Raw genomic sequence first — 56,160 nt, 5'->3', positions numbered from 1 at the left:
ATCGTTTCTCTTTTAGTGTAATAGGATTCATTTTTCCTACTTGGACACCAACTATAAAGGGGGATAATAGCATAAGTATATTGGAACAGATAGAAATAAATAGGACAAAATTGGCAGTAATGATTAGAGGAGTTGACCGATCTAATCCAATTATCATATTTGTGCATGGCGGTCCAGGTTGTTCGGAAATACCTTATGTAAGGAAGTACCAAAACGAACTCGAAAAGAATTTCACGATTGTACACTATGATCAACGAGAAACACCCGAATGAAGGAAGCCTTTACTTATGAATTCAGACTCCAAGGATGGCTATATGCTACAATTTAAACTGATTTTCCTGAAAAGTATCAATGAAGGCTTGTGAACTCTTGGAAAGATGACGTTCTTTAAGCCATACTATACCAACATCAGATTGGAAAGTAGCATCTAATATATCTAACATCTTAATCTCTAAAATTGGAAAGGAAGACATCACAGACTTCGGCAAAATTGTAGCTCCGATACCAGCTACTACTAATGCTATAATGATCGCAACACTTGAACATTCACAAACAATGTTCGGTTCAAACCCGAAACGTCTGCATTCATTTACGATCTTTTCGTGTAATCTTACTGTTCTATCACTCTTCAATGCCAAAAGGGGGAGAGATGCGATATCTCTCATGCAAATGGAATGTTGCGAGTTATTCCATCCTTGCGGGACCACTATCACAAATGGGTCGGATGGTAAGTGGCGGATGGCGTATTTGTCCGGTGCATAATTGGATTCAAAAGGTAGCCTTGTGATCACAAGTTCAATATTTCGATTTTCTAAATACTCTCCGAGAGTGAAGTGATCACCTTCTAGGATTTTAAAAATTACATCTGGATACCTCTTTCGAAAATGTTTGATTTTTTCGGGAAGGAGGGAGACACAAGAAAAGACAGAGCCAATTGATAATGTCCCTCGTAGTCCCTGATCAATTTCTTGAATTTCTGTCATCGTTTCATTTAGTTGATGAATCAAACTCTCCGCTTTTTTTTGTAGGATGACCCCTGCCTGTGTCAGCTTTAACTGCTTTCCATTTCGCTCGAATAATTTGACACCGAGTTCTTGTTCCATTAACTTCAATTGTCTGCTTAACGGCGGTTGTTCCATGTTTAGTGTTTTTGCTGCACGAGTAATTTGCTCCTCTTTGGCTATAGCCAAAAAGTATCGAAGTTGCCGAATATCCATTGGAATCCCCCTGTTTACCCATACCTATTTTATATGACAAACCAACAATACAGATATTTTTTATATACTTATGAGGATGATATCATAAAATGGAAAGGATGTAGAAGGGGGATCGTTCGATGGCAACTCAAACCATCTCAGTATTGGTAAACAACCAACCCGGTGTTTTAGCACGAATTGCGGATTTATTTAGTCACCGGGGCTTCAATATAGACAAATTGACCGTTGGTAAATACACGGGGAGCAATGTTTCCCGAATGAAGATTCTCACCACCCTCGACGATGTGAATCTCAGAGATGTCATTCATCAACTTGAAACTTCAATAGATGTGATTCAAGTCAAGGCGGTAAGCCATCGTATTCCACAGAACGTTACTTGGAATCGGTTGAGGAATTTGGTCAGCAGTGAGACCGCTTCGTTTTGGCTGGTTGCCTATAGTTTGTTTATTACCCTGCTAGGGACGAACCTTCCCGCGCCTCTATATGCTATTTATCGAACACAATGGAACCTGTCGTCCGGCATGGTTACGTTTGTTTTTGCAGTCTATGCCCTTGTCGTGATCCCAACGATTGTGATTTCTGGGCAATTATCTGATCGAATAGGAAGGAAGAAAGTGCTGCTTGCCGGTGTTCTATTTTCCATCATGGGATCATTTGGTTTTGCTCTATCCAATGGCATCGGTATGATTTTACTGTCTCGATTGTTTCAAGGGTTATCAGTTGGCGTGCTTAATGGAGTGGCTGTTGCCGCTATGACGGAATTAGAACCAAAACAGGATAGAATAAAATCCGCTTTCGTTGCAGCCATTGCGGTGACCATTGGTAATGCTCTAGGTCCTGTTTTATCTGGGTTTTTAGGGGATTATGCTCCTTATCCAACGAAACTTTCCTATATGATCCATTTTCTATTTGCAATTCCGAGTGTGATTGGATTATTTTGTATTCATGAGAAAATCCAACCTTCTCTGACCCCACTTCAGTTGCGCAAACCTTATCTACCAAAGAACATTCAAAAACCTTTTTACTTGTCCTCGACCACATCCTTTTTGGCATGGGGGATCATGAGTTTAATGTTGTCTATTATCCCTTCGTATCTAGGAACTATAATTGGAAAAAACAATTTAAGTATTTCTGGAGGGATCATTGCCCTCGTACTAGGGTTATCTACCATACATCAACTAATGCTCAAAAAGCGACCCATTCGAACGTTGATTACAATTGGATATACGTTATTAATTCTAGGATTAATCGGAATGATATTGACCATTATCACGAAATCCCTTTGGTTTCTCATTTTTACCACAGTCCTAATCGGCTTGGGTCACGGTCCAACGTATGCTGGAAGTTTAGCACTTGTGAATCAAGTTTCCCCCAATACTTTTCGTGTAGATGTTGTGTCTAGCTTTTATGTTGTTACGTATATGGGAGTAAGCATCCCCATCCTTGTGTTAGGGTTTGCTTCACAGTGGATTGGGCTAAACCACGCTATCGAATGGTTTTCAGTGATTATGGGATGCATGATTGTTGTTAGTTGGGTGTATTGGTATGGTAGTAAGAGCTGATTTGGCAGTAATATGAAATAAGGGAAGAATATGATTATCATTATACTAAAAAAACCCGCAAATTTTGCGGGTTTATATTTATTATTTAACTGTTTCTCCTTCAGGCCCTTGCATATGGTCCGGCATCTTATATTAATTTCACTAAAGTGGAAAGATCGTTTGGTAAACTGGGCTGCATCCGCAGTGGTTTTTCACATAAGCCAAAATAACTAAATTTTTTATAAAATCTAAATTGAAACATCATACCAATGTTTGATATAATGAAGGTGATAAGAGGTATGATGTTTTCTTCTCCATCAGTTTATCTTCATATGAATTTTTGTAATATTAGGATGTATGCGGTTGTTTTGAATGTTTAGTTGTATTCAATTAAGACTGTATTTGTTTATATGTGTACTGTTAGTTTTTAGAACGGGGGAGGTGGAATATGAGAGTATCAATAGAAAGATTAAAAGAGTTAATTCAAACAAAGCTAGTCAAAGCAGGTCTTCCTATAGATCACGCTGACTGCGTTGCTGATGTGCTTGTCTTTGCAGATGCAAGGGGCATTCACTCACATGGGGCCATTCGTGTTGAATATTACTGTGAGAGAATTGACAGAGGCGGAATTAATACCAAACCACAGTTTACTTTGCAAAAAACGGGACCATGTACCGCCGTATTTAATGGGGATAATGGAGCAGGGCAGGTGGCAGCAAAAAAAGCAATGGAGGGTGCGATTAGCATTGCAAAAGAGTCTGGGATCGCTATGGTTGGTGTGAAAAGGATCTCACACAGCGGTGCTCTTTCTTACTTTGTCCAACAAGCCGCTAAGGAAGGAATGATCGGAATTTCTGTTTGCCAAGCAGACCCCATGGCTGTTCCATTTGGAGGAACGGAGCCTTATTATGGAACGAATCCGATTGCCTTCGCAGCTCCGGCACAAAATGGTGGAATGATCACTTTTGATATGGCTACTACGGTCAAAGCATGGGGAAAAATTCTCGATGCCCGTTCTAAAAACGAGCCTATTCCAGATACATGGGCGGTAGATCATGAAGGGAATCCGACGGTCGATCCATTTCAAGTCCATGGCTTATTACCGGTCGCTGGGGCTAAGGGATTCGGATTGGCCATGATGGTTGACATTTTATCGGGGGTCTTACTTGGATTACCATTTGGTAACCGTGTTACTCCCCTGTATGGCGATCTTTCCCAAGGTCGAGATCTTGGACAGCTGCATATAGTCATTAATCCTAGTTCCTTTACGGATGTAGAAAATTTTAAACAGAACATTTCGCAAACCATGAATGATTTAAATCATATGAAGCCAGCTCCTGGATTTAATCAAGTCCATTACCCAGGTCAAAGAAGTGACCTAAGAGAAAAAGAGAGTGAACAAAATGGCATTGAGATTGTAGATGATGTTTACAATTATCTGATATCCGATATGATTCACAATAATAAATACCATAACTACAATCCTTTTGAAACCCAATAGATCAATCATCTAACTTTAAAAAGAGAGGAGGGGATCACGCATGAAACGTCTAACCTATGAAGTCGTTTATGATGACATCAGAAATAAGATGAAAGAGGGGATCTTGAAGTCTGGAGACCAAATCCCCCCCGTTCCTCAATTAGCAGAAGAATTAGGTGTGGGTATATCTTCCGTAAGAGAAGCGATACGAATCCTAGCACAACAAAAAATTATTAAAGTTGAACAAGGAAGAGGGACTTATGTCAGCCAAAATTTTGAGGATCAAGCTCCAGGGGATCGATTTGATTTTTTAGAAAATGCTTCTTTAATCCAACTTTCAGAAGCCCGTTTAGTTATTGAACCAGAACTAGCAGCGTTAGCTGCAGAAAAAGCAACGAGAGAGGAAGCAGAAGAAATTCTCGCTGCAGCTAAGATCATGAGCGAAAAGGTAAAAAGAAAACAAGATTTCTTCGAAGAAGATCTGGGATTTCATCATCTGATTTCAAAAGCCTCACGCAATGAAATTTTGGCTGAGATGATTAATGCATTCAATGATCTGCTTTTAGATAGCCGAAGAAAAACAGTCAAAATCAAAGGAATTAATGAGAAAGCAGCTTCTTTTCATGTGCTCATTGCAGAGGCGATCGTACAAAAAAATCCGCTACAAGCTCGACGGCTCATGATCGCTCATATGGAAGACGTACTTTATGAATTAAAAAAGGACGATAGAAACGTTCACTTACTTAGTTAACAGTATTATCCAAATAAAATAAAAAACTTGGGAGATGCGAAAATGAAAATAACCAAAATTGAAACCATTTTAATTGAAGAATTCCCTAATATTTGCTTTGTTCAAGTACATACGGATGAAGGGTTTGTGGGGCTTGGGGAAACTTATTTTGGAGCGGAAGCCGTATCAGCTTGGATCCATGATATGGGAGCCAATGTCCTCTTAGGAAAAGATCCATTAACGATCGATAAACATTGGCAGGATTTAGTTGGATTTGTTGGTGCTCGAAGCACAGGCATTGAAAATCGAGGACGTTCGGCCTTGGACGTTGCTTTGTGGGATATTCTGGGACAGGTAAGTAATCAACCTATTTATCAATTACTAGGTGGTGCCACTCGAGATAAAATTCAAGCGTATAACACGTGCGCAGGGTATCAGTATACTCGGAAACGCCCGAAACACGCTAGTCTACCAGTTGACAATTGGAATACTCATATTGAGGAAGGTCCCTATGAAGATTTGGAAGGTTTCCTATATCGAGCGGATGAATTGGCAGAAAGCCTGATTTCAGAAGGTTTTATGGGGATGAAAATTTGGCCTTTAGATCCTTTTGCAGAAGCTACTAAAGGGAGATATATCTCCATGGAAGATTTAAAAAAAGCAATCGAACCTTTTGAGAAAATTCGCAAACGAGTAGGGGATAAAATAGAGATTATGGTGGAAATGCATTCCCTATGGGATTTACGCACCGCCAAACAAATTGCTCAAGTCCTAGATGATTACCGTCCATTTTGGTACGAAGATCCGATTCGGATGGATAACTTAGATTCTCTCCAAAATTTTGCCAGATCTACACGTTTTGCCACAGCGGCAAGTGAAACTTTGGGGACTCGCTGGGCCTTTCGTGAAGTGATGGAAAAGCAAGCGGCAGATGTCATCATCTTCGATCCGACGTATACAGGCGGAATTTCCGAAGCAAAGAAAATTATTTCCATGGCCGAAGCCTATCAATTACCGATCGCTACTCATGACTGCGTAGGTCCTGTTTCTTTTGCCGTTGATGTTCATTTATCCATCAACGCTCCAAATGCGCTTGTGCAAGAATGTGTTCGTGCATTTTATAATACTTGGTATAAAGAATTGGTCACAGAAGTTCCTGTAGTGAAAGACGGGTTTGTCTATCCTCTGACAGGTCCCGGATTAGGAACAAAATTAAATCCAGAAGTCTTTACACGTTCAGATGTAACCATTAAAGAATCAAAAGTTTAGGATAAATAGGCATGGAAAAATAGAAATGGAATAGGTTTTAATTTTTGATCATTTCAGTTACGAGTGTTCTGGTCGCATATCCTAAAATTTCTAACACCTTAAAAAAAGCCCGTGAATTAAGGGCTCTTTTTAGGGTGTTGTTAAATTCTACCTGTAATTAATGTCATATGCCGGTCCTGCAATGGAGCACCGGATACTTGGAATTTTGGTTTGATAATTGATATTTCACACATGATAAAAAGTATGTATATTGGAGAAGACTTAGCAAAATGGTGTAACATGGGGGGAGAATAATGAAAATGGGTGATCCGTTTGCTTAAATGGACTGGAGAAAGAATTATCCCGAAGTTGCTGAAACCAACCAACGGAATGTTATTGGAACACATCGCTAGATATTATTTTGCCACTCCTTATATAAAAGGAAGAGTATTAGATATTGCCTGTGGTACAGGGTACGGTTGTCATATGGTGGCAAAAGAGCGTAAGCGTGAGGTCACAGAAATCATTGGTGTTGATAATGACGTACAAACGCTTGCCTATGCCAATCATGAATATAACCATCAAAAAGTTACATATATGTTAGGCGATGCGGTAGACCCTGGGCTTCCCGAAAAACTTGGACAGTTCGATACGATTCTAAGTTTTGAAACGATTGAACATGTACAGGATGATCAGCGGTTTATGGATAATCTTTATCAGATGCTAAAACCAGGCGGTATCCTCGTACTTTCTAGTCCGTTTGGAAGAGGGCGGGGGATGCCTACAAGTGAACCCTTCCATGTTCATCAATTGACGCCAGATGAATTTAAAGAGCTTTTTGTTCAGTTCTCTGATGTAGACATTTATTATCAGCGGGGAGTGACCTTTGAGAAGCCAAGGGAGGGAACGCGTTATTTCATTGGGGTAGCAGTTTGTAGAAAATAAAAGTAGTGGAAATACAATGAATTTAGTCCCACGCCATTACAGGGGAAGGTGAGAAAACTACAATTTTTCTACTTTGTTAAATGGAAATCAAACTTTAGGAGCTGCGATTGCAGCTCCTTTTCTTCTTACTGATGTATTGGGAAGATTATCTTTACTAACACCTTTCTAATTTAAGCACGGCCATCTGCCGCACCAAAGTTGCGAATGCCTTGAATCTGATTGCAACAAATATTTACGAATAAGCCACCTAATTCAGGATTATCTACACGTATGACTCTACCACTATCTGAAATTCCACCAAAAAACCCTCTTATTGTTAATCCTGAAAGTAAGATCACTTCAATGCCGGAGTTATCTTGTATATCAGCCGTTAAATCTGCACATGAGCAACCGCACTTGCAATTGTTACGTATCCCCATAAATTATTCTCCCTTTCATAGTTTTATTCATGTTATATATATTGATGATTCATAGTTTTGCTTGTGTTTTGGTTCAAAATACATATAAGCCCGTGGGGAGTAGTTAAATGCATTGTGAAATTCATTTTTTTTTTGCAAGACTTAGTAACATTTAAGAAACTCATTCGTGTATTAAGCAGAAGGGAGGGCAGATAAACGATTGGAACAGCTTGAAGATTTGCTAAAAGAGAAGGGGAAAATTATATACCGATATCTTCGAAAGATGGGATCTGCACATGATGATGCCCAAGATATTGTTCAAGATACACTTTATAAAGCGATTCTGATCCTTCACGATTTAGACTCTGCAAGATTAAATCCATGGCTTTTTCGAGTTGCCTATAATCAATACATTGATTTAACCCGCAAACGCAAGAGATGGGGAGAAATTCCGATGGATACCGTTGATTTGATTGGCAAAATGGACCAAGTTGAACGACTCTACAGGCAAGAATGGAGAGATTAGCTGGGTTCAGTCCAAATGGGAGAAAGACGGAATGGTTGTCCATATCAGTTTTTATGATCATCCTGAAAAAGAAAGCAAGGACTATATTCTGTTTGAGGATGAAAAAGGCAATGTACTTGAGCTGAAAGGAAAGTGAGATATATAAACACCTTAATAAAATAACTAATGAGCAGTTCAAATGAACTGCTCATTTTTCTTAGTCAATTTTGTAAAACCATATTATCTATTGAACGATCGTTAAATCGGGTGTAATGAAATCTTTACGATCAAGTATTGTATTATTCTTACCGTCGAGGGTTTTTTCAAGGAATGACAAGATGACGCGGTTGCTTAGGTCGTAAATGTGTTGTGGTTCAATTCCTGTAGGCAATATATTGAAATAAGGTGTTTCAATAAGATACTGTTTCAACAAAGGCATATCAGTGAAACTTACGTGTGTTGCCCCTCCAGCTATTGTAATATCGTATGCCGGTCCTGCAATGGCCTGTGTGTATCGGTTGCTAAACACTTTAAATGAATCTTTCATATCTTGCACTATCTTTTCATCTAGTCCTGGAGGTAGCGGTTGTTCAACTTCACCCTTGAACACTTTTGAGTTAAATTCGTTTGAAATAACCGCAAACGGCTTTGTCATTTTGGCTGTTTCACCTGTGAGCCCCATCAGAGATCCATCAATGTCTATCGCAGATTTAATTTTCGGTTCGACCTGCAGGGCCCGTGCGGCTGCTGCTCCACCCATAGAATGTCCGATGGCAGCCATTCTATTTACATCGAGTCTGTCCTTAAAGTTAAATTTTATATCTGTTTGATTTAGTGTCTCTACCTGGCGAATTACAAATTGCAAATCTTTTACCCAGATTTGATCTACGGCATCATCAAATTCTTTGAGAGTAGGGATTCCGGTCAAAAATTTGGGAGTGATTGGAACAAACTGTCCATTCGTAAATTCGGTTCCAGAACTAAAGCCGGTATGTTCTACACTAAAGACAACATATCCGTGACTAGCCAACTCACGAGTGAGCCACTGGTAGTTCCAGTTCCCTTGACCAAGGCCGTGTGAAAATAACACCACCGGATACTTGGTCTTTTGGTTTGATAATTCCCCGTTTTCAAATACTTGAGTGTTTATCTTATTGACTTCGGCAAATGCTTTACCGAGTCCAACACTCGCTGCCATCTTTTCAATCCCTTCTGAAGTTAACGGGATATAAGGTGCTGTTTCCTTTCCTATTCCGCTATCAATCGGATACCAGGCTTGAACCATAAGCTCCCTGTAATCTTTGGGATCTGGGGTTAATAGTTCTTCTCTGGAAGTATCCAGCCAATCAAAAGTGGTCGTTCCTACTTGATACACACCTGTAGTTTGAGGTAATGTCGCCACTGAATCCGCTGAGTTTATAGTATTGATAGCATGGCTGGTTTGAACTGTGTTTTCACTGCTAACTTGAGCATTTGCCGTCAATGTACTCGAGAGTAAAGCGATGGCGGATAAGGTACTGATTATGACTTTCTTCATTTTGAGTTCCTCCTCAAGAAACGATCGAATTAACTTTCCTTAGTTGTATAATAAATCCGCTTTGTGAACTCAATATGAACTGAACCATAAAAAATGATAACTCTTCACAATGGAAAAAATAGGTTGACATATCAGATTAATCCTATTATATTAATAATATAAACAACGTAAGCACAGTTGAATACTAGGAATTAACTTATCAAGAGAGGTGGAGGGACTGACCCTTTGAAGCCTCGGCAACCGACTGTTCCCAGCACGGTGCCAATGTCAGATCGATGAGTTGGAAGGTAGCCTATTTTGAAAAGGAACCTTTGCTCATGGAGCAAAGGTTTTTTTTATACCCAAAAAAGAGGAGCTGAAAGAAGGATGAGTGAACTAAAATTTGCGTATTGGATCCCGAACAAGAGCAGTGGGTTATTGTTATCCAAAATTCCGCAAAGAACAGATTGGACGTTCCAGGGGAACAAGCGTTATATGCAAACAGCTGAAAAGGTAGGCTTTGAATATGCCTTATTTCCAGCCCGTTATTTTAATGCGATTGGGGAGGAACAGCTTGAGCCAATCACGCTTGCATCTGCGTTGGCTAGTGTAACCGAGAAGATCACCCTGATCACTGCCGTTCATCCCGGCCTACATCACCCAGCGATTATTGCAAAAATGGTGGCAAATCTTGATCATATCACGGAAGGCCGTGCAGCGATCAATATCGTAAGCGGGTGGTATAAACAAGAATTCACTGGTTTTGGAGAGCCTTGGTTAGACCATGATGAGCGGTACCGTCGTTCCGAGGAGTTCATCGAGGTTTTAAAACAGCTTTGGACCGAGGAGCGAACGACATATAAAGGGGATTTCTATCGAATCAATGAGGCTCCACTAAAACCAAAACCGAAACGTAAACCACCCATTTTTCAAGGGGGAAATTCCAAGGCAGCGAAAGAAATGGCAGCACGGGTTTCGGATTGGTATTTTATGAACGGAAATACCCTTGAAGGATTCCAGAGCCAAATTGAGGAGGTCAAGGCGTTAGCAGCAAAAGAAGGACGTGAAGTAAAATTTGCTGCAAACGGATTTGTGATTGTGAGGGATACGGAGGAAGAAGCTCTTCAGGTCCTACGAGATATTATTGACAACGCGGATGAACAGGCAGTGAAGAGTTTCCAGGAAAAAGTAAAACAAGCCCAAGGGATGTGGTCAAACTCAAAAAAGGAGGACTTGATTCAGTATAATGATGGGTTTAAGACGGGGTTAGTTGGAACAGCGGAGCAAGTGGCTGAGCGTATCATCGAATTGAAACAGATCGGCATTGATTTAGTTCTGACAGGGTTTCTTCATTATGAAGAAGAACTGCAAGTGTTTGGAGAAAAGGTCATCCCATTAGTGCGCAAGCTAGAGAAACAAGTCAACGTTCTTTCATAGGAATGAAACTAATAGATGTCATGTTTTAGTAACCGTGCTGCAATACGAGGAAACATATTAAGTCGATCTATGCCCATTAAAGGAGGGAAAGCTGATTGAGCGTTGCAAAGGTTCTTACCGGGAAAGAAGAGGTTACACAGGAAACGTGGCTGCAAACATTTACAAATAAATTTTCCAATTTTCTGCATCGTTTTTTACCCGAGCCTTTCGTCTTTGCTATCTTACTTACTTTTATCATTTTTGTGATGGGAATCACCATTGAACACAAAAGTGTTGGTGAAATGGCTGGGTATTGGTCTGAAGGGTTTTGGAATCTATTAAGTTTTACGATGCAAATGGTGATGATGGTAGTGACTGGCTATGCTCTGGCACAGTCCGCACCGATTCGCCGCCTGTTAAATGGGATCGCTGGACGGGTAAAAACGGTAAGGGGAGCCATTGTTACAGCTACTTTGGTAGGGTTAGTCGCCTCTTACCTGAACTGGGGATTTGGATTAATTGTCGGCACCTTAATGGCTCAGCAATTAGCAAAACAAGTTCGCGGCACACACTATCCTGTCCTCGTATCAAGCGCTTATGTCGGATGGATTCTGTATGGCATAGGAATATCTGCAACAATTCCTTTAACGATTGCGACGCCGGGTAATCCATTTGAAGCATCGATGGGGTTAATCCCATTGGCCAATACCATTTTCCAGCCAGGTGTCTTAATTGCTTTGGTGATCCTAGCGATTACCTTGCCGCTCGTAAATATTCTCATTCATCCACGTGCCTCCAACGTGCAGGAAATAAAGCACCATGACTTTTCGGAGGAACGATTGGTACCCGCGAAAGGAGAGGATCAAACACCAGCCCAAAAGTTAGAACACAGTAAAGTACTAGCACTGTTGGTTGTCTTGTTTGGTGTAGCCTACCTGTATCACCATTTTGTTGTGAAACAAGGGTCCCTCGATATTAATAGTGTGAATAGTATCTTTTTGTTTTTAGGTATTTTATTTCATGGTTCCTTAAAAAATTATATCTTGGCGATTAATGACAGTGTAAAGACCGCCGGGGGAATGGTCCTGCAGTTTCCTTTCTATGCCGGGATCATGGGGATGATGGCAGGCTCCGGGATTGTAGTTACAATCTCTGATTGGTTCGTATCCTTTTCAAATGCACAAACGCTTCATTTTTGGGGATTCATAAGTTCCTTTTTCATTAACTTTTTCGTTCCATCTTCCGGTGGGCACTGGGCGGTACAAGGGCCATTTATGGTAGAAGCGGCCAAAACATTAGGAGCAGACCTTGGCAAAATGAGCACGGCCGTACAAATGGGGAGCTCCTGGAACGATCTCGTTAACCCTTTTTGGCTTTTGCCTGTCATTGCTTTATCGAAATTGTCTGCACGCCAAATCATGACCTATACCTTGATCCCATTCTTGTACATGGGAATCGTTTTTGGTATTACGGTTTTAATTTGGTAGTAGGGTACTGAATCCGTTCTTGTGGATCCTGTTTTAAGGAAATAATCCATACTTTATTTGCTGCATGGAGATTAATAGTTTAAAAGAGCTGCTTAGGTAAACTGGCAGCTCTTTTCTTTTTATGGAAATGATTTGGACTAAGGATCTTAAAGTAGACTGAAAAATACGATTAAGTTGACTCAAATAAATGTTTTTCCAATTCATTACGGATAGATTCTGGAATAGGTTCGGATATCTGTTTTTCTGGATTGAAGTTTACATAGGTAGCAGTTCCTTTTGCGCACAAAATCCCTCCCTGATGTATTTCCTCATAAATAACAAAGCTTTTATTCCCAATCCGTTGAATCCATGTCCTAACTTCGACATCTTTTCCCAAATACATTTGGTGAATATAATCAACACTTAGACTTACAATAACACTTCGCCACGCTGTAAATGACAAATTAGGATTAAAAATTTTGAAAATACCTTCTCTACCTGCTTCAAACCAAACTGGAACAGTTGTATTATTAATATGTCCTGCACCATCTGTTTCTGAAACTCTAGGACGAATAATTGAACGAAACATTTTAAAGCACCCCTTTTCAGACATTTAGATAAATAGATTATAAACTGAAGGAGGTTATAAGATAAATGGAAAGCCAGGCTATAAAAGAAAAAGATGAGCATAACAACAGTCGATTCAACTCTTTACTTGTAGGGAGAACCATGCAGGTCTTTCTTTAACCAGATTGTAGAATAAGTGGTTTATCGGGATTCGATACTTTAATAATATCGAGCTTGCAGTCCTTGTCCGGACTGCGGCACCAAAAGATGAAGGAACGAGTAAGTAATGAAAAAAAGAACTCTTATGGGAAACTCTCCTCTCCATAGGGTTCTTTTTTCTTTGCTTTGATGGTAAGGTTAATAGACATGATTTATCGACAGAGTTTAGTGGAGACCAGACTGAGAGGGGGAGGAAAATGGAAATACTCTGCGGTACCTGTTCCCAAGAAAAAGGGTTGCCCATTGAAGAACGAATGAAGCTGGCAAGGTCTCGACAGGTTAATGTCGTATATATCTGTCCTACCTGTAAGCGAGAGCATGTGCATCAAGGCGTAGTGAAGAAGGCGGGTCCGCCCGTGGAAGCCCCAAAAGAGGAAGAACCCAATCTATCGAAAAGCAGCAATAAAAAGGTAGAAGAGGGCGATCAACTCTCGTTATTCTAAAGTCGGAAAGCTTCTTCACGTGGAAAGGCTTTTAGCTTCTTATTCCGCTTGCATTGTAGCATATGCTTTTAGTCCAATTGATCTAATTCCTGATTTCATTTCAATATTGGGTTATTTGGATGATGTGATTTTAGTTCCTTTAGGTGTTATGCTTGCGTTAAAAATGATGCCCAAAACCACAGAAATGGTCAACTTTTTTATAAAAGAAGATGAAATGGATATGAAACTCCTCTTTCAAAGGGAGATTTCATATCCTTTTTTTATTTGTGATGAAAAATGTATATCCTATACGATTTTTCCCCATCCATTGGAACCTTCATATCTGGATACAAAATCGGGAAAACTTAGGTAGGGTATAGGCAATCGATAAAATGGGGTGATGAGTTGTTGGATCCATATGTAGAAGTCAGGAATGTCTCAAAGATTTTTGGTAAATCTCCTAAAGCTGCCATTGATTTATTGAAACAAGGCAAATCAAAGAAAGAAATCTTAAAAGAAACCGGGCTCACGGTTGGCGTAAATAATGTTAGTTTTAAAATTTATCCTGGTGAAATTTTTGTCATCATGGGTTTATCCGGAAGCGGTAAGTCAACTTTAATTCGGATGTTTAACAGGTTGATTGATCCTACCATTGGAGAAATACGAATTAAAAACGAAGATATCGTAAAGATGAATGCCGCCAGATTACGGGAAACCAGACAAAACAGAATCAGTATGGTTTTTCAAAACTTTGCCCTTTTTCCACATAAAACGATTTTAGAAAACGCTGAATTTGGTCTTGAAATTAAGAAAGTCGCTGCGGATAAACGTCGCGAAAAAGCCATGCAGGCTCTAGAAGCTGTTGGGTTAAAAGGTTACGAACATCAATACCCTTCACAATTGAGCGGTGGAATGCAACAAAGAGTGGGACTTGCTAGAGCGCTTGCAAGTGATACAGATATTATCTTGATGGACGAAGCCTTTAGTGCACTTGATCCGTTAATTCGTAAAGATATGCAGGATGAATTACTTGGCATTCAAGAACAGTACAAGAAAACCATTATTTTTATCACCCATGATTTAGATGAAGCACTGCGAATTGGGGATCGGATCGCCTTAATGAAAGATGGGAGTGTCATTCAATTAGGGACACCCGAAGAAATCATGATCAAGCCCGCAAATGAATTTGTCGAGAAGTTTGTTGAAGATGTTGATTTATCGAAAGTCATCTCAGCCTCACATGTGATGAAGCGAGCAGAAAAAATCAGTGTAGATCGAGGTCCAAGGGTTGCATTAGAAATTATGCGAAATCAAGGATATTCCAGCATATTTGTAGTAGACCGTAAAAAGAAGTTGTTGGGAGCGATTACTGCCGAACAAGCGCGTCAGGCCATTGATCAAAATCAATCCATTGCCGACGTTATGACAACGGAGATCCCAACGGTTTCAGAAGATACATTACTTACAGATCTCATGGATGTGATCGCAACATCCAGTTTTCCGATATCTGTGATAGATGAAGAAAAGCGATTAAAAGGCATTGTGATACGTGGGGCCGTCATTGCTGCTTTAACCGGAAATAAAGATTCATTGAACGAATTGGAGAGTGACTAAAAATGAATATCCCCAAAATTCCATTAGGAGAATGGGTAGATTCTTTTGTTGCATGGTTAACCATTGCATTGGCTGGACTTTTTGCCTTTATAACCAATTTGATCGATGGTTTATTGGGTGTTATAGCAGATGTATTGAGTGTAGGACCTCCTATTGTCCTCATTCTCATCTTGATTCTTTTGGTTACCTATACAAGCAGATGGCCATTAGGCGTTTTTACGTTCATTAGTTTACTATTGATTAATAATCTTGGTTATTGGGATTCAAGTATTCAAACCCTTGCCATAGTTTTATTATCGGGATTGCTTACGATCATCATTGGGATCCCTCTGGGAATATGGTGTGCGCAAAGAAAAACAGTGCAAAACATCGTTACCCCGATTTTAGACTTTATGCAGACCATGCCTGCCTTTGTTTATTTAATTCCATCCATTTTATTTTTCGGGATTGGAGTCGTACCAGGAATTATTGCTTCCTTTATTTTTGCTATTGCACCAACCATTCGTATGACCAATCTTGGTATTCAGAAAGTACCTAAAGATTTGATTGAAGCCGCAGATGCTTTTGGTGCAACGACCAGTCAAAAATTGTTCAAAGTTCAATTACCTTTGGCAACTCCAACTATGTTGGCTGGGGTTAACCAAAGTATCATGCTTGCTTTATCAATGGTTGTTACCGCTTCATTAGTCGGGGCACCTGGACTTGGCGCAGATGTTTACCGAGCGGTTAGTCAAATTGACGTTGGGCAAGGCTTTGAAGCTGGATTATCGATCGTCATCATCGCCATCATCCTTGACCGTATCACACAAAACTTACGGAACCCAGCTTATGGGCATGCAGTGAAGCCAAAAATTGCTTTTTCTATTTTAGCTTTACTTGTAGTAGGTACGGCTGTTGCAGTAGCGATTCTAGGAGAAAAGAACGCTGTGAATGAAAATGCGAACGGTATTGGTGCCCAAACAGGATATAAAATTGTGGGGATTGAACCTGGAGCAGGGTTGATGGGGTTGACAATGAATGCATTAGAGGATTACAAGTTAGATGATTGGATGTTACTCGAAGGCTCTTCTGCAGCCATGGTAGCTGAACTGCAAAAAGCCTATACAAATCAAAAACCAATTATTATCACGGGTTGGTCACCACATTGGATGTTCTCCTCATTCGATTTGAAATATCTCGAAGATCCAAAAGGATCCTTTGGTGGCGCTGAAGATATTCATACCATCGTAAGAAAAGGTCTTGAGCAGGATGCACCTGGTGCTTATAAAATCCTTGATCAATTTTCTTGGGAACCAGGTGATATGGAAGCCGTGATGGTGGATATCACAAATGGGATGGATCCAACAGAAGCTGCTGAAAAGTGGATTAGTGCCAATCCTGACAAAGTTTCTCAATGGACAAACGGTGCTGGGTCAGGAAGTGGTGAACCGATCAATCTTGTTTTTGTGGCGTGGGACACAGAAATAGCCAGTACATATACTATTGGCAAGGTTCTTGAGCAAAAGGGGTATGATGTGACATTGAGCCAAGTTGAAGTTGGGCCTATGTTTGCTGGTGTAGCCAATGGGAGTGCAGATGGAATGGTTGGAGCATGGCTACCAACTACGCATGTTGAATATTATAATACCTATAAGGATGATTTCGTTGACCTTGGGAGAAATCTTCATGGGACGAAGAATGGACTGGTTGTACCAGAGTATGTCGATATTAATTCTATTGAAGACTTGAAAGAATAACGCGAGAGTTTCCTTCTGGAACTCATGAAAAAGTATCAATTACTCAAATGAATGCTTATCGATTTTTTAGGAGCCCGAAGGCTCCTTTCCTGTTTTTAAGACAAGTCGTTCAAAATATTCCTTTACAGGAATATTCTATATCGCGTATATTTGTATTAAACAAATAGTTTTTATGAAATTTCAAAAGTGAGGTGGTGTTGACACGACTATTTTATTAATAAGAAAGAACACCAAAACTTGGGGAGACGATTCAACATGAATGTACAAATCTTCAGTGCACTAGCTGAACCCAACCGCCTGAATATCGTTGAACTACTGCTAGAAGGCCCCCTGCAAGTAGGGGATATTGCAAAAAAGCTTGAGATGAATCAACCTCAAACCTCCAAGCATCTCCGCGTACTTTGCGACGCCGGCCTTGTCGAGGTCCAGCCAGTAGCCAATCGCCGAATTTATAGGATAAAACCAGAACCGCTACAAGAATTGGATAAGTGGCTTAACTCTTACCGTCGTTTGTGGGAAGCAAGGATGGATCGGTTAGATGATTACCTAGATGTGTTGCAGGGCAAAAAAACTTTGAATTGATGATACTGTATGTTTCCTGTGTTCAATAAACTCTAGTAAAGGAGAGTAGCGATGTTAAATAATGCAATGATTTCAAGAGTAGAGGAAGATCGTGTGCTAGTTCTGGAGCGTGTATTTAATGCACCACGCGACTTAGTATTTAAAATGTTTAAAGAGCCTGAGCATCTCAAAAATTGGTGGGGCCCGAAAGGCTGGGAGTTACCTGTTTGTAACGTTGACTTCAGACCAGGTGGCGTATGGCACTATTGCATGAAGTGTGTAGATCGGAATCAAGGTCAATTTTACGGCATGGAGGCTTGGGGCAAGGGAATATACAAGGTGATCACCGAGCCGGAAACGATTATGTACACTGATTATTTCTCGGATGCTGAAGGGAATGTCGACGAGGGTCTGCCGTCAACAGAAGTCACATTAGAATTTATTGATCTGGACGGTAAAACGAATCTCATTAACCGTTCAGAATATATTTCCGCGGAGGCTCTCAAGACAGTAATGGATATGGGTATGCTACAAGGTATAACGGAAACTTGGGACCGTCTCGAAGAACTATTAAAGATAATCAAGTAAAAAGATTCTGCTGCCGGCTTTTCCAGCGGCTATTTTTCTTTTCTTCTTTAGGAGGTGTACAGGTGGATTTCAGATTATTGATTATAGGTATAGCCCTTTTACTTGTCTCATACTTGGTAGCTGTGAAAAAGCAAACATGGTTATTGGCTGGATTTAATGAAAAAAATATTAAAAATAAGTCTTTATTAGGTAAAGTAGCAGGTGGAGTCTTTTTTCTTCCGTTAGGCTTGTTAATAATTATCCATAGTTTTATTGACTACCCTTATGAAGCAACCGTTCTTGTAGTCGCTATGTTAGTTTTGCTAAGCATTGTGTATGTATTTATCAATAGAAGGTTGCTCGGTTAAAGAAGAGCTACGTAGAAAATAAAAGGAAGTGAAATACAATGAATGGACAGGAACGTAAAAATATCCACCCAGGTATTGAAGTAGATATTGTTTTAAAACAAGATCAACGGACTGGGAAAACGACTCGTGGAATTGTAAAAGACATACTTACAAAGTCGCCCCACCATCCACATGGGATCAAAGTGCGACTACAAGACGGACAAGTAGGCAGAGTGAAAACCATCTTCTGACAAAATCTTACAGTATTTGCTTAACTCATGGGGATCAGATTTTAAACACGTAAAAATGGCTCCCTAATGAAGGGAGCTGTTGGAGGTTTGATTGATTTGGTTCAAATATTGGCGTGGTGTACCATAAAAGGCAAATTGCCTATATTGTGGATAAATAGATAAGTATTGGATAAAGATGGGTGCGTCAAGTAGGAAGGGATAGTGTACGTAAAATGGACGGTCTCCATAGACAATTCCATTTAGTGCAGTAGCCATTTCTTTTTTGAATATTTTAAAACGAGTGGCTGCAACTTTTTGACTGAACTCCCCACCATCTACATATGCGGTCCCTACTAAATTAAAACGACCATGTGAATCTTTTTTCCATTCTGCTAATACTTCATCACGCATTTTAGGGTTAATGGATTTATAGTTGTACACATATCCAATATCTAAAAATAATTCTGCTGTAAGATCTGAATGCGTGAGAGTGTATTTCCTTCCTTCAACCGGCTGAGCGAAAGTGGCAGGGGGAATAAGTTTTACGGATAATTTCTCTGGATTAAAAACGGACATATAATCCTCCCTATATTTAAGGTCAAAGGTCAATGTGCTTGAGACCCATAGAAAAAATAATTTGTATGTATTACCTTATGTGGGTCAATAACAGTATGACTGGATTAGTGCCCATTAAAAAGTAAAACGCTTAGAGGAAGGAGGATTCTCCTAATTCGGCTGATTCGCGACTGAGCAGGTCTAATCCTGCGGGACTCAGTCCCGCATCGGCTAGATTCACCTGTATAATTATGACCTTTTTTCCGCCCAAGTATCTCTTCCATACAAGAGCACCATCAAACCGACTAAAACGATACTTAAAAGAGCAGCCCAAGAACTTTGAAGATAATAACTCCAATCCTTAGGTTTCGTGGATGAGGGAGCACTAGCCTGACTAGCCTGAGCCTTTGGTGTTGTCGCCTTTGTAGTCGGAGCAACAGTTGTTTTATCCTTTTGTTTTACCTCACCTTTTATCCCACCAATATCGATTTTTTGATCCACAGATGTTGTAGCTTTAGGTTCAGGATTTACATCTTCCGAAGCAGCAAAGCTAGTTGTTGTAAGGGTGAATAATAGTAAAGTAGTCATTACAAGGGACATTATCTTTTTCATATCAATCAACTCCAATGCATTGTTGTATATCCCGTATAGTAAAATGTGAACCTTAAAGAAAGCTTAAAGATAGGTAAGGAATTTATATCCAGTTGCTATCTATATTCAGCTAATGAAGATCGTTTATGGGAAAAAAGCAATTGAAAAAGACCTGACAAATTTTTGTCAGGTCTTTGTTACCGATATTTTGTTGTTCAGTGGGTACTATGTCCGTAAGTGAAAATATTATCGACCATCAAAACTATGACGACAACTTCTGCCTCCTCATCCACTGCGTAGCTGCCCACTTTTCCCCAAGGATCACGGGTGCGCCACCGTGTAAGGTAAGTTCATTTAATGTCTCATCCTGATAGAAGTACTCAAAATACACCGCCATCCCTTTATGTGGGGACACGGCAAGATTGAGTTTTGGAAAATAGGTTTCGCCGCCTTGTTCCACATCACTTAAGTACATGACAAGTGTGCTGATTCTAGGATTATTTGCTGCTTTATGGGCAGAGGAGAAAAAGTCAAAATGGGCGCGATACTCTTGACCTTTCTCATAATGAAGAACTTGTAGGCCTTCCCCATGTTGCACAGGGATATTCATGATATAGGATAATCGCTTTTCAATTCTAGCAACCAGCTCATTTTCCCCTTCATCAAAAAACATACTGCTGCTAGTTCTCAGTTCATTGACTTCACGGGTTGTGCTAATCTTTGAACGATCCATTCTGTCTTGGGACAAGCGTATAAGCAGATCGCATTCATCATCACTTAATACATTTCCCAAAATAACGATGAGCGGTTCGTCTATTCTAGCAATGATGCTAATGTCCCGATCATCGGTTTTGATTTTATTTCCTAGGTGTGGAAAAATCGTTGGTTCTTTCATCGGTACGATGACCGCATCCCCGCCTACAGAGGGATCTTGAGGCTCAAGAGTGGGAGAAATCGTTCCTCTTTCAACTGTTTTCATTAGTTCATGTCCCATAAAAATCACCCCAAAGTAAAATGTGAAGGATTATCCCGTATTATATTTTCAAAAAAAAAGGTTACTAGTGAAGCTTGTCATTTTTATAGAATATTGGTTTGGTGATAAGATTTTATCAGGGCTTGAAAAAAATGTAAACTGGGAATTTTCGAGGTTTTTATTTCATGAGAATTTGTCGTTCATATTGAGTTCACAAAGCTGATTTATAGTATCCCTAGAATCAATTTTGTGAGGAGCGATTGAAATGAAAAAACGGATGATTTTAGATAAATGGGTCGTGGCGTCTGTTCTTTATGTGGGTGTAGTTGTTGGTGGATTTAGTGCATATGAGGAGTTTGTTGCGGATGAACCAAAGGCTGTAGCAGTGGCCGCACATGGAGGAAGTGAAGCGGATCATGAACCGGAGACGGAGGAGGAGAGCGTTGACCATCATGGAGGGGAAAATGGCGGCAGCCACGGGCATGAAAGTGCGCCAAACAATGAAACCAACGGGGTGAATGTCTACGTGCAATCCCAGGATGATGAACTTGACATTTTTTTAAAGGATAAAACAGGAAATCCTGTTCACGATTTAGAAATAAATCATGAGAAAATTCTTCATTTGATAGTCGTTGATGAGCATTTGCAAAAGTACTATCATCTGCACCCTGAACAGACCAGCGATGGGGTATTCAGCACGGCCACTGGGCTGCCTGACGGATTTTACAAAGCTTTTGTTGACATCAAACCAAAGGATTTAGCGTATCATGTGTCACCTGTTCCATTCATCGTGGGCAACCCGAGCGGACCGGATCACACCCACAACGAGGGGCTAAAGGCGGACACCGATTTTACCCAGGTGATCGACGGCGAGAAGGTGACGATGCAGCTTAATACGACCAAGGTCAATGAACCTGTAACACTTACCTTTGATCTAAACAAAACAAACCTAACACCATACCTGGGGGCCATGGGACATGTGGTGATTCTGGATGAGATGGGGCAGAACTTCCTTCATGTTCATCCAGCGAATGATCAGGAGCCGATTTTTGAAACGCAGTTCGAACAGCCAGGCATTTATAAAATATGGGCTGAGTTCCAGCAGAATGGGAAGGTTCGAGCATTCCCGTTTGTCGTGGAAATCGAAGGAGAGGATTAATTTGCCAAAGGTATTGGTTGTGGATGATGAAGCTCACATTCGTGAGCTCGTCTCCCTTTATTTGAAAGATGAAGGCTTTGAGATTGTGGAAAAGTCGAATGGCGTAGATGCCCTGGAGTATGCGGAGAACCATCCGGTCGATTTGGTGATTTTGGATATCTTGATGCCAAAAATGGACGGGTGGGTCTTGTGTGAGAGACTACGGGAGTTTGGGGAAATGCCGATTTTGATGATCACCGCAAAAGGGGAGGCACAGGATCGCATCCATGGGTTTAAGTTGGGGACGGATGACTATTTAGTGAAGCCATTCGATCCCGTGGAGCTGGTGCTTCGGGTGAAGGCGCTGCTTAAGCGCTACCGCATTTCTACATCTAATATCGTAAAGCTGGGGAGCCTTTCGCTGGATCGATCGAGTTATCAGGCAATTGGTGAAGATGGCAAGTCGGTGACGCTTCCGATGAAGGAATTCGAATTGCTTTATAAACTGGGCAGCTATGCGGGGCAGTTGTTTACCCGTGATACGTTAATTGAGCAAATTTGGGGGATGGATTACGAAGGGGATGAACGGACAGTCGATGTGCATATCAAGCGGCTGCGTGAGCGATTTGCCGAATACGAGGGGGAATTCAAAATCGTCACCATTCGGGGCCTTGGCTATCGGTTGGAGGTGAAGCGACATTAAATCACTATATACTCGCATCGTGCTCATCTTCGTCGGTATTGTCATGTTGAGTCTAATTACCGCTTTTCTTTTGACGACCTGGTTATATGAAAGCCGGGCACATGGGATGATTCAAGATGTCCTAGCAGAGAACGGCACGCAAATGATCGAAATCTATCAATCGACGCCCTCTGCAGAATTGGTCCCCTTCATGCAAAAGGTATCCGGTCTTTTCCCCACCCTTCTGCAGCTTTACGATCGGGAGGGAAAGCCGCTTCTCGAGCAGGAATGGCCATTGCAGGTTGACCCTGCCGACATTGAACTTGTCCTTGCGGGAGAAAAGTTTAACGGGATGAAAAAAGCCGAAAATGCTCACATGCCAAAACTGCCTGTTGTCGGGATTCCTTTTCAAGCCGATGGGCAGCCTTATGCCTTATTTGTTACCATGCAGAGCAATGAAATCGATATGGAACTGATGAATTCTATTCATTTGTTATATGTACTGATCTTGTTTATTGGAAGTTTTCTTATTATCATCGCGGCCCGCTATATTGTCAAACCGATTCGGCGTTTGACAGATGCCACCAAGCGCATGGCGAGGGGACAATTTGATATCGAACTGCCGACCAAACGGAAAGACGAGCTTGGCGTTTTGAGCGTGAGCTTCAACCAAATGGCAAAAGAACTCGGAAAGCTCGATCAGATGCGGCGAGACTTCGTGTCCAACGTCTCCCATGAGATTGGAACACCGTTGACCTCGATTTCCGGTTTTACCAAAGCGTTAAAGCAGAAGCAAATGAGCGAGGAGGACCGCCTGCGTTATTTAACGATCATTGAAACAGAGAGTGAGAGATTATCCCGGTTGAGCCAGAATTTGCTTCGGTTATCCCGTTTGCAGCATGACAATAAACCACTAAAGATAAGTCGTTATAAACTCGATGAGCAGATTCGACGGGTGGTTATCGGGTTGGAGCCCCAATGGGCGGAAAAGGATATTGAGATCGAGCTCGATGCTGAACCACTGATGATTGAGGCGGACGAAGATCAACTGGGGCAGGTATGGATCAATTTGTTGAGCAACAGCATTAAATTCACACCCGAGTCGGGGAAGATCGTCATTGAAGCTTCGATGAAATACAACAAGATCGTCGTCTCGATCACCGATAATGGAATGGGAATTCCCGAGGAAGAACGGGCCGATATTTTCAAACCGTTCCATAAAGTAGACAAAGCCCGTCATTCGTCTGTCAAAGGAAATGGATTAGGGCTGTCGATTGTGAAGCAGATCGTGGACAACCATCAGGGAGATATCCGCGTTTTGGGTGAGCTGGGGACAGGGGCAACTTTTGAAGTGACACTGCCGATGGGGCAACAATAGAAGGGGGACTTGATAGGGAGTCTTCAGTTGGTGTGTCCACCTTATATTGATTTTGGAGGAAAGGTTTGTTTCCATATTTCACAGAATTTACAGCTGTATCCCCCTTTTCTAACCTTGTTATAATGACAAAGGTTTTCAAGTTTTTTGGGGGTGATTCAGGTGTATCGGATGTATTTATTTTTATTTCTATTCATCTTTTCTGCGACTTCGGTTTCCGCAATGAATCAAGCCGATCCAATTATAAAAACTGGCACAAAATATTTACACACACCTTATAAATATGGTGCAACACGGTTACAAGATGAAAATTTTGATTGCTCTTCTTTTACCCAGTTCGTTTTTTGGAAGCATGGTTATCAGATCGGATATAACACGAGTGAACAGGTAATGAAAGGAAAGTATATTCCGTTTAAGCAAATAAAAAAAGGTGATCTATTGTTTTTTGCTACTCCGAGAAGAATGAATTCTAACGGTCTCGATAAAGTTGGTCATGTAGCGATATATATGGGAAATGGTCGTATTTTGCATACTTTTAGAAAAGGCATTGGGGTCACAATTAGCCGGATTCAAAAAGGAACCATTTGGTATGACAGGTACCTGTTTGCCAAACGCGTGTTATAAAAGCCCATCCGGAAAGGGTTTTTGCAGTCCTTGTCTGGGACCACTTTTTTGTAAATATCCTTGATCATTGGTAAACCGCCTTCAGGCGGTTTTTTTTCGTTCATATTGGGTTCACAAAGCAGTTGTATAGTAGGAATTAAGGAAGAGAATGGCAAAGGGCTTTTGTATAGGAGGATGAAAGTAGGATGGATCCGTTCATATTGAGTTCATAAAGCGGTTGTATAGTAAAGATAAGTTAAGATTTTACCAAAAACAAATAGGGTACCCCGGTATTGTAAAAATAAGAGGAGGTAAATAAGATGAAGAAATTAGTCCTACGTTTTGTTGTTTATGTTTTGAGTTTCGTTGTGATTGTCGGAGGGATTGGGGCCTTTGGCATGATCCGCTCGCAAGGAGATTTTTACGGGGCGTTCCGTACAGAACCAATTCCTGCTTTTCCAGCTGTGGAGAAACCTCTGCATGATCTGAAAAAACCTACGGTTGCTGTTCTACTAGGTAATGAGACAACAGAGGGTTCCGATTTCGCAATTCCTTACGAGTTATTCTCTCGAACTGGGGAATTTAACGTTTATGCTGTAGCCTCCGATAATCAAGTGAGGACATTGACTGGCGGGCTTGAAGTGGTACCACACTATTCCTTTGCAGAGATGGATCAATTATTAGGAAAAAGTCCAGATATTATTGTCATTCCATTTTTGACAATGAAAGATCAAGAGAAATTCCAGCCAGTGAAAGACTGGATGAAAAAGCATGCGGAAACCAATATCCTTACCATTTGCGGGGGATCGGGGAATCTGGCAACGACAGGGTTATTGAACGGAAAGGCAGTCGCTACCCATTGGCAAAATCGAATCTTTGGCGTGGTTGAAAAGGAATACCCTGAAACCAAATGGGTGTGGGATCAACGTTATACGCAGTCTGGTAACATTGTATCCTCTGCAGGAGTTTCTTCCGGAATTGACGCTGTACTTTATGTGATTTCCCAACGCTTAGGAGAACCCGTGGCAACCAAAATTGCCGCTGAAATGAAATATCCATCATACCACTATGTGAAAAATCCAGAGATGGATCCATTTGCCGTGAATTTGTGGACCTATACCTTGAACAATGCATTCTATTGGAATAAGAAAAAAGCAGGTGTCTTGCTCTATAACGGCATTGAGGAATTGGCGCTGACCTCCGTCTTTGATATCTATTCAGATACCGGAACAACAAAGGCACTTTCTATTGCTAGCTCAGAGCAGCCCATCGTAACCAAACATGGATTGACCCTTATTCCTAGAGTAGCCATTGAAGAAACACCCAAACTAGATAAACTGATCGTTCCTGGAAGAGAGGCAAAAACATTGGCTGCAGCGGATTTGAAATTGTGGAATGAAAAGGGCAATGCCAAGGAGATTCGGTTTGTTCACAGCGATGCGCCAGATCGTTTCCTATTTGAAGCTGCTATTGAAGACCTAGCCAAACAAGAGGATCTTCTGATCGCAGAGCATGCCGTGAGACGACTCGAGTTTCGAGCGGATGAGATGATGCAGTTAGAAGGAAAACCATTTTCTATTGTGACATACAGCCATATCTTATTCACCGTTTTACTCGCTTTATTTGTAGGTTTCTGCCTGGATAGAAGATTCATTATGAAAAAAGCGATTTTCAAAGGTTATAAACAAGCGAGTTAAAAAGCCGCCTTCGGGCGGTTTTTTTGACGACCCATTGCCCTTCTGATTCGGACTGAGCATCGCTGTTACCGTCAAACTGAGTCCGAATGATCCCGAAAAAGCGGATATCTCTCTTTGGATCCTAAATCCGGTACATCCAAGGTGATCGTGACCAAACAGTGAACCCCATCCACACCAAAAATGAAAACATAAGAAAACGAGAGGAAAGAGCATTAAATTTAAGATATAGGGGTGTGATTCTCGTTTTCATTCCATTTTCATAGCCATGATTGACGCTTTCATGACCGAATACCAACTTTGTAAATATGAGGCTTCGAAGCGATAATAAAGGTACAACAAATCAAGGAGGTCGTGAAAAAATGATTAAGTTTTTTAAAGCTCTAGTTGAGTTTTTAGATGATGCACAACGTCTATATGAAGAGCAAAGCAAACGTTATCGCATGTACATGTACGAATAAGAGGTGATTAGATGAATTGCCATGATAACCCGGACCCTTATCTTTCCGCAATGGGATAGATGAGGGTCATTTTTTTTTGCCTGAGAAAAAGGGAGAGTGCCCACAAGACTATAAAAAGAGGAGTCCCACCGTCCCCTCCTTTACATAGCAGAAGAGTGTTGCCTACGATTGATGAATGAAAAAAGAAATGAGGTAAAAAACCATTATATGATATAAAATCATTCGTAGAAAATAATAGGGAAGTGTTCGCAAAATGGAAGACTATTTAACATCTGACTGCCAAAATTGTTTTGGTTTATGCTGTGTTGCGCTGCCTTATGCCAAATCAGCAGACTTTGCTTTACATAAGAACGGTGGAGAGCCTTGCCGGAACCTAAGCGCCGAATATCGTTGTGGGATCCATGAACAGTTAAGAGACAAGGGATTCCGCGGATGTGTCTCTTATGAATGTTTTGGTGCAGGTCAACATGTTTCACAAAATATTTTTAGAGGTATGGACTGGCGAAATGACCAGTCAAAATCGGGGGAGATGTTTGCGGTTTTCCCCATTGTTCAGCAGCTGCACGAGATGCTTTGTTATCTAAGCCAAGCCATGGAGCTAGAAGAAACGAAACCTTTTTGGGGAGAGTTAAAAGAGGCTTATGATCAAACGGTAGAGATGACAAACAGAGCGCCTGAAGAAATATTTAAAGTAGATATTCCTGGCCACCGAAGCACAGTCAACAAACTATTAGTCAGGACAAGCGAATTGGTTCGAAGGGGCTTCGTTCCAAAGAATAGAAATAAAAGGGGACTCGACTATTTAGGTGCAAATTTAAAAAGGGCGGACCTAAGAGGAGCTAATTTAAGAGGGGCATTACTCATTGCTGCGAACTTAAGTCATGCGGATTTAAGAAAAGCGGATCTTATCGGGGCGGACTTAAGGGATTCCAATCTCAGCCATGCGGATCTGACAGATTGCATTTTCCTGACCCAATCTCAAGTGAATGCAGCGAAAGGGAATCGAGCTACGAAGCTTCCTAGTTATGTAAAGAAGCCTGATCATTGGTTGTAAACTGAAAGGGATTGGCTCAATCCCTTTTTTTGCCGATTTCAAAAAAGGAATTTCTCAACAAGAAAGGATAACAATACCCTTATCAGGCTTTGCTATGGTCGATTTAAGGAGGAACGAAAAATGCTAAAAGATCTTCGATCCACCACCCGCCTGAATAACGGGGTAGAGATGCCATGGTTGGGTTTGGGTGTTTTTAAAGTAAAGGAAGGGGAAGAGGTTTATTCTTCCGTTAAGCATGCGATTCAGTATGGTTACAAGAGTATCGACACGGCAGCTGTTTATGGAAACGAGGAGGGGGTAGGGAAAGCCATTCGGGAATCGGGAATCCCTCGTGAACAGCTTTTTATTACCACCAAAGTGTGGAATGCGAATCAAGGTTACGATTCTACGTTGCAAGCATTCGAAGACAGCCGGAAGAAACTCGGATTGGATTACCTCGATCTCTACTTGATTCATTGGCCTGTGAAGGAAAAATATAAAGAAACATGGAAGGCACTGGAAAAGCTTTATAAAGATGGATCCGTACGGGCCATTGGGGTCAGCAATTTCCACATCCATCACCTTCAGGATTTGCTAGCGGACTGTGAAGTGGTCCCGGCCGTTAATCAAGTGGAATGCCATCCACAATTGACCCAGAAGGAATTGCAAGTCTTTTGCCAAGAGCAGAAGATCCAGATGGAGGCTTGGAGCCCGCTGATGCAGGGAAATCTGGATGTTCCGCTGTTAACGGAACTGAGTCAAAAATACAACAAGACAGCGGCTCAGATCGTTCTTCGTTGGGACTTGCAGCGCGGGATTGTGACGATACCGAAATCCATTACACCACATCGGATCGAGGAGAACGCGAATGTTTTTGATTTCGAGCTTTCCACCGAGGATATCGAACGTATCGATGCGTTAAACGCCAATCACCGTTACGGTCCAGACCCGGACAATTTTAATTTCTAATCGAAAAGAGGTAATCAAGCAATGCCAACCTTATTAGATCCTTTTCACCTGAAAGCTTTAGAGCTAAAAAATCGAATTGTTATGCCTCCCATGTGTCAGTATTCTGTCCAAGCGAAAGACGGAAAACCCAATGAATGGCACTTTAGCCACTATACGAATCGTGCCATTGGTGGGGCTGGGTTAATCATTATGGAAATGACCGATGTAGAACCGGATGGCCGGATCTCCGACTATGATCTGGGCATTTGGTCGGACGAGCATATTCCCGCTTTTGCCAAAATCATTCAATCTTGTCAAAGCTACGGAGCTAAAGTCGGGATCCAAATTGCCCATGCTGGGCGCAAGGCGGAAGATGCGGAACAACCTGTTTCCTGCTCAGCAATTGCCTTTTCAGAAAAGTACAAAACGCCACGGGCGCTAAGCACCGAAGAAGTGGGGGAGATGGTAAGGAAGTTTGAGGCGGCCTTCCGTCGAGCGGTCGAAGCAGGAGTGGACACTATCGAAATCCATGGGGCACACGGTTATTTAGTACACCAGTTCCAATCCCCGTTGACGAATCAACGGACAGACATCTATGGGGAAGACAAAGCCCGTTTTGGGGTAGAAGTAATTGAAGCAGCGCGCCGCGTCATGCCGGAGTCCATGCCGCTCATTATGCGAATCTCGGCCGTTGAGTATGCGGAAGGCGGTTATGATATAGAATACATGTTGAACCTCGCACGTCGTTACCAGCAAGCGGGGGTAGATATCTTCCATGTGTCTTCTGGTGGAGAAGGGACGGTTGGACCACAAAACTCAGGCCCTGGATATCAAGTAGATTTGGCTGAGGCCATCAAAAAGGGGTTAAACGTTCCCGTGATCGCCGTGGGGCGGCTTGAAGATCCGCAGTTGGCGAACCAAATTGTCGAGGAGGAAAAGGTCGATCTCGTCGCTGTGGGCAGAGGGATGCTCCGCAATCCGTACTGGGCTAATGAAGCTTCGTTAATCCTCGGAGGAAAACCTTTGACACCAAGAGCCCTTGCTGCGGCCTATTCAATCTAATTTAGGGAGGGATGTTGTTATGGCAACGAATAAACGGATCCTCATGGTCGTCACCAACCACACAACGATCTCGGATGATCACAAAACGGGGTTATGGCTGGAGGAATTTGCGGTCCCTTACGAAGTATTCAAATCGAAAGGCTATGATGTAAAGGTAACGAGCATCAGCGGGGGAGAAGTGGCCCTTGATCCGAACAGTATTTCTGAGGAGAAAAACGAGGATTGGGCCAATGCGGAGGCGGAATTACAGGATACCGCCAAGTTGAGCCGTGAGGATGCCAGCGAATTTGATGCGGTTTTTCTACCTGGCGGACATGGCACCATGTTTGATTTTCCAGATAGTGAAACGCTGCAGTATGTCCTTCAGCAGTTCGCTGAGGAAGGGAAGGTCATCGGAGCGGTTTGCCACGGCCCTGCAGGCCTTGTCAATGCGACTTATAAGGATGGGACACCTCTAGTGAAGGGGAAAACCGTCAATTCTTTTACAGACGAAGAAGAAGTAGAGATGCAGCTAGATCAGCATATGCCGTTCTTGTTGGAATCAAAGCTGAGGGAAAAAGGCGGTAATTTTGTTTCCGCGGAGAAGTGGACAGACTTCTCTGTTCGTGATGGAAACTTAGTGACAGGACAAAATCCGATGTCAAGCCGCAGTACAGCGGAAAAGGTTATTGAGGCGATCGAAAGTCAAGGTTAAGGAAGAGGGAGGGCTTGACGTGCCATTTATCACCGTAAAAGTATTGGAAGGGAAGACCGAAGATCAAAAGAGAAAGCTCGTTGAGAAAGTGACGGAGGCGGTTTGTGAGAGCTTTGATGTGGACCCTAGTGTTGTGTTTATTTTTATCGAAGACTTGGAGAAGAACAATTATGGGAAAAAAGGGAAGCTATTCTCAGATTTGTGAGTAAGTGGGTTCTCCTGCTGGAGGGCCTTTTTTTATCGCTCACGACAACTCCTGGTGTAAAAGCGCAGGTCCAGTCGCGAATCCCTCTGATTCGTGACAACTCCTGGTGTTAAAGCGCAGGTCCAGTCGCGAATCCCTCTGATTCGTGACAACTCCTGGTGTTAAAGCGCAGGTCCAGTCGCGAATCCGTCTGATTCGTGACAACTCCTGGCGTAGAAGTGCTGTTCCAGTCGCGAATCCGTCTGATTCGTGACAACTCCTGGTGTTAAAAGGCTGTTCCAGTCGCGAATCCCTCTGATTCGCGACAACTTCTGGTGTTAAAGCGCAGGCCCAGTCCCGAATCCCCTGTCCGATCGGGTCGGAATTGGGAGCGAATGGCTAACATAGTATTCAACCACACTTTAATTGATGGTAAAATACATAATATTAAATCATCTATTAACGGAGGAGAAATCATGGCAATAGTCACCCTGGATATTGTGGTACGGTCTACCGAAATTGATGTGAATGGACATGTGAACAATGCCAAATACCTAGAGTATCTAGAGTGGGGGCGTGAAGAGTGGTACGAAAAAGCTGGATTGACATACGAGAGATTTGCTCAGATGGGGATTCAGACGGTTACCGTTAACATTAATATCAATTACCGGAAGGAATGTAACCAAGGCGATCGCTTAACAATCAAAACATCCCCGGAAAAGGTAGGGCGAACGAGTTATGTACTGAAACAGGAAATTTTTAACCAAGATGGGGAACGATGTGCTGATGCGCTGGTGACTTCGGTTACGATGGATTCCGTGAATCGAAAAAGCCGTGAGGTGCCGGCTGAATTGAGAGAATTATTTCCTGAATAGTCAGATTCGGACTGACAAACGCTGTAACCGTCAAACTGAGTCCGAATGCCCCCTGGATTCGGACTGACGATTGCTGAAAGCGTCAAACTGAGTCCGAATCACCCCTGGATTCGGACTGACGATTGCTGAAACCGTCAGACTGAGTCCGAATCACCCCTGGATTCGGACTGACGATTGCTGTTACTGTCAAACTGAGTCCGAATCACCCTCGGATTACCCCATAAGATCTGGCCGCGACCTATTAAGCGAAGGAGCGCATCAACTCGTTAACAGAATCCTTAATCAGGACAATCAGCTGCTGGATCTCCTGTTTAATATCGCTCAGGATGAAACTTTGCTCTTGGATGGCACTGGTATTATCTTGAATAGACTGATTGATTTCGGTCATTTGATCAGTTAAACCTGAAAATCCAAAGAAGAGGACTCCTATACCAACCACAGCGATAATCAACCATACCCATCCTTGATTATACCAAGGCTTTTTCACCTGTTCGGCTGGTGGGTGTTGTTCTGGATGTTGAGAGTTCATTTCGGATCCCTCCTTTAATTTAATAGTAGCAAGTAAATATGATCAAAATTTAATCATTGTATTATATTTTTTCTATATCTTAAAAAACTCATCGGCTTTATCTAATCTTCGAATACCGATCAGTTCAGTTACGGGCTTTGGTGTTTCGAGAATAAAATCATATCTGCCGGGTTCTTTGCGCTTCTGGATATTGTAGTGCAGGTATTCCAGTTTCCCCCCTCGAAAATCTGCTTGGCTTACCTTCTTGTTTTTCAGGTCATTGATGAGAACAGATACATTGTCATATACTTTACCTTTTGCAGTTGTGAACTTCTTGAATGCCCCATTGTTTGCAGAGCCATCACTTCTTAGAAATCCCACGGGAACACCGGTATAGGATTCAGTTAGCACTCGGGCGTATAACCTGGAAGGAGGGACTCCTTTTGGGCCTTTCCCCATTCTAGCCCGTTGGTATTCTTCAACCGTTTTGTAAAAATACAATCTGTTTCGTTCAATCGAGCCCTTCTTTCCAACATGCCAAATCACGGCGGGAGAGGTAGTAGAAGTGATCGTATTATCAGTTGATCCATTATGAACCCCCGTTTGCCATTTTCCGTTTACAAGTTGCACATATAAAATGCCTACAGCAGTTCCTTTATTGATCGCCAAGCCATTCACATCCTTTTTTACCACGGTATTCACTTCCAAGTACATTGGATTAAACACAACCAGCAGGGCATGAAATTAATCTATTTATTCTAGTAAAAGAGTACAAACCATCTATCTAAGATTTTCATAACTTATAGAAGAATCTATTCGTTAACTTCCAAGGAATAGAGATTTGGAGGTGATGTAGATGGTTTCCATCATTACATGTACGATGCGAAATGAATACATGGAGAATTTGTTTCAAAACTATGAGCGACAGCTTTGGGGTCCGAAGGAATTGATTATCATCCTAAATAGTGACGATATGGAAATTGCGCTTTGGAAGAAACGGGCTAAGTCATTTAAAAACGTCTCCATTTATCAGAAACCTAGTACGGTTACACTGGGGGCCTGTTTAAATGCAGGTGTGCGGCTTGCAAAATATGATTATATTGCCAAATTTGATGATGACGATTACTATGGGGCTTATTATTTAACTGGCATAATGCAAGCTTTTGAGAATACGAATGCAGATATTGTAGGGAAAAAGACGACCTTTTGTTATTTTGAAAACACGGGACAACTTCTGATCCGCGAACCAAATTACGAAAATAGATTTGTTCGTGGCCTTAAAGGCCCGACCATTGTTTTCAAAAAGGAGGTTTTTAAAAAGGTCAAATTCCCTCATGTTAATACGAGGGAAGACTCAAAGTTTTTGAAGAAGTGCATAAGAAGGGGATTTAAAATCTATTCCACAGACAAATACAATTTCACCTATTGTCGAAGGGACTTTAACCAGCATACTTCGTTAGTATCGGATCGTTCTATTTTTAAAAATAGTAGCCTCATTACAACGACAGATCAATTTAGAGGGATTGTTGATAGAAAAATGGATTAAAAAGAACCCTACACAGGGTTCTTTTTTCTACATAAGCTATAGAAGGCCGTTAGCAGTAATGAAAAGGGGAGCATGTTGGTGACCATAAGAGGGAAATACATGAATATGAAAGTAATGGGACGGGATCCATCCCTTCTTTCCTCATTGCCTGAAACGAAACTTTATACAGAAGTAAACTTTGATATGATGATTCAACGATATGAAACGGTAATTCTCAAGCCCAATAGAGGTGGGGGTGGAGCAGGGGTCATGAAGGTGTCCCGCCTAGTTGGAGGGAAGTACATCATTCAGCGGGGAGCCATGAAGAAAGTTTTTTCGAGCAGGGCCAGTACGATCGGTTATATAAACCAATATAAATCATCGAAAACCTACATTGTGCAGCGTTACATCCCTCTGTCAACGATCGACGATAGTCCCTTTGATTTGCGTGTGATGGTGCAAAGGAAAAAAGGAGTTCCCTGGACGATTACTGGAAAACTGGCGAAAGTAGCGGGGACGAATCATTTTATTACAAATGTGGCAAGGAGTAGAGGGTATATCTTACCAGCCTTGAGCGCCTTAACAAAATCCTTTTCCAATAAAAAAGCGGCGGCCATCCTTAAAAAATTGGATCGGATTTGTCTGAGTGCTGCCAAACAGTTGGAAGCTGCCTATGGGTTTCAAACAATCGGCTTTGACATCGCGATTGACCAAAAAGGAAACCCGTGGATCCTTGAATCGAATAGCAAACCTGCAATTTCTTTCTTCCGGAAATTGCAGGATAAAAGCTTTTATCGCCAGATGTTGGATATGGCCCCGTCCAAAGATTATCGCAAACATTTTATGATGCTTTGAAGGAAATTACTGTTCTAATAAGGTGAAGATGCGCGCTGCCGCTTCTTTTTTTTCTGTTCCAATTGAAAGATCCTCTATTACCTTACCAGGGCGGGCGGAAAGGATAATGACCCGAGAACCAAGGGTAATTGCTTCCTCTACATCGTGGGTGACAAAAAGGAAAGTGGTTTGGAAGTCCTTCCAAATCTGAGTGAGAAGCTTTTGCATACTTTTTCGAGTGAAGGCATCTAAGGCGGAAAAGGGTTCATCCATCATAATCATCTCAGGGCGGTTAATCAAAGTTCTGGCCAGGGCTGTTCTTTGTTTCATCCCACCGGAAAGTTGGTAAGGCAGATGGTCGGCAAATTCAGAGAGCCCCATGAGATCCAGATATGCGTCAGCTTGACGAACCTGTTCTTTCCGCGAAACACTTTTCATTTTCAGGGCAAAGGAAATATTGTCCCGAACAGAAAGCCAGGGGAATAAAGTAGCTTCCTGCAACATCATTCCCCTTTTGGCGTCAATATCGGTAATGGCTTCCCCCTGGAACAGAATTTCTCCTTCACTCGGAGCTTGGATCCCGGTGACCATCTTGAGGAGACTGCTTTTGCCGCAACCTGAAGGTCCCACGATCGTGACGAATTCCCCTTTGGATACGACTAAATCAATATCATCTAAGATCCGAATTTGACCGTAAGTCAAAGAGACATGCTTAATATGAAGAAAATCCATTATCATTCATTCGTCACTTTCTCAATATATTCCCCAGAAACGGCTTTATGGAAAGCGTCAGGAGAGGGCACCGACTTAATGAGACTTTGGTTTTTTAGGAAGTGGGCCGTATCCTCAAGAACAGCAGCAAACTTTCCAGGCTGATTAGTTGCACCCAAATATTGGCTGGATGCTTGCTCTTCAGCGGATAGCCAGATCAGTTCTTTCATCATCGTACCGGCTTCCTCCTGTCCGATGTTAAATTCCTTGGAGACGGCAGCAATCGCTTCTTCAGGGTTATCACGATAGAGCTCTACGGCTCGGATTTGTGAGGCGATATATTCCTTGACGACCTCGGGGTGCTGTTTGGCAAATTCGTTTCGGACGACGATGACATCCGCGGTCACGATTCCTTTTTCCACGAGATCTCCGCTGGTAATCAGGATCTGCCCTTGATCATCCACCATCTTTTGCAGGGTGGGATGCCATACATATCCACCGTCAATATCCCCGCGCGTCCAGGCGGCAAGCATATCAGGCGGTTGCATATCGAGGATGTTGACTTCTCCGGGATCGATGCCATTTGCCTTTAGTCCGCTGAGAAGGGTATATTGTGTGGTAGAGCCAAACGTAACGGCAATTTTTTTGCCCTTTAAGTCTTCCATGCTGTTAATTCCCGAGTCTTTCTTTACGACTAGTGCCTCGTTTGCCCCGATGACATCTGCAATCCAGATGACCTGGTAATCTAACCCTTCGCTAATCCCGTTGGCAACAAGGGTAGAACCTAGCAAGCCGATATCAATACTGCCAGAGGCGAGAGCGGTATTGACATCTCTCCCTGAATCAAAGGAATGCCATTTCACCTCCATCCCTTGGATCGTTTCCTCATGCCATCCCTTAGATTTTACAATCGCTTCTGTATTGGGGATTACCTGATAGCCGATGTTTACCACAGCATCTTCGGATTGCTTCCCGCATCCTGCACCTGCCAAGGCGAGAACGAGAAGAACACCTAATAAGAAAAACTTTCGAATCACTTTTGACATCCTATTCTCCTCTTCCTTTCCAAGGAATAATCTTTTTTTCAATAATATTAAACACAGCGTCAATCAGTAGACCGGTTATTCCCATCAAAATAATGCCGACAAACATCACATCACTTTGCAAAAATTTACTTGCATCTAAAACCATCCACCCGACCCCAGAAATAGCAGCTACCATTTCTGCTGCAACCAGGGTTGTATAAATAAAGCCCAGCGATGTCCTCAGTCCAGTGAAAATTTGCGGTAAACAGGAAGGGACGATGACATGGAAGAAAACCTGTCTTGTAGAGGCACCCAAAGTTCGAGCGACAATGACTCTGGAGGGATTAATTTCTTCGATCGCAGACTGACAGGAGATAAAGATCGGGGCGAACCCAGCGAAAAAAAGCAAGGCGACCTTTGATGCGTCACCAATCCCTAGCCAAATGACAAGAACGGTGTAGTATGCGAGAGGAGGTAATGGACGGTAAAAGTGGACGAGTGGGGAGATCATGGCTTGGAGGGTTTTACTGTATCCGCAAACTAAACCGAGGGGAACCGCAATCAGAGTAGCGAGCACAAAGGCCAATCCAATCCGGTATAGACTTACACCCAAATGAACCCAAAGGGAGCTGCCTTTATACCCCTCACCGAAACAGATCGCTAGGAAGGTTTCCCAAACCCTTACAGGGGAAGGAACAAATAAAGGTGAAACCAATCCAGATTCAGCGACGAAGTACCAGCCTGCAAGGAATGTGAGCAAGGTGAAAATGGAAATTCCCACATATTTTATTGAACGGATCGTGTTCACCTCCTGCATTCGCAAACAGTTATCTTCCATAAACTATTAATTTCCGTTTCCGAAAGTGACCTTTCATAAAGGAAATTCCGCCCGTTTTCTAAAAATTAATAAAACCCCCCAAAAATATAATCTATTCATTTTTACGAATAAAATAGTGGATTCAATTCCCTTTGTGCTCGAGCCAATTAATCTTTATAATAGTGCTTATATAAAAGACAGATGTCTTTATGGAGTGGACTTTGATAGCGGGGGAACAGCAATGAAAAGCATATTAAAAAAATGGAATCAAATAAGTCTGGTCAAACAAATCATTATTGGGTTAATTGTGGGGATCGTTCTAGCAGTAACGACTCCAGAAGCTGCAAGACCTGTTATCGTTTTCGGATCTTTATTTGTGGGGGCTTTAAAGGCTATTGCACCGGTGCTTGTACTTGTCTTGGTGATCTCGGCGATCGCCCAACATAAGAGTGGGCATCAAACAAATATGAAATCGATCATTGTGTTCTATCTGTTAGGGACCTTTTTAGCTGGACTGATTGCGGTGATTGCAAGCTTTCTTTTCCCTGTGAACTTAACCTTAGCAGAAGGGGCAGAAGGGGTGGCGCCTCCTGGAAGTGTCATTGAGGTTCTGAAAACTTTGCTAATGAATGTCGTGGACAATCCGATCCATGCGATCGGTGAGGCAAACTATATCGGGATTTTAGCGTGGGCCGTGCTTCTTGGTTTCGCTTTACGAAACGCAGCAGATACGACGAAAACATTGATCGCGAATCTTTCAGATGCGATTTCTAAATTAGTAACTTGGGTGATTAAGTTTGCGCCGTTAGGCATCATGGGTCTCGTCTTTGAATCGATCACGACAAATGGGATAGATGCATTGTTTGGATATGGAAAGCTGCTTGCTGTTTTGATTGGTTGCATGCTCTTTGTGGCTTTGGTTGCCAACCCTATCGTTGTGTACGTGGCGATCAGACAAAATCCTTACCCACTGGTTTTTAGGTGTATTCGGGAAAGTGGGATTACTGCATTCTTCACCCGAAGCTCGGCTTCCAACATTCCGGTTAATATGAAATTATGTGAAAGTCTCGGTTTGAATAAGGATAATTATTCGGTATCCATTCCGCTTGGGGCTACGATTAATATGGCCGGTGCTGCAGTGACGATTTCTGTGTTAACCCTGGCAGCGGTTCATACCCTAGGAATTCAAGTCGATATCCCGACGGCCATTATTCTTAGCATCTTATCAGCCGTATCTGCATGCGGCGCTTCAGGGGTGGCTGGTGGATCATTGCTACTGATTCCTCTAGCATGCAGCCTGTTCGGGATCTCCAATGAAGTAGCCATGCAGGTGGTCGGCGTCGGTTTTATTATTGGGGTGTTGCAGGATTCGTTTGAAACGGCATTAAACTCTTCAACAGACGTTCTTTTCACCGCGACAGCTGAGTTTAGGGAGAGACGAAAAGAAGGAGAAAAGATTAACATTCATAAAGTGGCGTAAGATGATTTGACGCATCGAAGAAACAAGATTAAAATGGCTCTATCGCATTTTGTGAAGGAGCCTCTTTTTATTCTTGGAAACTATTCGGTAGTGGATACAATTCCCGCTTTTTACAAGATTTTAAATATCTTCTGATTACTATTTATATGGCAATTACTATTTTTAATCAATGACAATAGTGTTACACTAGGGTAGGTTAAAATGTAAGGAAACGATTTAATTTTAGATGGAGTGGATAATAGGCATGCAGGTACTACAGAAAACACAAACAATCGTTCGCTATCTAAATGAAAACGGTAAAATATATTATGGATTGGTTGATGGTGACGAAATTTTACAGTTGTCCAGTGATTTCGCTGAAATTGTAAATAATAACCTTAAGTTGGATGGAGTAAAAGTTCAATATAATCATGTCAAAATCTTGGAGCCGGTAGTGCCCTCCAAAGTGGTGAATTTCGGCTGGACATATGCTGCCCATGCAACAGAAACAGGGGGAACAGCCAATCTGAAAGAACCATTCCTGTTCTTAAAACCAACCTCTTCCTTGATTCCGGATGGAGGAGAAATCATTCTTCCCTCAAGCGACTTAACCCAGCAGGTAGAATTGGAGGGGGAAGTTGCACTCGTGATCGGAAAACGAGGGAAAAATATCAGAGAGGAAGATGCTTTGGATCACGTTTTTGGCTGCACGATTTTTAATGATGTAACAGCTAGAGACCTTACCAAAACAGATCCCCAGTTTACCCGTGGAAAAGGGTTTGACACCTTCGGACCGCTAGGCCCAGGGATTGTAACCGGAATTGATCCAAGGAATTTGCGAATCGTTACAAAACTAAACGATAAAGTGGTGCAAGATGGAAATACGAATCAGATGTCACTTTCCATTCCTTTCTTGATCAGCTGGATTTCACAGGTCATGACACTGGAGCCGGGTGATGTGCTGGCTACCGGTTCCCCTTCTGGAAGTTGCCCGATGAAGTCAGGGGACGTTGTCACTGTGGAAGTAGAGAAGATCGGGAAGCTGAGAAATTATGTGAAATAAGAAAAAGAGGTTCGTCACTACGGCTGACGAACCTCTTTTTTAGTGTTTAATTCATAAGAGTTGGGACACTTGGTTATTATACCTATACGTTGCTTAACATGGATGGAGGCCTTAGTGCTTTTGATTTCGTTCCACCTTCTTCTGAAGAGTATTCAGCCGGTCGAGCACTTCTTCTTTCCAAGCAGGGTCGTCCACAGTTTGGGCCATAGAATATAGATCGAGGGCACGGTCAATATGCTCTTTTAAGGTATCACCTAACCTGAGATGTTCAGCCTGGTTTCTGGGATCATACAGGTATTCCTGTTTATTTTGGGAAATATGGGGAGCTAGATCGACTTCCCTGGTCCGATCGCTGATTGCATAATCTTTTAGAAGTTCAAATTCGAGCTCAATGTCGGGATGGACAATCAGTTGATCGCAGGCCAAACAAAAGAGCATAGGGACATTCGTAATCGTTGTTGAGTGATACCGAATATCAGCGATGGTTAGGAGCATATCAGTTCCGCAGCAAAAACTCATGTTCAACCCTCCTCATGATATAAGGGTAGAATAACATAATTTGGGGCTTAAACGAAGTTTCTCAGGAAAGTGGGAGAAGATCTATATGAATAAATTCATTGAGAATCTAGATATACAAGCAAAATGATTATGGCTTCAACAAATTCCTGTTTTTCTTCGTGATCATTCTTCTGTCGATAAGGTAGCCTACAAAGAGCCCCAGCAAAGCAGCGAAAAGAATGTTACCGTAAGTTTCAAGGGGAAACGCTTTTCCTTCCAGATGGATCTCATCCCCGCGGAACTCCAGACGCTTCACGGCATGGTTTGCCGTAAGAAGATCCTCTTGCTTGGCTAAATCTTCGAATTCCACTTCTAACATATATCTCTCCGGGGCGTCACTGTGAATAAACAGAACTTCCTTGTTCCAGTTTTTCATGTCTTTTGCTACCAATTCAGATGCTTCCCTTCCTGGAACGATCATTCGATCTAGTTTAGGTGCATTGGATAAGGAGTGTCTGGAAACCAGGTTCAGACCGTGTTTTGTCATGATCGGCTGCTCTCTGTTGGATATCGAAAGAACCGTTGTTGTACCGGTGTTTGAATAGATATCAAAAACAGAAGAGAGGGCAATTTCCTCCACACCGTTATAGAGCAGGGCGCCTACTTTTTTCCGGTTCCACTGAAAGGCATGATTCATGGCATAAGTCGCTATTTCGAATTCAAAAGGTTCCATTTTTGGATTTTGCACGAAGTGGTAAGTAGGATAGTTTAGCTCTTTTGCGATTTTTGCTGCCATCGGCTCGCCTAGTTTTTGTGAAATGACATAGAGCGAGGCATCGATTCCTGATGAAACACCGGCCGAGGAGATGATGTTTCCGTCCTCAACGTACCGCTGATCGCTGATCCAGTTTGTATCTGGATAATCCTTTTCAAAAACCCCTAAGTTAAGCCAATGCGATGCTGCTGACTTTCCCTTTAATAAGCCTGTAGCCGCTAGGTTTCCCGATCCCCCGCAAATGCTTAAGAACGTGGCCTCGGCATGTTGCTGAATCCACTTTCGGATCGGTTGAAATTTTTCTTCGTCATTCCCATTCATAAAAGGGATCGCGATAATGTCAGGACTTTTCCCTAGTAATTGATCCAGTTCCTGAAAAGAGTAGTGGGGGACCACGTCGAGGCCGCCAGTCAATGTTTTTACCTGATTGTCTGAGGCAACAGCATAGACGTTATAAGCTCCTGTTCTTGAGAATACTTCGTATGGAATCATAAAATCGGAGCCATACGTGGATTCGTTTCCCAACAGGACAGCAACCGTCGGTTTTTTTGGATCATATTTAGGTTTTGCTATTCCTTGCAAAGAGGGAAGGGGCTCCTTACGATTCGCTTGATAGAATGCGTCCCTTGAACTTTGAAATCCGAACCATCCCATCCCGCCCACAAACACCACGACTAGACTTATATAAATAACCAGACGTAGGAATAAGCTTTTCATATTTTTTCTCCTCCAAAAGGGTTTTAGTTGCGGATAGGGTAGCCTACCATCCGTTGTGAATTAAAGCAGCGATTACATACCCGAGTCCAATCAGCGCTGAAATGGATGTGAGTGCAATCTTCGCTTTGTGAATAAACCTATCTTTTAATAATTCATACACCGACCATAGAACGGTGACCAGGGTTAGCACAATCATCACACGCTGGAACGGAAGCATGCTATCCATGCTCATACTCATTAATTCACTAGCCGTTCCTCCTAGTGCGATAAAGATAAGCCCATGCAGCCAATGTTGAGTAGCTAAAAAAGTAAGAATCATCGGTAGAAACATAGAGACCTTTCGCCATTTTTTCATTTTTGTGCAACATGATTTCATTGTTATTTCCTCCTAAGGTGATATTCCGATAAACACACTATAAACGGGTATTGTGAACTCAATATGAACGGTAACATACAAAAAATCCGATCCCCTAGACTTAGGATGAGTCGGATTTTTAATGTGTTTATTATGAGAGGATATCAGTTTCTTTGGACGGGACATTCATTGTGCGTGATGCGGTCTCGAGAAACTGTTTAACTAACGTTGAATTGTCATCGGTTCGCCAGGCGATGCACATTTCTACACGGGGGGCAGTTCCTTCAATTTCTATATACACGACGTCTCGTGCATGCAAGTTCACTGTTGATTTTGGGACGATACTGATCCCAAGTCCTGCTGCAACCAAACCTATTACTGTTTGGATTTCTTTCACTTCTTGTCGGATGTGTGGGCTGAAACCAGCATCACGGCATTTCGAGAGGATATCATCATACCAGCTTGGCCAAATCTCTCTTTCCACTAATATAAATCGTTCTGTGTATAGATCACCCATTGATAGGGAAGAACGTTCCGCCATCGGATGCGATTTCGGTACGACGGCAATACAGGTCTCTTGATGAACGGGCAAAAGGGATAGGAGCGGGTCAACCACAGGGGTTCTTACAAAACCAATGTCGATGTCCCTTTTGTGAAATGCCTCAATTTGCATGGGTGTAGGCATTTCGCGAAGAACTAAATCTACGTGGGGGAACTGCTCTTGAAACGCTCGAACGATGATTGGAAGAATATCGAATGTTGCGGATCCAACAAAGCCAAGAACTAACCGCCCAAGCATCCCCATGTGTGCCCTAAGAGCTGCAGTCTTAGCTCGCTCCAATTGGATCAGTATGTGATGAACGTCTTGCAAGAAAACCTTTCCTGCGTTTGTAAGCTCTACATGTCTTTTTGATCTCTTGAACAACTCGACTCCAAGTTCCCTTTCAAGTTGTATAATCTGTTGACTTAAAGGTGGTTGTGTCATCTGTAAGCGAATTGCCGCGCGGCCAAAATGCAGTTCCTCTGCTACTACGGTGAAATATTCAAGCTGACGAAGTTCCATAGCTATTCCCCTCCTCATTAAGTCGTTTTTCGACTTAATAAAACATCATTTATATATTAGACACTAATTTATAGCCGGTGTAAAGTATGGTTAGCACTAAGATGAAGTTGGAATGAGGGAAGAGGGGATAATAGGATGAATGCTTCGATGGCTATGTTGTGTATTATCTGGGGATTTAATTTTGTTATCATGAAATTGGGTAATGGTGCGTTTCCGCCTGTTCTGTTTGCCGCATTTCGATTTCTAACGGGTGCCATCGTACTCCTCGGTGTGAGTTTGATGAGAAGGATATTCTTGCCGAATAGATCGGATTTGAAGTGGTATATTCTGTGCGGATTCTTTCAAACCACCTATTTTAATATCGCGATTCAAATATCCCTTAACTATGTAAGTGCGGGTCTTACCTCTGTTCTAACCTACAGCATGCCGTTATTCCTTTCAATCATGGCACATTTGTGGATTCCTGGAGAACAATTGACTGTAAGAAAGACGTTTGGAATTGTGCTAGGCCTATTCGGTTTATTTCTCGCCATGAATATCCATATAGGTGGGTCTCTATGGGCTGTATTACTGGCATTAAGCTCCGCTATTTCTTGGGCTGCAGCTAACCTACTTTTTAAACTGAAATTAAAGCATTGTGATAGTATTCAATTTACAACCTGGCAAATGACGATTGGGGCAGTCGGATTATTGGTATATTCTCTTTCATTTGAAGATGGGGGATCGAACTGGGGATTCATGCCGGTCGTTTATATTCTGTTTTCAGGGATTGTCGCTTCTGCTTTGACTTTTGTTATGTGGAATCATATTTTGAGTCGAACGGAAGCTAGCAAAGCATCCATTTCTTTACTGCTTGTACCTGTCGTGGGTGTTATTTCCGGATGCCTATTTTTGCAAGAAAGCTTTGAAATACATACATTGGTAGGAATTATGCTTGTACTCGTAGGAATATGGATTGTAAATAGAAAAAGAAATCCTGATGCTACTGTGAAAGGGCAGCGTAGTTTGGTTTCTAAAGAACTGTAAACCCGTTGAAAATATAAACGAATTGTTATAAACTGATATCAATTATGATATTTTTGCGTTGATGGAGAAGAGTAGGCATGATTGACACTTCAGAGAGCTGATGGATGGTGAAAATCAGTGTGGGATTCATGTTGAATGGGCTTCGGAGCAACCAAACCGAAATGTGGAGTAGGCTTTGGCGGAAAGGTCTCACCGTTAAAAGAGACGGGGTATCGATTCTGTTTCTGTACCCTATGAAGTGCGTTTGTAGTTAATACAAACGAATAAAGGTGGCACCGCGGCTTTCCGTCCTTTTTACCGAGGATGGAAGGCCTTTTTTGTATGTTTCAAAGGGGGAATGAGCATGGGAGATGATTGGTGGCGGTTTGACTTGAACAGAAAATTAAAAAACTGGAGGGATTTTGATGGGTAACGTGATTTTTACAACAGATGATTTGCAAGTGCAGTGTCCTGAATGTAAAGGGAAAGGAGAGGTAAACCACGATGGAACGACTACTTCTTGCGAAAAGTGTGAAGCGAAAGGGGTTATTCTTACTGGGTTAGGGCAAACACTTCTTCATTTCGTAAAGAGTCATTTGAAAATTGAAACTTAAGTGTTATGGCCAAATAGCGAATTCTGAGTCCGATTGAAACCTAAAAGTGGTTGATTTAGTGGGAATAGAGGAATATTTTTCCGTTATTTGATTTTTGGCACCTAAAGTAACAAAAATAGCGGAAGAAAATTCCGTTATTTTTGTTTGCAAACGTTTTCAAATAGAGATAAAAAGAAAATAACGGAAGAATTTTCCGCTATTTCGCTTTTTTAAATTAAGTGATCGGGGATTACGGAACTTTTTTCCGTTAAATCCCTTAATCTGAATTTATCCCCCGTATGTTATGCGAGATTATCCCACAATATATAAATTTTCATTATTCACAGCTAGATATCGAATAGAAGAAGCCCAAAGCACAAGATCAATTCTTTGCTCTTCGGTATGGTCCATCATAATAAATTCTGGAAATGTACAGTTGTATTTCTTTTCGAATGCTAAAACGTAGCGGCGATTTAGCATAGCAGTTTCTCTTTGGCGATCTTCCTCATAGTCGTAGTCATGGTTAAAGTCAATTTCAATTTCATCAAAAGTATTACGCACCATTCTAACATTTCCCTCCTTATATTTTATAATGGCCGTCTAAATTTTTATAATACTATTATATCTTATTGGGACAAAAAATGCAACTATGGACATAAAAAGTCCCTATGACTATAGTAAAATTTCGGTTGCATAGGTAGATACCGTTCCTCTCTTCGCATTACATACGTAATCTGACACTAGCTTTGATTAGGAGGTGGCCTGTTGGGGGGGAAATATTGGTTTCATCGTATATTTCAAAAGGAACGAGCCGTTAAAGCTTATTTACCAAGTACAGCGATCTGTACACTGTCATCATTAAAGACGTATTTGAAAAAATATACAATGGTTTATATCAAACCAACGGGGGGAGGACGCGGGATTGGAATTATTAAGGCATGGAGGAAAAGGGATAAGTATTATTTTGTGGTAGAGAAAGGTAAAAAGACTTCATGCAATTCCGTCCAAAAACTATATAAAAAACTAAAACTTGCAAGGAAAAAAACTCACATCGTTCAACAGGGGATTAAATTGGCAAAGATTAATGGACGTCCTTTCGATATCCGATTAATGATGATGAGAACCAAAGATGGGAAATGGAGCCACATCGGAATGGTTGCAAAAGTAGCCGGGAAAAAAAGCATTATAACGAATGTGGCTAGAGGAAAAGGGTATGTAACTACCGTGAATAAGGCCATGAAGAAATCTTTAGGGATCGGACGGAAAAAAATCGCTTCAATAAAAAAGGAAATGATCCAATTAGCTCATGATTGTACTCGCGTATATAGCAAACACCGGTATGAATGGCAGATTGGCTATGATATTGCTGTGGATAAAAATGGCAAGGTTTGGCTAATTGAAGCGAATCCTCGAATTCCAGCTCATTTTTTATTTAAAAAGTACAAGGGAACTTTTAAAAAAATTAGGAAACTAGCGAAATATCATAGCAAGAAAAAGCATTAAATAACCTTTTTACTGCCTAATATCGATAGTGATAGCTTCAAAATATTACTACTGGTAATACGTCCAATCATTTATTCAAAAACCCGAATAGATTAATTACGCGTACTAAAGCGTAATCATGGAATAAGGTGGGATATAATGAGTCTCTTTTTCAGGAATAACACCCCGAATACCCTGTATGTTGTCATCGCTGGTCCTGATTCCGACTGTAGTCCTACTCCTTTAGTGAAGGCAGGCTATTACCCCGTACAACCTGGTAGAAGTACGGTGGTATGGAATGGATCTGTCGCAAATACCACATTTTATTATTACGCATTTGACACGGTAGGGAATACGTGGAGCGGTAATTTCTTTACCAGGATCCCTACGGATCGAGCATTCAACATGTGTTGGGTAGCGGATTGCGGAGTGACCAACTGTAGAACTGTGGGTTTGAGAAGTTTACCGATCGGGAATTTTACAAACTTCACCCTTACCCTTTTTATTTCTAATTCTAAAACAAAAGTTAGTTCTAAAAATAACCGGATGCATAATTCTAATTACAAAATTCGTCATTTTAAATTCAAACTAAGTAAAAAATGTATTGCCAGATCATCTGTTAATGGAAAAACGAAATCGAACCGGACTCAAAAATGTTTATGTGTCAAGAGGAAAAGGTAGTACCATGTGGATGGAGAGCAACTCCATCCTCTTTTTTTACAAAAATATTTAAATCCCACTTTACCAATTGGATTTATTATCATATAGTAATAAAGTAGATTTTCACTCTATCAAACTAAATATTTTACATCAAGGAGAGGACCATCTTGAATACGTTTCTAGTTATCATTAATATCTTAATCTTTCTAGCAATCATTGTCGGATTGTACATGATGCAAAAGAAACATGTCACGTTTTCAAAACGTGTATTTGCGGGACTTGGTTTAGGAATATTATTTGGCTTTATGATGAATCTTTTTTATGGGATGTCTTCAGACATCACCAAAACAACGATTGAATGGTTTAACATTGTCGGTTCCGGTTATGTGAAGTTCCTGCAAATGGTAGTCATGCCATTAGTATTTATCTCGATTGTTGGGGCCTTTACAAAGGTAAAACTTTCGAAAAATCTGGGGAAAATCAGCAGTTATGGGATCGGGATATTGCTCATCACAACAGCCATTGCTGCGGCAATTGGGATCGGATCTGCGCTCGGCTTTGGGTTAGAAGGGATTCAGTTGCAAAACGGTGAAGCAGAACAAGCCCGGAATGAAGCATTGAGCGAGAAAGTCGTATCGGTGGAAGATCTAACGATTCCACAACAGATTCTTTCGTTTATTCCATCCAATCCGTTTTCGGATTTGACAGGATCTCGCCCTACCTCAACGATCGCGGTTGTGATCTTTGCCTCCTTTATTGGGATGGCGTATTTAGGGGTAAGACGGAAACAGGAAGAGCAAGCCGAATTGTTCGCAAAAATAGTGGATGCTCTATATGCTATCATTATGCGCGTAGTTACATTAATCCTCCGGTTAACACCATATGGGGTCTTAGCTTTAATGACAAAAGTAGCGGCAACAAGTGATTATCAATCGATCATAAACTTAGGTAAATTTGTTGTTGCTTCGTATGTAGCCCTTTTTGTGATGTTCTTAATCCATTTATTATTGATTAGTTTTGCAAAGTTAAGCCCTGTAACTTATGTGAAAAAAGGATTACCGGCGTTAACCTTTGCTTTTACTTCTCGTTCGAGTGCGGGTACTTTACCGCTGAATATTAAAACGCAAACAGATGGCTTTGGCGTATCCGAAGGTGTGGCCAACTTTGTTGGACCGTTCAGTTTAACAATTGGACAAAATGGTTGTGCAGGGATCTACCCAGCCATGCTAGCGATTATGGTTGCTCCGACGGTTGGCATCAATCCACTAGATCCAGGCTTCATCCTCACGCTCATCGTTGTAGTGATGATTAGTTCATTTGGTGTAGCCGGTGTAGGCGGCGGGGCAACCTTCGCTTCCTTGATCGTGCTTTCGGTCATGAACTTGCCGATCGCGATCGTTGGCTTGCTAATCTCTGTTGAACCCTTGATTGATATGGGACGCACCGCATTAAATGTTAGTGGCAGTATGACATCTGGTATTTTAACCAGTAAAATTACTGGCGATTTAAATGAGGAAGTCTATCATAATAAAGAGGGATTAGACGGAGTAGTAGAAGTATAAGGATTTATGGATAATTTTAGAGGATAGATAGTTATTATAAAACTATTTATCCTCTTTTTTATTGGTAAGTGATAAATACACCAACTGGTTTAATAGTAAGAATGCTAATTGGTGGAGTACATATTTTTTCAAATAAAATCTTCTATTAAAGAGATGGAAGCTTACCTACTCATCAAATGTTGCTACTAACTGATTTAAAGAGAAATTTGTTCCTTCATTAAATTTATTGAGTTTGAGTTAAAACGTTCTGATTACCTTATCAATGTAAGTATCAAATCAAATTAAATGTAACATTTTGCGCAAACATATATCAAAAATAGATCAATAATATAAAAAACTGATATTGTTTAGATTGATTACGAGGAATATAATGACAAATGTAAGGTTATTTAACATCAATTTGTAAGAAATCATTACATGGATAGGTGGTGAAGGGATGGAATAAAAAAACGCCTCCCATGGCCGTGGGGGCGTTCTGATCAGGCAAAACGTTGACAGTCTATGCCTGATTCTAATTTTACCATATTTAGAATCTAAAAAAAGAGGTGTGTTATGGAACGATTGCCATCTATTTCAGTGGAAATGTTTTTAATGAATAGTTTGTGGACCATGGTCAGTGCGATCTTAGTTATTTTCATGTATGGTGGGTTTATTTTACTCGAAGCTGGGTCAACCCGGATGAAGAATGCAGGACATATTGCAGGAAAAACCGTTTTTGCAGTTGGACTCACTTTTTTAGTTTTTTGGGCAGTAGGGTACGGATTTATCTTTGGTAGTAATGGCAACTTTTTTACCGGGATGTCGGATTTCTTCTATGCTGGACAGCAAGCGGAAGGGGCGTCACTTTCAACGACTGTATTCTTTGTTTTTCAAAGTGCATTCGCAGCCATTTCGGTTTGTGTAGCACTCGGTGGTTTTGCAGAACGGGCGAAATTTTCAGTGTACGTAGTCTTTACGGTGTTATTCTCAGTACTCGTATATCCGGTTGTTGCTCACTGGATCTGGGGCGGTGGTTGGTTAGCTGAACATGGAAAGCAAGATTTTGCAGGTTCTACGGTTGTTCACTTAACAGGTGCAATGGCTGCTTTGGCAGCAACGATCTTGTTGAAGCCAAGAATTGGAAAGTATAATAAAGATGGTTCAGCAAATAATCTTGCAGGACACAACCAAGTTTATACTGCTTTAGCTGTATTGATCTTATGGGTGGGTTGGTTCGGCTTTAATGCGGGTAGTACGGTGTCTGTGGATGAAGGATTTTTTGGATTTGTCGCTTTAAATACGAATCTTGCTGCCGGAGCAGGTGCAGTAGCCGCCCTTACCATTTCTTGGATCGTACTTGGGAAGTCAGATATCATTACCACATTAAATGGAGCCTTAGCTGGCCTCGTAGCAATCACCGCATCTTGTGCCTTTGTCGATACATGGGCAGCCGTTGTGATCGGATTCATTGCAGGAATTCTTGTATTTTATAGTGCTAGATTCTTCGAAAAGAGGAAAATCGATGATCCCATCTTTGCTTTATCTGTTCACGGAACAGCAGGGGTTTGGGGAACATTATCCACTGGTTTCTTTGCTACACCAGAACTTGCAAGCGTTGGTTCGGCTGGACTATTCTATGGTGGCGGATTTGGGCAGTTAGGGGTCCAGTTTATGGGAGTTGTTACCTCTGGGGCCTACGCTTTTGCTATATCTTTTCTTATCTTAGTCATTGCTAGCAAACTGCTAAATGGATTACGTGTCAGTGAAGAAGAAGAAATCATGGGATTGGATATGAGTGAACACGGAAGTTACGGATATCCAGAACAATTTATAACGAAGAATAACAAAGTAAGCTAATTTCGTCATTTATTTCATGAGTCGAAAGCCTCTGTAAAGAGGCTTTCCCTCTTTATATAAAGGGTGTGTTGCCGTGATCAGTGATTTTGAATCCTATGAGTCAATTAAACTGTGGAAAGAAAGTAAAATTTCCAGTTGTCTATCGAATGCCTTCCTATTAAATCAGTTGCACGATTCAGTCATGAACAAGGTCTTTGAAGTGGCAAGTGTTCGGTTAAATAAAGGAAATCCCCCCTGTTCTTACTCTTGGTTTGTTACAGGGAGTAGTGGGAGGTATGAACAGGGGCTAATCAGCGACCAAGATCATGGCATTATTTTCGAAATAGCGAGCCCGAAGAACGAAGAGTACTTTTTAGAACTTGGGAAAGAAATTTCAGATGGGTTAGATGTTGTTGGATATCCCTATTGTCAGGGAAATGTCATGAGCTCGAATCCGCTTTGGTGTCAATCATTCGAACAATGGAGAGCTCAGCTTTTCGTTTGGATGGAGAAGAATAGTTGGGATACGATTCGAAACCTGCAAATCTTTTATGATGCGAGACATTTGCATGGGACAGATCGCTATGTAGATGAATTGAAATCGTTTATTTATACCTATCAAAAGAAGCATCCTATGCTGCTAAAACGTTTCATGGAAAATGTGATGCATATCAAAAGGTCAGTAGGTCCTTTTGGTCAGATTATCGTTGAAGAACATGGAGAACATCAGGGATCCATCAATCTTAAATATGCTGTTTTTCTTCCCTACGTCAATGCGATAAGGATTTTAGCTATCAAAGAGGGGCTTACGGAAACTTCAACATTGGCTCGGATTGATCAACTATCTCAAATCAAAACATACAGTGAAATGCTGCAGTCCGTGAAAAGCAATTTTCAAAAGCTATTAGATTATCGTCTTTCATTAACCCATATCCAATCCTATAAAGACACACATTTCTTAAACATGAAAAACCTCGATAGTCAGGGAAAAAAAGAAATCAAAAGAATTCTTAAAGATGGCAAAAAACTCCATTATTATGTCTGTAGACTAGTAGAAAAAGGGTGTGAATGATGCCATTTGAACCATTTTTTTATTTTATGAGAGGAATCCATGGGAAATTAAATAATCACGGCCCCGGAAGTGTCTATGGTGGTCAAGATTACCAACATGCTGCCTTTTTAAGACGAATGCAAAAGGAAATGAGGCAAGATGAAGTCTTGGATGTTCCATTAACCGCATTAAATGTAGTTGTATTTGACTTTGAAACCACCGGTTTTTTTCCCGAAAAGGGGGATGAAATCATTTCCATCGGCGCAGTGAGGGTTTGCGGGGGAGAAATCCAAGAAGATCCTTTCTATTCTTTAGTTCGGTATGAACAAGAGCTCTCTTCTGAGATAGAGATCTTAACAGGATTAACTAGGGAGCAGTTAAAAGATGCTCCGTTGCTTTCGGAAGTCCTCATTCGCTTTTTTCATTTTACTCAACATAGCCCTCTCGTCGCCCATCACGCAAATCATGAAAAAAGTTTTTTGCAGCACGCCAGCTGGAAGCTTTTTCGGACCCAGTTACAGCATCGCATTGTTGATACTTCCTTTCTTTATCGGATTGCAGAACCAAGCTTAAAGCTTGTTCGATTAGAAGACTTATGTAATCACAACGATATTTCTATTGTCAATCGTCATCATGCCTTGGGAGATGCCATGCTAACCGCCCAGCTATGGAGTATTTATATTGAAAAAGTTAACCAATTAGGCTGTAAAACATTGCGCGATGTTTATCATCGCCTTGCCAGGTGAAAACAAATGATCGAAAAGGTGGTATTTCAATCATGATTTTAGAGAAAGAACAAACACTTAATGCTTCTCTTTTAATGAATGAGCTTAAACAGGCAAACAAAAAAATGAGGGAGGTAGTAAAATCAATTGATTTTATTTCTTCTCAAGCGAATTTACTCGCACTGAACTCGGCAATTGAAGCTGCACGTGCAGGTGAGGCTGGGAGAGGTTTTTCAGTTGTCGCCAATGAAATCAAACGTTTTTCAGAGCAGAGTAAACAAGCAAACGAAACAAGTTATGAATTAATCCAAAACATTCAAGAGAAAGCAAATGAAATCATTGCCGTTCGAACGGCTGATCTAGCTTTTGACACCATCGATAAAATTGATCGCAATCTATTTGAACGGAACTGTGACGTTCAGGCTTGGGCGACGTTTAATGAAATAAGGGACTGTCTACGGCAAGAGAGTGAAACAAATAGGGTAAATGCAACTAAATTTATGAAGCAAATTGTAGATATTTATGAAGTTTATTTTGATATGTTCGTAGCGAACAATGATGGCATTGTTCTTGCTGCAGGAATAGACCAAGAACTGGTTGGAAGTGATGTATCAAAAAAAGAATGGTTTAAAAAGACGATGGATATAAAAGATGTCTATGTGACCGATATGTATTATTCCGATTCTATGAAAGGACATACCGTAGCTTATTCTTGTCCTGTACGTGATGAAAAAGGTGTGCTTTTAGGTGTATTTACAACTCGATTCAACTGGAATTTTATCTATGACATTATCGATGCCGTAAAATTAAATGAAGGAAGCGAGTTGTTTGTCATTAATAACAAAGGGATCGTCATTGGATCCCGTGATCGTAAAGGCGTTTTACATAACAATTTATCCTCAACAAGGGCCGTTCGAAAATTGATGAATGGTGAAACATATGGATATACCGTTGAAAATCAGTATGGCAAAGAAAAGATCGTTGCGTTTTGTCGGACAAAAGGTTACAACGCATACAAAGGCAAGGAATGGTCAGTGATTGTAAGTGAGACAATTTCATAAAAATGGCTTCCGAATTAAGGAGTCATCTTTATTGAAACGGAAGGATTGTGGAATAACCGAAAGTCTAAGTATTTTTGGTCGTCCGAAAGGTGTTTTCTGTTAATTTGGGGAATTATAACACATGGTTTCATATATAAAAATAGGAGTGATAATCAATGAAGATTGCTTTTATTCTTTTTGAAAAGGTGACTTCTCTGGATTTTGTTGGTTTCTATGATGGCGTTACAAGATTGAAAACCATGGGGTTTATAGATGAACTAAGTTGGGATTTATGTGCTTATGATGAGCAAGTAAACGATGACCGTGGAATTACATACAAGATTGACAAAATACGTCCAAATTTGTCTGGCTATGATTTACTATTTATACCAGGTGGGATGGGAACCAGAACACTCATTCATGATAATAAGTTTATTGAGTGGTTAAAAACGGCTAAAGAAGTGCAATACAAAGTTTCTGTATGTACGGGTTCCTTGCTTTTAGGAGCTTCAGGTTTCTTAGAAGGAAAAAAAGCAACAACTCATCCTAATGCTTATGAATTGCTTAGAGTATACACGAAAAATGTTGAAACACAGAGAATTGTAAGAGATGGAAATATCATAACTGGTGGAGGAGTGGCAACTTCCGTAGATCTCGGGTTATATATCTGTGAACTTCTTGCTGGCAAAGAAGCAGTAATGCAAATCCAAAAGCAAATGGATTATCCCTACTATTGTGTAGAAGAAGTGTAAGCAATTAAATCTTAGTTATCCAGAATCTATTTTACTAGGGGAGTTATTATATTGAATGAGAGGGGAATTTTTTGAAAAGAGTATTATGGTATATCATGGTTTTTTTAGCAATTGGAATAGCCGGATATGCGGTCGTACAGTATTTATTTATAGGGGCAAATAAAGCAGGCTTTATGGATATGAAAAAGGATGAGATACTACCTCGAATTTGGTATCTAGCTCTTTATTTACATGTTATTGGAGGTAGTATTTCTTTAGGTTTCGGTCCCTTTATTTTTCTTGAGAAGACCCGCATAAGACGAATATCTCTACATCGCCAACTCGGTAAATTTTACTTATTGGGGATTCTGTTAGGTGGTTTATCAGGACTTTATATGGCTTTTTATGCTACCGGTAGCTGGGTTTCTAAAACTGGTTTTGGTATGCTAGCGGTCTTCTGGTTAGTGACAGGAATAATGGCCTATTCATCAATTCGCAGAAAAGAAATAGAACAACACCAAAACTGGATGATCAGAAATTATGCATTAACCTTAGGAGCGGTTGCGCTTAGAATTTGGATGCCAATATTTCTTATGTTTTTCGGCCGGGAAAATTTTGATACAAGTTATTTGGTTATCGCTTGGATAAGTTGGGTTCCTAATCTAGTAATTGCTGAGCTTGTAATTGGCTGGAATAAACAGAAATTCTCTGGATTTGTATAAAATAAGAAATCTTACCTAAGAAACCAATCATCTCGACTTTTACTTGGATGGTTGAGCCATCGGGAATCGATAATGGAACAAAGCCAAAAATCGGCTATCTACGAGTAAGCCGATTTTTATTGTGTTAACGGGCAGTTAGGAAATATTGAATTTGTTTTATAATTAAAAGGGGGGCTTTGATGTTACTAAGAAAATTTTTAGGATTTGTTTTAACCACTCTCTTAACTGGATTAATTCTTAACCTTTTTTTTGCAATAATGGATGGCTATGATAAGTTATTTGCTGCACTTGGTGTACTTCTTGTAGGTGCAGCTCCATTTATACTTCTTATTGGCTTACCAGTATCTATCTTATCTGATTATCTAACAAAGAATTTAAACGGCAAACAAAGATATAAAAAGGCATTTTTGATTCATATTATCTTTGGTCTAATTATTGGATTAGTTCTTTCTTTCTTTTTTGAGCATTTATTTCTTGTTGTAATAACATTAACAGCCGCAATAGTATTCTGGATACTTGATGAAATTTTGAGGAAGAAATTTAAGGGTACTAAATAAATACCCTTTTTGTAGCGAAGGATTGGGAAAGCCTTGTGTAATATGTTTGATGACCAAATCAACAATTGTCTTTATACGAGGAGTGGGAACCCGGAATATGATTTTAGATAATGGAAAATACTTAAATTGTTAATAAATAGTAATAATAACCTTATCTGAATTGGGAGTTTCTAAAACATGCTGATGGAGCGTTTAATTCTGGAAGCAATGTGGCTGTTATCACTTTTCTTAGCTGAAACCTTGTGAAACGGTATAATTGTTCGGCAATCAGGACCTTACTATGGATTAAAATTTTTTGGTTAAATAACAGAAACGAACCCTATTGTTTAGGAGTGATCACATGTTGCTAACGGGGAACATTATTTCAGGAGAATTTGATGAACTCATGAACGAATTTTCTTTACAGAAAGTAAAACATTTCACCACAGAATCGACTATTAGAGAAAGCCAGTTAAAAAGTCTTTATGATTACTTAAAAAAACACGAGAAGGACATAGATGGTCAAATCATTACTTTATATGATCAAATGCCTATACAGTTGAGCCAAGAGGAAATTAATCTCTTAATAAGTGATCTTGAAAAAGTTCAGTTAATGTTTCGTCAATGAATGAACTAAGAATGAAATACTAACGATCTTCTATTACAGGAAGTTCGTCTAGAAATACCCTTTACCGGGAAAAATACATTTCAGGGATGCCGTTGAAGGCAAAGTAATTTCATATTTTTTAAAAGAGGGGCTGAAATGGATGGCCGAAGATAAAGACCGTATTCACAATGACGCTGATGATGATTTTATTAACGTAACAGATGCGGTTGGTACTACAGTTGGTGTTATCGCGGGCGCAGCAGGAGGTTCCCTTCTTGGTCCGCTTGGTACCGTTGCAGGTGCTATTTCCGGTAGTGTGATAGGGGATGCGGCTGGTGCCATCGTTGATGATCTTGCCAACGACGTTGACCTAGATAAGGAAAAGTAATTTAATCCAGTACCTACTCTACAAAGGGACATTGAGAGCTTAATAAAGCTATGCGATTCCCTTATTCTTTTTAAACCGAAAACACACAGTGAAATTGCTTCACTGTGTGTTTTTCTGCGTGATTCTAAGTGAACCCGGAATAACCGCTTTTCTTATTATTTACTTTGTTGCAGCATCAACAGTAGATTTTTTTCATCAGCAACTTCTGCGAATGTCAATAAAAAAGTAGACCACGTGCTGAGAAAATAGTAGGCCACTAGTGATGGAAAAATAATAGACCATTTTTATAAAAACGCTGAA

General features: G+C 41.1%; 63 protein-coding genes, 1 pseudogene, 1 riboswitch and 1 other annotated feature (1 of these 66 only partly in view). Of the genes and pseudogenes, 46 read left to right on the top strand and 18 right to left on the bottom strand.

Annotated elements, in window-relative coordinates; translation table 11 throughout:
• Positions 1-257 (top strand): annotated as a pseudogene (locus tag J2Z37_RS26185) (alpha/beta fold hydrolase) (its annotated part extends 27 nt beyond the left edge of the window); the annotation flags it as partial.
• Between the two features lie 60 nt (positions 258-317).
• On the opposite strand, the gene J2Z37_RS22245 reads toward J2Z37_RS26185, so the two are convergent.
• Positions 318-1,217 (bottom strand): LysR family transcriptional regulator, encoded by a 900-nt coding sequence (locus J2Z37_RS22245; protein WP_209812520.1) that lies wholly within the window; start codon positions 1,215-1,217, stop codon positions 318-320.
• A gap of 119 nt (positions 1,218-1,336) precedes the next feature.
• Here J2Z37_RS22245 and ilvN point away from each other — a divergent pair, with 119 nt between their 5' ends.
• From ilvN to J2Z37_RS22220, 5 genes are all read left to right on the top strand, one after another.
• A complete protein-coding gene (ilvN, locus tag J2Z37_RS22240) occupies positions 1,337-2,779 on the top strand; it encodes an acetolactate synthase small subunit (protein WP_209812519.1) in 1,443 nt (480 codons plus the stop codon).
• Between the two features lie 427 nt (positions 2,780-3,206).
• The gene (gene allD, locus J2Z37_RS22235) at positions 3,207-4,259 is read left to right on the top strand and encodes an ureidoglycolate dehydrogenase (RefSeq protein ID WP_209812518.1); all 1,053 of its coding nucleotides are present in this window, start codon (positions 3,207-3,209) and stop codon (positions 4,257-4,259) included.
• A gap of 40 nt (positions 4,260-4,299) precedes the next feature.
• Positions 4,300-4,989 carry a FadR/GntR family transcriptional regulator gene (locus tag J2Z37_RS22230; protein ID WP_209812517.1) on the top strand — a complete coding sequence of 230 codons (690 nt, stop codon included), beginning with the start codon at positions 4,300-4,302 and terminating at the stop codon, positions 4,987-4,989.
• A 42-nt stretch (positions 4,990-5,031) separates the two neighbouring features.
• The gene (locus J2Z37_RS22225) at positions 5,032-6,237 is read left to right on the top strand and encodes a mandelate racemase/muconate lactonizing enzyme family protein (protein ID WP_209812516.1); all 1,206 of its coding nucleotides are present in this window, start codon (positions 5,032-5,034) and stop codon (positions 6,235-6,237) included.
• A gap of 312 nt (positions 6,238-6,549) precedes the next feature.
• Positions 6,550-7,161, top strand: a complete 612-nt coding sequence (locus J2Z37_RS22220; protein WP_209812515.1) for a class I SAM-dependent methyltransferase — start codon at positions 6,550-6,552, stop codon at positions 7,159-7,161.
• A gap of 170 nt (positions 7,162-7,331) precedes the next feature.
• On the opposite strand, the gene J2Z37_RS22215 is transcribed toward J2Z37_RS22220, so the two are convergent.
• Positions 7,332-7,580 (bottom strand): hypothetical protein, encoded by a 249-nt coding sequence (locus tag J2Z37_RS22215; protein WP_209812514.1) that lies wholly within the window; start codon positions 7,578-7,580, stop codon positions 7,332-7,334.
• Positions 7,581-7,779: 199 nt separating this feature from the next.
• On the opposite strand from J2Z37_RS22215, the gene J2Z37_RS22210 reads away from it, so the two are divergent.
• Positions 7,780-8,085 carry a sigma factor gene (locus tag J2Z37_RS22210; RefSeq protein ID WP_209812513.1) on the top strand — a complete coding sequence of 102 codons (306 nt, stop codon included), beginning with the start codon at positions 7,780-7,782 and terminating at the stop codon, positions 8,083-8,085.
• Positions 8,086-8,308: 223 nt separating this feature from the next.
• Here J2Z37_RS22210 and J2Z37_RS22205 read toward each other — a convergent pair whose 3' ends face one another.
• Positions 8,309-9,601, bottom strand: coding sequence for an alpha/beta hydrolase family protein (locus J2Z37_RS22205; protein WP_209812512.1), 1,293 nt, complete (start codon positions 9,599-9,601; stop codon positions 8,309-8,311).
• A gap of 193 nt (positions 9,602-9,794) precedes the next feature.
• A riboswitch (SAM riboswitch) is annotated at positions 9,795-9,883 on the top strand.
• A gap of 84 nt (positions 9,884-9,967) precedes the next feature.
• Here J2Z37_RS22205 and sfnG point away from each other — a divergent pair.
• The gene (gene sfnG / locus J2Z37_RS22200) at positions 9,968-11,017 is read left to right on the top strand and encodes a dimethylsulfone monooxygenase SfnG (RefSeq protein ID WP_209812511.1); all 1,050 of its coding nucleotides are present in this window, start codon (positions 9,968-9,970) and stop codon (positions 11,015-11,017) included.
• Positions 11,018-11,112: 95 nt separating this feature from the next.
• The gene (locus tag J2Z37_RS22195; RefSeq protein ID WP_209812510.1) at positions 11,113-12,483 is read left to right on the top strand and encodes a short-chain fatty acid transporter; all 1,371 of its coding nucleotides are present in this window, start codon (positions 11,113-11,115) and stop codon (positions 12,481-12,483) included.
• A gap of 169 nt (positions 12,484-12,652) precedes the next feature.
• Here the strand turns inward: J2Z37_RS22195 and J2Z37_RS22190 are convergent, their stop codons facing one another.
• Positions 12,653-13,051 carry an acyl-CoA thioesterase gene (locus J2Z37_RS22190; protein ID WP_209812509.1) on the bottom strand — a complete coding sequence of 133 codons (399 nt, stop codon included), beginning with the start codon at positions 13,049-13,051 and terminating at the stop codon, positions 12,653-12,655.
• A gap of 394 nt (positions 13,052-13,445) precedes the next feature.
• Between J2Z37_RS22190 and J2Z37_RS22185 the strand changes: the two genes are divergently transcribed.
• The 8 genes from J2Z37_RS22185 (at position 13,446) to J2Z37_RS22150 (ending at position 18,746) form a co-directional block, all read left to right on the top strand.
• Positions 13,446-13,691, top strand: coding sequence for a hypothetical protein (locus J2Z37_RS22185; RefSeq protein WP_209812508.1), 246 nt, complete (start codon positions 13,446-13,448; stop codon positions 13,689-13,691).
• A 19-nt stretch (positions 13,692-13,710) separates the two neighbouring features.
• Entirely contained in the window at positions 13,711-14,043 is a 333-nt protein-coding gene (locus tag J2Z37_RS22180; RefSeq protein WP_342453868.1) for a YkvA family protein, read from the top strand.
• A 35-nt stretch (positions 14,044-14,078) separates the two neighbouring features.
• Positions 14,079-15,284, top strand: a complete 1,206-nt coding sequence (locus tag J2Z37_RS22175) for a quaternary amine ABC transporter ATP-binding protein (protein ID WP_209812507.1) — start codon at positions 14,079-14,081, stop codon at positions 15,282-15,284.
• Between the two features lie 2 nt (positions 15,285-15,286).
• On the top strand, positions 15,287-17,020 hold the full coding sequence (locus tag J2Z37_RS22170; protein WP_209812506.1) for a glycine betaine ABC transporter substrate-binding protein: 1,734 nt from the start codon (positions 15,287-15,289) through the stop codon (positions 17,018-17,020).
• A 255-nt stretch (positions 17,021-17,275) separates the two neighbouring features.
• Positions 17,276-17,602 carry an ArsR/SmtB family transcription factor gene (locus tag J2Z37_RS22165; RefSeq protein WP_209812505.1) on the top strand — a complete coding sequence of 109 codons (327 nt, stop codon included), beginning with the start codon at positions 17,276-17,278 and terminating at the stop codon, positions 17,600-17,602.
• A 51-nt stretch (positions 17,603-17,653) separates the two neighbouring features.
• Positions 17,654-18,169 carry an SRPBCC domain-containing protein gene (locus J2Z37_RS22160; RefSeq protein ID WP_209812504.1) on the top strand — a complete coding sequence of 172 codons (516 nt, stop codon included), beginning with the start codon at positions 17,654-17,656 and terminating at the stop codon, positions 18,167-18,169.
• 62 nt (positions 18,170-18,231) lie between these two features.
• Entirely contained in the window at positions 18,232-18,516 is a 285-nt protein-coding gene (locus J2Z37_RS22155) for a DUF3784 domain-containing protein (protein ID WP_209812503.1), read from the top strand.
• 38 nt (positions 18,517-18,554) lie between these two features.
• The gene (locus J2Z37_RS22150; RefSeq protein ID WP_209812502.1) at positions 18,555-18,746 is read left to right on the top strand and encodes a YwbE family protein; all 192 of its coding nucleotides are present in this window, start codon (positions 18,555-18,557) and stop codon (positions 18,744-18,746) included.
• 63 nt (positions 18,747-18,809) lie between these two features.
• Here the strand turns inward: J2Z37_RS22150 and J2Z37_RS22145 are convergent, their stop codons facing one another.
• The 3 genes from J2Z37_RS22145 to J2Z37_RS22135 form a co-directional block, all read right to left on the bottom strand.
• The gene (locus J2Z37_RS22145) at positions 18,810-19,301 is read right to left on the bottom strand and encodes a staygreen family protein (protein ID WP_209812501.1); all 492 of its coding nucleotides are present in this window, start codon (positions 19,299-19,301) and stop codon (positions 18,810-18,812) included.
• 228 nt (positions 19,302-19,529) lie between these two features.
• Entirely contained in the window at positions 19,530-19,892 is a 363-nt protein-coding gene (locus J2Z37_RS22140) for a hypothetical protein (protein ID WP_209812500.1), read from the bottom strand.
• Positions 19,893-20,133: 241 nt separating this feature from the next.
• Entirely contained in the window at positions 20,134-20,766 is a 633-nt protein-coding gene (locus J2Z37_RS22135; protein ID WP_209812532.1) for a 2OG-Fe(II) oxygenase, read from the bottom strand.
• A 343-nt stretch (positions 20,767-21,109) separates the two neighbouring features.
• Between J2Z37_RS22135 and J2Z37_RS22130 the strand changes: the two genes are divergently transcribed.
• The 10 genes from J2Z37_RS22130 (at position 21,110) to J2Z37_RS22085 (ending at position 30,739) form a co-directional block, all read left to right on the top strand.
• Entirely contained in the window at positions 21,110-22,003 is an 894-nt protein-coding gene (locus J2Z37_RS22130; protein ID WP_245204123.1) for a hypothetical protein, read from the top strand.
• 1 nt (position 22,004) lies between these two features.
• Positions 22,005-22,685, top strand: coding sequence for a response regulator transcription factor (locus tag J2Z37_RS22125; RefSeq protein ID WP_209812499.1), 681 nt, complete (start codon positions 22,005-22,007; stop codon positions 22,683-22,685).
• 43 nt (positions 22,686-22,728) lie between these two features.
• Positions 22,729-24,042 carry a sensor histidine kinase gene (locus tag J2Z37_RS22120; RefSeq protein ID WP_209812498.1) on the top strand — a complete coding sequence of 438 codons (1,314 nt, stop codon included), beginning with the start codon at positions 22,729-22,731 and terminating at the stop codon, positions 24,040-24,042.
• Between the two features lie 219 nt (positions 24,043-24,261).
• A complete protein-coding gene (locus tag J2Z37_RS22115) occupies positions 24,262-24,663 on the top strand; it encodes a C40 family peptidase (RefSeq protein ID WP_209812497.1) in 402 nt (133 codons plus the stop codon).
• 299 nt (positions 24,664-24,962) lie between these two features.
• Complete coding sequence (locus J2Z37_RS22110; protein ID WP_209812496.1) at positions 24,963-26,339, top strand: DJ-1/PfpI family protein; 1,377 nt, start codon at positions 24,963-24,965, stop codon at positions 26,337-26,339.
• A 711-nt stretch (positions 26,340-27,050) separates the two neighbouring features.
• On the top strand, positions 27,051-27,851 hold the full coding sequence (locus J2Z37_RS22105) for a pentapeptide repeat-containing protein (protein ID WP_209812495.1): 801 nt from the start codon (positions 27,051-27,053) through the stop codon (positions 27,849-27,851).
• Between the two features lie 120 nt (positions 27,852-27,971).
• Positions 27,972-28,799, top strand: coding sequence for an aldo/keto reductase (locus J2Z37_RS22100; protein ID WP_209812494.1), 828 nt, complete (start codon positions 27,972-27,974; stop codon positions 28,797-28,799).
• 21 nt (positions 28,800-28,820) lie between these two features.
• Positions 28,821-29,840 carry an NADH:flavin oxidoreductase/NADH oxidase gene (locus J2Z37_RS22095; protein WP_209812493.1) on the top strand — a complete coding sequence of 340 codons (1,020 nt, stop codon included), beginning with the start codon at positions 28,821-28,823 and terminating at the stop codon, positions 29,838-29,840.
• Between the two features lie 19 nt (positions 29,841-29,859).
• Positions 29,860-30,534 (top strand): type 1 glutamine amidotransferase domain-containing protein, encoded by a 675-nt coding sequence (locus tag J2Z37_RS22090; RefSeq protein ID WP_209812492.1) that lies wholly within the window; start codon positions 29,860-29,862, stop codon positions 30,532-30,534.
• Between the two features lie 19 nt (positions 30,535-30,553).
• Positions 30,554-30,739, top strand: coding sequence for a 2-hydroxymuconate tautomerase (locus tag J2Z37_RS22085; protein ID WP_209812491.1), 186 nt, complete (start codon positions 30,554-30,556; stop codon positions 30,737-30,739).
• Between the two features lie 161 nt (positions 30,740-30,900).
• On the opposite strand, the gene J2Z37_RS22080 is transcribed toward J2Z37_RS22085, so the two are convergent.
• Positions 30,901-31,047 (bottom strand): hypothetical protein, encoded by a 147-nt coding sequence (locus J2Z37_RS22080; protein WP_209812490.1) that lies wholly within the window; start codon positions 31,045-31,047, stop codon positions 30,901-30,903.
• A 147-nt stretch (positions 31,048-31,194) separates the two neighbouring features.
• Here J2Z37_RS22080 and J2Z37_RS22075 point away from each other — a divergent pair, with 147 nt between their 5' ends.
• A complete protein-coding gene (locus J2Z37_RS22075) occupies positions 31,195-31,593 on the top strand; it encodes an acyl-CoA thioesterase (RefSeq protein ID WP_245204117.1) in 399 nt (132 codons plus the stop codon).
• 241 nt (positions 31,594-31,834) lie between these two features.
• Here J2Z37_RS22075 and J2Z37_RS22070 read toward each other — a convergent pair whose 3' ends face one another.
• Both J2Z37_RS22070 and J2Z37_RS22065 read right to left on the bottom strand, forming a co-directional pair.
• Positions 31,835-32,122 (bottom strand): methyl-accepting chemotaxis protein, encoded by a 288-nt coding sequence (locus tag J2Z37_RS22070; protein WP_209812488.1) that lies wholly within the window; start codon positions 32,120-32,122, stop codon positions 31,835-31,837.
• A 72-nt stretch (positions 32,123-32,194) separates the two neighbouring features.
• The gene (locus J2Z37_RS22065; protein ID WP_209812487.1) at positions 32,195-32,827 is read right to left on the bottom strand and encodes a hypothetical protein; all 633 of its coding nucleotides are present in this window, start codon (positions 32,825-32,827) and stop codon (positions 32,195-32,197) included.
• A gap of 130 nt (positions 32,828-32,957) precedes the next feature.
• Here J2Z37_RS22065 and J2Z37_RS22060 point away from each other — a divergent pair, with 130 nt between their 5' ends.
• Positions 32,958-33,647: a glycosyltransferase gene (locus J2Z37_RS22060; RefSeq protein WP_209812486.1), complete on the top strand. Its 690-nt coding sequence runs from the start codon at positions 32,958-32,960 to the stop codon at positions 33,645-33,647.
• A gap of 99 nt (positions 33,648-33,746) precedes the next feature.
• Entirely contained in the window at positions 33,747-34,481 is a 735-nt protein-coding gene (locus J2Z37_RS22055) for a YheC/YheD family protein (RefSeq protein ID WP_209812485.1), read from the top strand.
• Between the two features lie 6 nt (positions 34,482-34,487).
• On the opposite strand, the gene J2Z37_RS22050 is transcribed toward J2Z37_RS22055, so the two are convergent.
• Genes J2Z37_RS22050 through J2Z37_RS22040 form a run of 3 tightly spaced genes read right to left on the bottom strand, consistent with a single transcriptional unit; the run spans position 34,488 to position 37,034 of the window.
• Positions 34,488-35,198: an ABC transporter ATP-binding protein gene (locus tag J2Z37_RS22050; RefSeq protein ID WP_209812484.1), complete on the bottom strand. Its 711-nt coding sequence runs from the start codon at positions 35,196-35,198 to the stop codon at positions 34,488-34,490.
• Positions 35,195-36,217 carry a taurine ABC transporter substrate-binding protein gene (locus J2Z37_RS22045; protein ID WP_209812483.1) on the bottom strand — a complete coding sequence of 341 codons (1,023 nt, stop codon included), beginning with the start codon at positions 36,215-36,217 and terminating at the stop codon, positions 35,195-35,197. Before J2Z37_RS22045 ends, J2Z37_RS22050 begins: the two co-directional genes overlap by 4 nt.
• Position 36,218: 1 nt before the next feature.
• A complete protein-coding gene (locus tag J2Z37_RS22040) occupies positions 36,219-37,034 on the bottom strand; it encodes an ABC transporter permease (protein ID WP_245204115.1) in 816 nt (271 codons plus the stop codon).
• Positions 37,035-37,254: 220 nt separating this feature from the next.
• On the opposite strand from J2Z37_RS22040, the gene sstT reads away from it, so the two are divergent.
• Both sstT and J2Z37_RS22030 read left to right on the top strand, forming a co-directional pair.
• Positions 37,255-38,493, top strand: coding sequence for a serine/threonine transporter SstT (sstT, locus tag J2Z37_RS22035; protein ID WP_209812482.1), 1,239 nt, complete (start codon positions 37,255-37,257; stop codon positions 38,491-38,493).
• 244 nt (positions 38,494-38,737) lie between these two features.
• The gene (locus J2Z37_RS22030; protein ID WP_209812481.1) at positions 38,738-39,535 is read left to right on the top strand and encodes a fumarylacetoacetate hydrolase family protein; all 798 of its coding nucleotides are present in this window, start codon (positions 38,738-38,740) and stop codon (positions 39,533-39,535) included.
• 111 nt (positions 39,536-39,646) lie between these two features.
• Here the strand turns inward: J2Z37_RS22030 and J2Z37_RS22025 are convergent, their stop codons facing one another.
• The 4 genes from J2Z37_RS22025 to J2Z37_RS22010 all read right to left on the bottom strand — a co-directional run bounded on the left by J2Z37_RS22025 (position 39,647) and on the right by J2Z37_RS22010 (position 42,943).
• Positions 39,647-40,054 (bottom strand): hypothetical protein, encoded by a 408-nt coding sequence (locus J2Z37_RS22025; RefSeq protein ID WP_209812480.1) that lies wholly within the window; start codon positions 40,052-40,054, stop codon positions 39,647-39,649.
• Between the two features lie 127 nt (positions 40,055-40,181).
• The gene (locus J2Z37_RS22020; protein ID WP_209812479.1) at positions 40,182-41,525 is read right to left on the bottom strand and encodes a DJ-1/PfpI family protein; all 1,344 of its coding nucleotides are present in this window, start codon (positions 41,523-41,525) and stop codon (positions 40,182-40,184) included.
• A gap of 43 nt (positions 41,526-41,568) precedes the next feature.
• The gene (locus tag J2Z37_RS22015) at positions 41,569-41,901 is read right to left on the bottom strand and encodes a hypothetical protein (protein WP_209812478.1); all 333 of its coding nucleotides are present in this window, start codon (positions 41,899-41,901) and stop codon (positions 41,569-41,571) included.
• Between the two features lie 130 nt (positions 41,902-42,031).
• The gene (locus J2Z37_RS22010) at positions 42,032-42,943 is read right to left on the bottom strand and encodes a LysR family transcriptional regulator (RefSeq protein ID WP_209812477.1); all 912 of its coding nucleotides are present in this window, start codon (positions 42,941-42,943) and stop codon (positions 42,032-42,034) included.
• A 135-nt stretch (positions 42,944-43,078) separates the two neighbouring features.
• On the opposite strand from J2Z37_RS22010, the gene J2Z37_RS22005 reads away from it, so the two are divergent.
• Together J2Z37_RS22005 and J2Z37_RS22000 are read left to right on the top strand one after the other, a co-directional pair.
• Complete coding sequence (locus J2Z37_RS22005; protein ID WP_209812476.1) at positions 43,079-43,969, top strand: DMT family transporter; 891 nt, start codon at positions 43,079-43,081, stop codon at positions 43,967-43,969.
• 49 nt (positions 43,970-44,018) lie between these two features.
• Positions 44,019-44,265: a binding site (T-box leader), on the top strand.
• 108 nt (positions 44,266-44,373) lie between these two features.
• On the top strand, positions 44,374-44,562 hold the full coding sequence (locus tag J2Z37_RS22000) for a tryptophan RNA-binding attenuation protein (RefSeq protein WP_245204114.1): 189 nt from the start codon (positions 44,374-44,376) through the stop codon (positions 44,560-44,562).
• 291 nt (positions 44,563-44,853) lie between these two features.
• Here the strand turns inward: J2Z37_RS22000 and J2Z37_RS21995 are convergent, their stop codons facing one another.
• On the bottom strand, positions 44,854-45,105 hold the full coding sequence (locus J2Z37_RS21995) for a hypothetical protein (RefSeq protein ID WP_209812475.1): 252 nt from the start codon (positions 45,103-45,105) through the stop codon (positions 44,854-44,856).
• A 201-nt stretch (positions 45,106-45,306) separates the two neighbouring features.
• On the opposite strand from J2Z37_RS21995, the gene J2Z37_RS21990 reads away from it, so the two are divergent.
• The 12 genes from J2Z37_RS21990 (at position 45,307) to J2Z37_RS21935 (ending at position 55,860) form a co-directional block, all read left to right on the top strand.
• Positions 45,307-46,044 carry a YheC/YheD family protein gene (locus J2Z37_RS21990; RefSeq protein ID WP_209812474.1) on the top strand — a complete coding sequence of 246 codons (738 nt, stop codon included), beginning with the start codon at positions 45,307-45,309 and terminating at the stop codon, positions 46,042-46,044.
• Between the two features lie 138 nt (positions 46,045-46,182).
• Complete coding sequence (locus J2Z37_RS26180; RefSeq protein ID WP_209812473.1) at positions 46,183-46,704, top strand: DUF1036 domain-containing protein; 522 nt, start codon at positions 46,183-46,185, stop codon at positions 46,702-46,704.
• A 146-nt stretch (positions 46,705-46,850) separates the two neighbouring features.
• Positions 46,851-48,245: an L-cystine transporter gene (locus J2Z37_RS21980; protein WP_209812472.1), complete on the top strand. Its 1,395-nt coding sequence runs from the start codon at positions 46,851-46,853 to the stop codon at positions 48,243-48,245.
• A gap of 552 nt (positions 48,246-48,797) precedes the next feature.
• The gene (locus J2Z37_RS21975; protein ID WP_245204112.1) at positions 48,798-50,081 is read left to right on the top strand and encodes an ammonium transporter; all 1,284 of its coding nucleotides are present in this window, start codon (positions 48,798-48,800) and stop codon (positions 50,079-50,081) included.
• A gap of 73 nt (positions 50,082-50,154) precedes the next feature.
• On the top strand, positions 50,155-51,132 hold the full coding sequence (locus J2Z37_RS21970; RefSeq protein ID WP_209812471.1) for a DUF294 nucleotidyltransferase-like domain-containing protein: 978 nt from the start codon (positions 50,155-50,157) through the stop codon (positions 51,130-51,132).
• Positions 51,132-51,857: an exonuclease domain-containing protein gene (locus J2Z37_RS21965; protein ID WP_209812470.1), complete on the top strand. Its 726-nt coding sequence runs from the start codon at positions 51,132-51,134 to the stop codon at positions 51,855-51,857. Before J2Z37_RS21970 ends, J2Z37_RS21965 begins: the two co-directional genes overlap by 1 nt.
• A gap of 32 nt (positions 51,858-51,889) precedes the next feature.
• Complete coding sequence (locus J2Z37_RS21960; RefSeq protein ID WP_209812469.1) at positions 51,890-52,897, top strand: methyl-accepting chemotaxis protein; 1,008 nt, start codon at positions 51,890-51,892, stop codon at positions 52,895-52,897.
• 155 nt (positions 52,898-53,052) lie between these two features.
• Positions 53,053-53,628 carry a DJ-1/PfpI family protein gene (locus J2Z37_RS21955; RefSeq protein WP_209812468.1) on the top strand — a complete coding sequence of 192 codons (576 nt, stop codon included), beginning with the start codon at positions 53,053-53,055 and terminating at the stop codon, positions 53,626-53,628.
• Positions 53,629-53,699: 71 nt separating this feature from the next.
• Positions 53,700-54,329, top strand: coding sequence for a DUF2306 domain-containing protein (locus J2Z37_RS21950; protein WP_245204110.1), 630 nt, complete (start codon positions 53,700-53,702; stop codon positions 54,327-54,329).
• Between the two features lie 179 nt (positions 54,330-54,508).
• A complete protein-coding gene (locus J2Z37_RS21945; protein ID WP_209812467.1) occupies positions 54,509-54,886 on the top strand; it encodes a hypothetical protein in 378 nt (125 codons plus the stop codon).
• A 340-nt stretch (positions 54,887-55,226) separates the two neighbouring features.
• Positions 55,227-55,493, top strand: coding sequence for a hypothetical protein (locus tag J2Z37_RS21940; RefSeq protein WP_209812466.1), 267 nt, complete (start codon positions 55,227-55,229; stop codon positions 55,491-55,493).
• A gap of 139 nt (positions 55,494-55,632) precedes the next feature.
• Positions 55,633-55,860 (top strand): hypothetical protein, encoded by a 228-nt coding sequence (locus tag J2Z37_RS21935; RefSeq protein WP_209812465.1) that lies wholly within the window; start codon positions 55,633-55,635, stop codon positions 55,858-55,860.
• The last annotated feature ends 300 nt before the right edge of the window (positions 55,861-56,160 follow it).

The sequence above is a fragment of the Ammoniphilus resinae genome, assembly GCF_017873965.1.
GTDB classification, from domain to species: Bacteria; Bacillota; Bacilli; order Aneurinibacillales; family RAOX-1; genus Ammoniphilus_A; species Ammoniphilus_A resinae.
The sequence above is the reverse complement of the archived record's forward strand: the minus strand, read 5'-3'. Positions and strand labels throughout refer to the sequence as shown.

Bases quoted from the DNA above. Each gene is read 5' to 3' on its own strand.
- J2Z37_RS22140 (WP_209812500.1), bottom strand. From the start codon at position 19,892: ATGAAAAAGATAATGTCCCTTGTAATGACTACTTTACTATTATTCACC.
- J2Z37_RS22050 (WP_209812484.1), bottom strand. From the start codon at position 35,198: ATGATAATGGATTTTCTTCATATTAAGCATGTCTCTTTGACTTACGGT.
- J2Z37_RS22160 (WP_209812504.1), top strand. From the start codon at position 17,654: ATGTTAAATAATGCAATGATTTCAAGAGTAGAGGAAGATCGTGTGCTA.
- J2Z37_RS22185 (WP_209812508.1), top strand. From the start codon at position 13,446: ATGGAAATACTCTGCGGTACCTGTTCCCAAGAAAAAGGGTTGCCCATT.
- J2Z37_RS22000 (WP_245204114.1), top strand. From the start codon at position 44,374: ATGGGTAACGTGATTTTTACAACAGATGATTTGCAAGTGCAGTGTCCT.
- J2Z37_RS21940 (WP_209812466.1), top strand. From the start codon at position 55,227: ATGTTGCTAACGGGGAACATTATTTCAGGAGAATTTGATGAACTCATG.
- allD (WP_209812518.1), top strand. From the start codon at position 3,207: ATGAGAGTATCAATAGAAAGATTAAAAGAGTTAATTCAAACAAAGCTA.
- J2Z37_RS22055 (WP_209812485.1), top strand. From the start codon at position 33,747: ATGAATATGAAAGTAATGGGACGGGATCCATCCCTTCTTTCCTCATTG.
- J2Z37_RS22020 (WP_209812479.1), bottom strand. From the start codon at position 41,525: ATGAAAAGCTTATTCCTACGTCTGGTTATTTATATAAGTCTAGTCGTG.
- J2Z37_RS22150 (WP_209812502.1), top strand. From the start codon at position 18,555: ATGAATGGACAGGAACGTAAAAATATCCACCCAGGTATTGAAGTAGAT.
- J2Z37_RS22060 (WP_209812486.1), top strand. From the start codon at position 32,958: ATGGTTTCCATCATTACATGTACGATGCGAAATGAATACATGGAGAAT.
- J2Z37_RS22145 (WP_209812501.1), bottom strand. From the start codon at position 19,301: ATGTCCGTTTTTAATCCAGAGAAATTATCCGTAAAACTTATTCCCCCT.
- J2Z37_RS21975 (WP_245204112.1), top strand. From the start codon at position 48,798: ATGGAACGATTGCCATCTATTTCAGTGGAAATGTTTTTAATGAATAGT.
- J2Z37_RS22070 (WP_209812488.1), bottom strand. From the start codon at position 32,122: ATGAACTCTCAACATCCAGAACAACACCCACCAGCCGAACAGGTGAAA.
- ilvN (WP_209812519.1), top strand. From the start codon at position 1,337: ATGGCAACTCAAACCATCTCAGTATTGGTAAACAACCAACCCGGTGTT.
- J2Z37_RS22010 (WP_209812477.1), bottom strand. From the start codon at position 42,943: ATGGAACTTCGTCAGCTTGAATATTTCACCGTAGTAGCAGAGGAACTG.
- J2Z37_RS22090 (WP_209812492.1), top strand. From the start codon at position 29,860: ATGGCAACGAATAAACGGATCCTCATGGTCGTCACCAACCACACAACG.
- J2Z37_RS21955 (WP_209812468.1), top strand. From the start codon at position 53,053: ATGAAGATTGCTTTTATTCTTTTTGAAAAGGTGACTTCTCTGGATTTT.
- J2Z37_RS21995 (WP_209812475.1), bottom strand. From the start codon at position 45,105: ATGGTGCGTAATACTTTTGATGAAATTGAAATTGACTTTAACCATGAC.
- sfnG (WP_209812511.1), top strand. From the start codon at position 9,968: ATGAGTGAACTAAAATTTGCGTATTGGATCCCGAACAAGAGCAGTGGG.
- J2Z37_RS26180 (WP_209812473.1), top strand. From the start codon at position 46,183: ATGAGTCTCTTTTTCAGGAATAACACCCCGAATACCCTGTATGTTGTC.
- J2Z37_RS22165 (WP_209812505.1), top strand. From the start codon at position 17,276: ATGAATGTACAAATCTTCAGTGCACTAGCTGAACCCAACCGCCTGAAT.
- J2Z37_RS21945 (WP_209812467.1), top strand. From the start codon at position 54,509: ATGTTACTAAGAAAATTTTTAGGATTTGTTTTAACCACTCTCTTAACT.
- J2Z37_RS22095 (WP_209812493.1), top strand. From the start codon at position 28,821: ATGCCAACCTTATTAGATCCTTTTCACCTGAAAGCTTTAGAGCTAAAA.
- J2Z37_RS22190 (WP_209812509.1), bottom strand. From the start codon at position 13,051: ATGTTTCGTTCAATTATTCGTCCTAGAGTTTCAGAAACAGATGGTGCA.
- J2Z37_RS21960 (WP_209812469.1), top strand. From the start codon at position 51,890: ATGATTTTAGAGAAAGAACAAACACTTAATGCTTCTCTTTTAATGAAT.
- J2Z37_RS22215 (WP_209812514.1), bottom strand. From the start codon at position 7,580: ATGGGGATACGTAACAATTGCAAGTGCGGTTGCTCATGTGCAGATTTA.
- J2Z37_RS21965 (WP_209812470.1), top strand. From the start codon at position 51,132: ATGCCATTTGAACCATTTTTTTATTTTATGAGAGGAATCCATGGGAAA.
- J2Z37_RS22105 (WP_209812495.1), top strand. From the start codon at position 27,051: ATGGAAGACTATTTAACATCTGACTGCCAAAATTGTTTTGGTTTATGC.
- J2Z37_RS22135 (WP_209812532.1), bottom strand. From the start codon at position 20,766: ATGAAAGAACCAACGATTTTTCCACACCTAGGAAATAAAATCAAAACC.
- J2Z37_RS22230 (WP_209812517.1), top strand. From the start codon at position 4,300: ATGAAACGTCTAACCTATGAAGTCGTTTATGATGACATCAGAAATAAG.
- sstT (WP_209812482.1), top strand. From the start codon at position 37,255: ATGAAAAGCATATTAAAAAAATGGAATCAAATAAGTCTGGTCAAACAA.
- J2Z37_RS22040 (WP_245204115.1), bottom strand. From the start codon at position 37,034: ATGGAAGATAACTGTTTGCGAATGCAGGAGGTGAACACGATCCGTTCA.
- J2Z37_RS21935 (WP_209812465.1), top strand. From the start codon at position 55,633: ATGGCCGAAGATAAAGACCGTATTCACAATGACGCTGATGATGATTTT.
- J2Z37_RS22100 (WP_209812494.1), top strand. From the start codon at position 27,972: ATGCTAAAAGATCTTCGATCCACCACCCGCCTGAATAACGGGGTAGAG.
- J2Z37_RS22245 (WP_209812520.1), bottom strand. From the start codon at position 1,217: ATGGATATTCGGCAACTTCGATACTTTTTGGCTATAGCCAAAGAGGAG.
- J2Z37_RS22115 (WP_209812497.1), top strand. From the start codon at position 24,262: ATGAATCAAGCCGATCCAATTATAAAAACTGGCACAAAATATTTACAC.
- J2Z37_RS22120 (WP_209812498.1), top strand. From the start codon at position 22,729: ATGTTGAGTCTAATTACCGCTTTTCTTTTGACGACCTGGTTATATGAA.
- J2Z37_RS22005 (WP_209812476.1), top strand. From the start codon at position 43,079: ATGAATGCTTCGATGGCTATGTTGTGTATTATCTGGGGATTTAATTTT.
- J2Z37_RS22030 (WP_209812481.1), top strand. From the start codon at position 38,738: ATGCAGGTACTACAGAAAACACAAACAATCGTTCGCTATCTAAATGAA.
- J2Z37_RS22225 (WP_209812516.1), top strand. From the start codon at position 5,032: ATGAAAATAACCAAAATTGAAACCATTTTAATTGAAGAATTCCCTAAT.
- J2Z37_RS22170 (WP_209812506.1), top strand. From the start codon at position 15,287: ATGAATATCCCCAAAATTCCATTAGGAGAATGGGTAGATTCTTTTGTT.
- J2Z37_RS22015 (WP_209812478.1), bottom strand. From the start codon at position 41,901: ATGAAATCATGTTGCACAAAAATGAAAAAATGGCGAAAGGTCTCTATG.
- J2Z37_RS22205 (WP_209812512.1), bottom strand. From the start codon at position 9,601: ATGAAGAAAGTCATAATCAGTACCTTATCCGCCATCGCTTTACTCTCG.
- J2Z37_RS22075 (WP_245204117.1), top strand. From the start codon at position 31,195: ATGGCAATAGTCACCCTGGATATTGTGGTACGGTCTACCGAAATTGAT.
- J2Z37_RS22025 (WP_209812480.1), bottom strand. From the start codon at position 40,054: ATGAGTTTTTGCTGCGGAACTGATATGCTCCTAACCATCGCTGATATT.
- J2Z37_RS22110 (WP_209812496.1), top strand. From the start codon at position 24,963: ATGAAGAAATTAGTCCTACGTTTTGTTGTTTATGTTTTGAGTTTCGTT.
- J2Z37_RS22130 (WP_245204123.1), top strand. From the start codon at position 21,110: ATGAAAAAACGGATGATTTTAGATAAATGGGTCGTGGCGTCTGTTCTT.
- J2Z37_RS22045 (WP_209812483.1), bottom strand. From the start codon at position 36,217: ATGTCAAAAGTGATTCGAAAGTTTTTCTTATTAGGTGTTCTTCTCGTT.